The following is a 57,671-nucleotide window of genomic DNA, read 5'->3' on the forward strand; positions in this document are numbered from 1 at the left end:
GGAGCTCTTGCTTCTGTTCTGCAGTGTATCGTTTTCCTCGTTCGGTGGACATGAAGGAAAAATAGCGGATCGACGATCAAGCGTCTAGGGGGTGGATTTTGTACCGCTTACCATGCTTGCTCGGAGCAGGCTGCGAATCCGGTTGGGGGGCGCTGGCTTGATGATCCGCCTCCAAGGCCTTTTGGCCCTGATGTTCGGGGTCGGCTATTTTCGATTGTGCCTGAGCTCTTTCCAGTAGGCGTTCAGCGTTTAGCACTGTTTCCTTCATCTCGTCCCTGTATCCATGGCTCACTACAAACGCACCAATGTGCCTAGCGGATCCAGAGGCGATCGAATCGGTATCGATGATTGGTTCTCCGATAATCGTCTCCACCGTTTCCATCGCCAGTTTCTGATATTTGAAGGGGCGTAGGTCGATATGGGAGGAACCTCCTTCTGTGTATTTCGCTTCTTCATACGTCCTCTCGATGAAGTTCAAGAGGTGGGGAGCCGACTCGATCGCATTGCGCTTCGTAACGACTCCCAATGCAGCGTACCTGGCTGCGGTAGAATCGTACATAATGAGATGAAGCCAATCAATCGAACCATTTTGCTCTTCGATCGCTCTTACCAAGTCTATTTTTTGGTGCTGCGTCCCGTACTCGATGACTTTGAGCAAGTATTCGGCGCGGGGGTCTGCTTGGGGCAGATCGAATGGCGATAAGCCCAAAGCATCCTTGGCGTCAGCAAAACTTATCTCTTGCCCGATCGCAACTTGCGTCGCCGGGGAGCTAAATGCGATGGCTAGAAACAATAGATGTTTATGGATATTGGAGAGCCTCCCGATCATAGGGTTTCCGGCCAGTCATTGTTATCGGGGCCCCAAGTGGTGCCTCCCGAGGGATTGAGCTCCCATGTTATGTTGTTCCTCCAGTAGGTGTAATTCACTTTCCACTCAAAGTAGTCCGATACCATCTACCATCTAGCATCTAGATGCGATCTGGCGAATTCTCAGCAGAACTCTGCAAGAGGTTTCTCTTCGGATCAAACTCCACGTTTGTATCATTTTTGATCGGATTAACGTAAAAGGCAGAAAACTTAACAGCACATTTTCCATTGATAGTTGGCTGAAACCTTATATCATCGTACAATTTCCCGTAATACGCTTCCTTTAGATTTCCGTCAGAGTCGTAAACAGGTCGAAGGAGAAGATAATAACCGATTCCCTCTTGGTACGTGCTCTCACTTAACAAAACCTCATCTACCACACTTCGCTTGATACGATGCACAAGCCTATCCTCGTACTCAGACGGGTCTGGAGGAGCGCGGTACCCGGATTTAAGAACACTACCATCGTCATTCATCGAAAACCTAGAAAAACCGCCGTTTCCCATCGAAACGAACAGGTTCGCATCGACCTCGGTTCGATCTACTTTTCCAGAATATTGAAACAAAAGATCCGACATTTTTCCTTCCCCATAAGGGACAACCCAATCATCCACGAAAAGGTCGTAACCTACGGGTTCATTCAACACTGGCAGCAAAAGCTGAACATCGTCTCCCCGCGCGATCATCGGAATCGGATTTTTGATCTTATTAAGAACAATATCAACATGAGGATTCTTAGGCTTAGAATAGCCATTTTCGTCTGACTCGTATAGATTGACTGGCTTTGCACTGGGATAATAACCCTCTTTTTTGACGAAGATAGAAACTTGAGTTTCACCTTTCGCACGCAGAGTTACATATCCACCGGAATCACTCCGCCCTTCAACCCTCACTGATTTAGAGCTTGAACCGAAAAAAACAAACGAAGCCTTAACTGCTGCTCCTTCAACAGCAGTTCCATCCTGATCCGTAACAACTACCGACACTGCAAACTCTCGAGCGAACAAGCTCGTGCCGCAACAAAGCAAAAAACAAAACGCGTATGCTTTTAATAACCTATTCTTCATCTAATTTAGCAGTTAAAACCCAACGATCATAGAGTCGCGAAGACCAAACTAGAGGTCAATCCTTCCCCTTTGACCTCCGCAGCGGATCGTCACTCCTCTTTCCCGGACAATCTAGCCATCTCCGATGGCACGCAAGCTATCGTCCTCCTTTTGGCTTGCCCGGGAGCGCGTCGAAAAGGCACACTCGCTTTTCTCCTCTGTTACCACCCCTTACCTCACTACGAACTATGCTAGCCATCGTTTCTAGCGCGGCCCTGCAAGGAATCCAGGCCGTGCCCGTACTCGTGGAAGTCAATTCCGGCGAAAGCGGCGACCCGCGACTCGTGCTCGTCGGCCTGCCCGACGCCGCCGTCAAGGAGTCCGACGACCGCGTCTTCTCCGCCCTCGCCAACTCCGGCTTCCGCAAGCCCCAAACCCGCACCACCATCAACCTCGCCCCTGGCGACCTGCGCAAGGAGGGCCCCATGTACGACCTGCCCATCGCCCTCGGCATCCTGGCCGCCACCAACCAGCTCTCCGGCGAGCAGCGCCTCAAGGATTTCCTCATCGGCGGCGAACTTTCCCTCTCCGGCGCCACCCGCCCCATACGCGGCGGCCTCGCCTTCGCCCTGCAAGCCCGCGACTCGCAGAAGCGCGGCGTCATCCTCCCCCTCGCCTCGGCCCGCGAGGCCGCCTTGGTGGAAGGCATCGAGGTCTACGGCGTCGACTCCCTCAACCAAGCTCGCCGCTTCATCGAAGGCGAGCTGGAGCTGCCCAACCTTTCCGGCAAAACCGTCTTCGACCCCCAGCCTCAGGAAAGCGCCCTCGACTTCGCCGAAGTCAAAGGGCAGGCCTCCGTCAAGCGAGCCATCGAGATCGCCGTCAGCGGCGCCCATAACATCCTGCTTCTCGGCCCGCCGGGCTCCGGCAAGTCCATGATCGCCAAGCGGGTCCCCAGCGTCATGCCCGAGCCGAGCCTCGACGAATTCCTGGAGATCCTGCAAATCGAGTCCGCCGCCGGCATCACCCGCAGCGCCAAAATTCGCAAGCACCGACCCTTCCGCTCCCCGCACCATACCATCTCCGACGTGGGCCTGATCGGCGGCGGCAGCATCCCGGGCCCCGGCGAGATTTCCCTCGCCCACAACGGCGTGCTCTTCATGGACGAATTTCCCGAGTTCAAGCGCTCCGCCCTCGAAGTCATGCGCCAACCCCTCGAGGACGCTCAAGTCACCATTTCGCGCTCCGCCGGCAAGGTCACCCTGCCCTGTAACTTCATGCTCGTGGCAGCCATGAACCCCTGCCCCTGCGGCTACCTCGGCTCCCAGCAGAAGGAATGCATCTGCTCCCCCCATCAAGTGCAAAAATACCGCCAGCGCATCAGCGGCCCCCTGCTCGACCGCATCGACCTGCACGTCGAAGCCCCCGCCCTCTCCATCGGACAACTACGCCAGGCCAAGCCGGGCGAAAGCTCCCAGTCCATTCGCGAGCGGGTCGAAGCCGCCCGAGCCATCCAGCGTAACCGTTTCTCGAATACAGCGATTCGCTCCAATGCCGACATGGGCCACAAGGCCATCCAGCAGCACTGCGCCATCTCCGCCGAGCTGGGCGATATCCTGCAAAAAGCCATGGAACGGCTATCCCTCTCCGCCCGCGCCTACGACCGCATCCTCAAGGTGAGCCGCACCATCGCCGACCTCGCCGCATCGTCCGAAATCCAGATGCCGCACCTGATGGAAGCCATCCAGTTCCGCTCCCTCGACCGCATGGGCAGCAGCTAGTTCTCAACAAGCTCGCTTCCGCCAAAAAACCAGCCTAACAACGCTTCCCTTCCTTAAAGGTCATGCCAATTACCCTCAACAAAGAACAAATGGCCGACGCCATTCCGGCCGTTCAACGTTACGTCGAAGAAGAGCTCGACCTCGAGATCGGGGAACTGAAGGCACGCTTCCTGATCGAGTTCTTCGCCAAGGAAATCGGTCCCCACGCTTACAACCAAGGCGTAGACGACGCCGAAGCCTACTTTCGCGCCAAGCTCGAAGACCTGCGGGGGACTTGCTTCGAACCCAAGGACTAGCTGCGTCCGCCCTCAGACCAGGACCTTTGCAGCGACCTCTACTGGAGGTTAATCCGCGCCCCCCTAGTTCGCCTCCGGCCCGCGCGAATAGAACGGCACCAGCTCGTTGAGGTGCCCCTGCACGATCTTGGCGATGTGAGCCGGAGCCAGTTCCCGCTTGTGCAGCTCGAACAACGCGACCAAGAGGGCCAGTTCGATATCCGTCTTCTTGGCCGAAGTCGCCTGCATCTCCTTTACGATCTGCAGCGCCTTCGTTTCCGCTCGCTTGTAGTCCTCGAAATTCTTTTCGCTCGGTGTCGCCATAGGAGAGGCAAACAGCCAAGTCAGCGGAGCGAGGTCAAACCACAAACGTCACTCCCCAACCGGACCGCCGACTCTCCTGAGCTGCAAAAAGGACCACGCGCTAGCTCCCAGCAAAATCAGCAAACTCAGGACCCAGTTCAGGAAAACCGAGTAGGCGATCGAGCTGGCATGGGCGATCCTGCCCGCCTCCAGGCTCCCCACCAGATCCATCAACTGCAGGTTCGCGTAAACGATCCAGCCCAGTCCTGCCGCCATGCAAAGAAGCAAGCCCCCGACCACCCGGCGCGGCGCCGCGTCCAGGCGGAGCGTAAACTCGAGCTCCTTCACGGTTTCGGAACGACTCGCTGACGTATGCAAAACGTCGTTGTAGCGGGATCGCTTCGACATGATCCACGCCACCCCCAGGCCGAAGGAGCAGGACACCAACAGCGGCATCAAGAACACGAACTCCTCCAAGTTCAAGGGAAGCCAATCCAAGGGGCCCAGCAGCTGAGCGATCGTTTCCTGGAAAGACAGAAAGGCCACCTCGATGTCCTCCTGCCGCTGCATGACCTCCGCTTCCGCCGCAACCAGGACCTGCAACTGAGACTCGATCGACGCCAGCACCGCCTCGTAACCCGCGTCCTCCATCAAGCGATCAATCATCCGATTCGAGCGCTGCAGCTCAAGCCCCTCGATCCCTTGCTTCCCTCCCGAAGTCCACCACCAACGCTCGTCCTCCGGAGTCGAAATCTGCAGCGAGCGCATCTTCGCCACCATAGCGTCGCTCGCCGCCTCCACGTCCGCCCAAAGCCTTTGCAGCTCCGGCGGAAGCGATTTCAGTCCCTTGGGATTCCATGTATTCAGTTTTTCGATATCCGCAATCGCCTCATCCACGAACTCACGAATCCCAGCATTGTATTCAGAAAACCTGACAGCCACAACTTCATCCTCCACCTTTCCTTGCAGCAGCTCGCGAGCTTCGCTCCAGCTTTGGGCCTCGCGCAAGGCCGCCCGCTCCTCTTCGTTCAAACCCAATTCCCTCGGTGGCGGCATCGACAAAGGTCCCACTTGCATCGCCTTGGACTGAACCCCATGCATCGGATCAAAAACCGGATCCCGTCCCCCGGTACCAGCCCCCTCGCCTAGATCCAAGTAAAGCGCCACCTCGAGCGTCAGGAACTGCAGGTCTTCGGCAATGTTGTCCATCATCGACGCCAAACGCCGTTCGACCTCGCCGGAAAGCCGGGCCCCCAATTCCCCGTAGGCCTCCCGCCTTTTCTCGATATTGCGAGCGATCGGTCCGTACACGCCCTGCTCCTGCTTCACCTCCGCCAAACGGGTCTGCGCGGCGACGAAGGGATCGAAGATCAAGACCTGAAAGGCAAGCAAGGTCACCATCGACAGCAGCAGCCACCGCAGCGATTTCACGTAGGCAGAGCGACGTTCCTTAACGATCGCGAGAAGCGGTTCATGAATCGAGCTCATAGGCGGGGAGGGTTGGAGGAAAGCGCGGGTGAACTCCCTGAGACCATCACTGCTAGGCCCCTGCAGCAATCACAAAGCGACCCGCCCCTGCCCGCGGAAGCGCGCCAATCTCCCGCAAAACACAATCAGGGCAGCCCCTCTTTCGTCTATGGAGGGATATGAGCAACACCAACGAAACACCCACTCTATCCGCTAAGGATCTCACCAAGGAATTCCCCCGCAGCCCACGCGAAACCCTCGGCGGCTTCGTCGTCGCCGCCAGAGCGCTCGACAAATGCCGAGCCGTCGTAGCGGGAACCAACGGCGAGTATCACTTCAACTGTCCGCTGGACAGTACCTTCTTCGACTTCACCGGCATATCCGGGGACGACTTCAAAGACTTCGTCGCCACCGGAGCGAGCGACGAAGAAGTCGCGAAGTGGATACAGGAAAACTCGAAAGTCACCGAAAAGCGCGAAATCATCGCTTGGAACAACAAGATGCGCTACACCCGCCCGGTCGATATGCCCATCGAGCTCCAGGAATTCCTCGAAGGCTACATCCCCCAATACATTCCTAGCAACAAGATCGTTCGCGTCTGGTTCGACGTCTACGACATCGAAGAAGGCCGCATCTAGAGCGGTCGCCTAGGTAGCCTCCGCCGGGCTTAGCGAACGAATCAACTCAGTTCGCTTCAGCCCTGAGCGTCCCACGCCGAATGCAGAGCTATGCAAAAGCTCTGCATTTTTGTGGCCATGACCCTCTTCAGCTACCTCGGCTGGTACTTGGGCGATTTAATGGGCGGCTTCATGACCGCCTTCCTCGTCAGCGGAGCGCTCTCCCTCGTCGGCGTTTGGGTTGGCTGGAAACTCCACCACAGCTACCTCTCCTGATCCAATTGCCGCCTAAGGCTACATAATAAGAGCGCCAGCTCCAAGGCCGCTCCTTGAACCCCAGCTCGGAATGGGCATGCTCTTTCGCATGCCCAAGAAACGAATCATCGTAACCGGCGGCTCCGGCAAGGCCGGCCACTGGATCGTCAAACACCTCGTCGCAGAAGGATACGACGTGATCAACGTCGACACCAAGGCTCCCGCCCAGCCGCTCTGCCACACCATCCACGCCGACCTCACCGACCTCGGCCAAGTCGTCAACGCCTTCTCTCCCTACAACACAGGATCTCGCGATCCCTACGTCGGCGTGATCCACATGGCCGCCATACCGCGGGCCCACGAGTTCCCCAACGAAGAGGTCTTCCGCGTCAATACGCTCTCCACCTACAACGTCCTCGAAGCCTGCGCCTTGCTCGGTATCCAAAAAGTGGTGATCGCCTCCTCGGAGTCGTCCTACGGAATCTGCTTCGCCACCGACTTCTTCGAACCGCAATACCTACCGGTCGACGAAGCCCATCCCCAGCTTCCCGAAGACTCCTACGGACTCTCCAAGGTCGTGAACGAAGCCTGCGCCGCCACCTTCCACCGCCGCACCGGCATGCAAGTCATCTCTCTCCGACTCGGCAACGTGCTCTGCCCGGAGGACCATGCCCCCACCATCGCCCGCTTCGACCACCCCGAAGATCGCCTGCGCATCCTCTGGTCCTATATCGACTCCCGCGATATCGCCATCGCCTGCCAGCTCGCCATCGAAAAGGACGGCCTCGGCTGCGAGGCAATCATCCTCGCCGCGGACGACGTCTCCTCGAACCTCGACGCCATGGAGCTCGCCAAACGCTACCTGCCGGGCGTCACCGACTTCCGCAAGGAACTCCCCGGCCGCGCCAGCCTCATGGACAGCTCCCGCGCGAAGGAACTCCTCGGCTGGAAGCAAAAATACTTCCTCGAATTCTAGCGGGAGAGCAACCCTCTCCACTTTTCGGATACACAAAAGCCGCGGCCCTCAGGCCGCGGCTTCGTCATTGCTGAAATCAATACGTGTCAGCTACGCGCCCTGCCTTTCAGCATTTGACGCCGTAAAATAAAAACTGTCGCGATGCCCAATCCAAGCATACCGAGCGTGGCGCCCGCATCCGGCACCTTGATCATCTCGACCTCCGCAACCAAGGACGCTTCCTTCAGGTAAAAGTCATTGTACTCCGCTTCGACCGAATAGGCGATCACCCCGTCCTGCAGGTCGTCCAGCGAAGCAGCCGAAAGGCTCGTGGAGTACCAGTCGTAAGAGTAAGGCGAGTTACTGTGCGACCCATCCACTTCCAACCAACTCCAAGGCGTTTCGCCCCCTACGCTCAAGGTCACGTACTCCTTCTTCCATCTCTTGTTGTCGCTGCGGTCATTGTGATCGTCGGCGAAAGCGAAAGAAACCACCGCGCTCACGATTCGCATCGAGGAAGGATCGAATCCGGCGCTCAGCAGATTGAAGGTCTTATTCCATGAGCTCGTGCCGCTGCTCGACATATACAGGTAGTCGGGCTCCCCTTCGTTCCCGTCCACATCCACGTCGCTGAAAGTCAGCGCCTTTGCCGCAGTCAAAAACGGTAAGCTCAGCAAAAGAGAGGCAAGTATCTTGTAAGGTTTCATAAGCAGCCGGTATCCGCGCTCCACCAAGGCCCATCCCCTAGTCAGCATTATTGCTACGTCCGAATACACCCCGGCTTTAGCGCCCTCTCCCCACTTGTCTCCAAAACCCACAAAACACCCCACCGCCCACTGAGCCCCATCCTCTAAGCCCTCCCCGCAACCCCACCACGATGCCCTCCGTAGCGCGGAGCTTCAGCCCGCGACCGCACAACCCATATCCCGCAACCCGAAGCCAACCAAAACCGCCCACCGCAACACAAAAAAGGTTCAACCGCACCGACAGCAAAACTCGCCAATCGTAGGGCTGGAGCTTGCTCCACGCCGCAGAGCCCAAATCCTTTCTACCTCCTCCACTCCCCCGTAGCGCGGAGCTTCAGCCCGCGACCGCGCAACCCAAATTCCACACCCCGAAGCCAATCAAAACCGCAGCCCCCCCCACAACACCAAACAAAAAAAGGAGCCCGCCTTGCCGCGAGCTCCTTCAGTGAAAGTATTCGTTCTTTAACTACCTATCAGTCGATTTTCTTCAGGTACTTGAAGAGCTCGCTCTCCGTGGTCAGGATCAAGGTCGTGTCGCCCTGAAGCACCGACTCGTAGGCCTCGAGCGACTTGATGAACTCGTAGAACTCCACCGCAGCAGGCGACTGGTTGTAGGCATTCGCGTAAATCTCCGTCGCCTTCGCATCCGCATTGCCTCGAATTTCCAGCACCGTCCGGTACGCAACCGACTCGATTTCCTGCAAGTCGCGACCGCGCTTACCGTTGATCTTCGCAGCCTCGCCGGCACCCTCGGAGCGGAAGCGTTCCGCGATCTGCTGTCGTTCAGAGATCATGCGCTGGTAGATGCTTCGCTCCACGTTGTCATGGTAGTTGACCCGCTTGAAGCGAACGTCGAGCAGCTCGATGCCGAGCTCCGTCAGCTTCTTCGAAGCTTCCTGGAAGATCTCCTCCTCTACCGCGATCCGCCCCTTCTCGATATCGGGCAGAACGCCGAGGCTGCTCGCTTGCGCGCTCAAGGTCTCGTCAACCTGAGGCTTGCGGCCCTTGGTCGAGCGTACCATCTCGACCAGCTCATGCTTCGCGATCGCTTCCTTGGTCGCGGATCCGAGAATACCGTCCAATCTCGACTGGGCGCTACGCTCGTCGCGCAAGCGCAGGAAGAACTGCTTCGGATCGGCGATACGCCAACGGCCAAAGGTATCCACCTCGATAAAGGTCTTGTCCTTAGTCGTCATTTCCGAGGCGCGTCCGTCCCAGCCAAGTATCCGCTTTTCCATGACATTCGGCTTTTGCACGAAGGGCACCATGAAATGCAGGCCAGACTCGACGACCGGGTCGCCGACCACTTCCCCAAACTGAGTTAGGATCACTTGCTCGGTTTCCCGCACAGTGTAGATGGAATTATAACCCACGATAACGAGGGCCAATAAAATGATAATCGAGAAAAATTGCGCTATTTGCTTCATGCTAAATATCTCCGTTTACAGGGCTTAGTTCTGGTTCAGCTGCAAGAGCGGCAATACCGAACTGGCATCGCTATCGAGCACGATCTTCTTGTCGATTCCCGAGACCACTTCCTGCATGGTCTCTAGATAGATGCGCCGCTTCGTCACCTCCGGCGCCTTAACGTATTCCTTCAACATCGCCTCGAAACGGGCGACGTCACCCTGGGCCTCGTTGACGCGCTTGAGGGCGTAACCTTCCGCTTCCTGGATAGACTGGTTCGCCAGACCGCGGGCTCGCGGGATGACCTTGTTGTACTCGCCGTTGGCCACGTTGATCATGCTTTCGCGCTCCTGCTGGGCTTGGTTGACCTCGTTGAAGGAGGGACGCACCTGCTCCGGCGGATTCACGTTCTGCAGCTCCACCAAATCGATGCGCAGGCCGAGCTCGTACTTGTCGACCAAGGCTTGCATCATGTCCAGGGCCACCACCGACATTTCCTGGCGCCCGATGGTGATCACCTCGTCCACCGTGCGGTCGCCCACCACCGTGCGCATCACCGACTCCGAGATATACCGCAAGGTTTCCTCCGGATCCCGGACCTTGAACAGAAACAGCTTCGGATCCTCGATGCGATACTGCAAATTCCACTCCACCGAGGCAGCGTTCAAGTCACCCGTCACCATACTGCGTTCGGCCAGCTGTTCCGTGCGGCTTGCCGAAAACTGAGTCCGATTCGTAGCGCCCGAGGAACCGAAACCGAACTCCTGCTTCATCTGGCGTTGCACAGCCACGATCTCCACCTGGTCGATGTTGAACGGCAGCTTGAAATGCAGACCGGGGTTCACGGTGTCCTTGTATTTGCCAAATCTCAGGACCACCCCTTCCGATTCGGCAGGCACCGTATATACGCTGGAAAAACCAGCCCAAATCAGCAATACGACAATCACGAGGCCAAATATGCCTCCAAACTGCCCCTTAAAATTCTTAAATCCGTCTGGAACGTTTATTTCTATTCTATCCGCCATTCCCCCATACTCGGGGGGAGCTCATCCGGCGCAACGAATTTCGGACACTCTTATGAATGTCCAACTTTCACCCCGACATCCGAGCTCTTACATTTGATGACTGTCGCGCCAACCGACATCGTACCCCAAAATTCAATACACGCCGATGAAGCCCTACCGACTCCTACTCCTGATCGCCGCCAGCCTAAGCGCCACCAGCCCAGCCCTCTTCCCGCAAGCTTTCGACGAGCTCCTAAAACCCAGCGAACACTGGCAGCGGGCCGATTCCATCGCTCTCTCGGCAGACTCGAGCAGCTTCGAAGCCAGCGACGCCCCAGACGGCGCCATCCTCTACACCCACGGCACCGCCGAAGGCGACGGCTACCTCCTAAGCAAGTCGAACTACTCCGACCAGATCGTCTCCTTCGAATACCTTCTCCCCTCCGGCTCCCAAGCTGGGGTCTACCTGCAGGGACGCTACGAGCTCAAGCTCGCCACCGATTCCGCCGGAGCCCTCGCTAGCGGCTTCAACCCCGAGACCAACGCCCCGTTTCCCAGCGTCCCTCCCCTCGTCCAAGCCGCCAAGTCTGCCGGCGAATGGAACGCCATCTCGATCCGCTTCCGCACCTTCCGCCGCGACGAAACCTTCAACAAGCTTGCCAACGCCACCTTCCTCGAAGTCACCCTCAACGGCCAAACCGTACAGAGCGACGCCCAGATCCCCAACTTCACCGCCGGTTCCATCAAGCAATGGGAGCAATACGACGGCCCCCTCGCCTTCCGGGCGGCCAACGGGCCCATCGCGATCCGCAAGCTCCATATCGACCACGCCGACTACGACGGCGTCACCGTGCCCGCCCTCGGCGAAAAGACCAACGCCCGCGAACTGATCGACCAAGTCCAGCTCGGCAAAGAGACCTTCACCGCCCTCGGCTGCATAGAATGCCACACCACCAAGAAAGGCGACACCTCCTTCAAGACCGGCCCCAACCTCTACGGACTCTTCCAACGCCCCCCCAAGAAACACGAGATCCACGAGCCCGCCTCGGACGCCCGCTTCACCATCGAAGCCGACCTCTCCTACGCCAAACGCTCCATCCGCACCCCCGCAGTCGAGCTGGCCATCGCCTCGAGCGGCCCGCAAGCCGGCCAGCCTTACCTCCCCATCATGGTCCCCTACAGCGAGGAGATCCTTTCCAACGCCAAGCTCGACGCCATCTACCGCTACCTCGCCACCCTCAACGACGCGCCCCAACGCGGCCCCGTAGAAGTGCTGGTCACCCAGGACGGCCCCACTGAATACAACCCGCTCGAAGACAAAAACGAGATCCTCGTCTCCGATCGTACCCGCATCCAACGCGGTTCCATGAGCGGCGTATCCGGCCGTTCCATACATGTAGGCCTCCCCTTCGGGCTCAACTACACCTTCGACCCCCGCAGCCTCGCGATCGAAAAGATTTGGCAAGGCGGATTCCTCAATGCCGCCGGCGAGTGGGAAAACCGCGGCGGCAGCGGTTTCGTCCCCGGCTTCGAAAACAAGGAAATCAGCCTGCCAGAAAACCAAGGCCTCATCGCCCCGCTCGACGCCCAAGGAGAACGCATCGACTTTTCCTTCAAGGAAGCAAAGTTCCGCGATTTCGAAACCATCGAAGCCTCCCTGCGCAGCGAAAAGGACCACCTGCAGCTCCTCGCGGAAATCGACGCCCAATTCCTCGGGTACACCCTCCCTTCTTCTCCCGCCGACGCGTCTCCAAGCTTTCACTACCGCATCGGCGAGAACCAGATTTCCGTCCAAGCGACTATCGCCAAGGATGGATCTACCCAAATCCAGCTCTCCGGTTCGCTCGCCTCCCCTCAAACCTTCGCCCTCAACCTAGCGACCCTCAAGCATGCCAAAGCGAGCAGCGGGTCGCTCAGAGAAAACGGCCATTGGACGCTCCCTGCCACTACTCAGCTCAAGGCGACCCTAAGCGGCAAGATCGGGCTCGCCGCCTACGCGTGGCGTCCCGAAAGCGCGAATACGGAATACCTACAACAAGAATTTTCCGTCGAAGCCACCCAAGCCCAGCTCCCCCGTGGCTACCACTCAGAACAGTATCTCCCCCCTCACAACAACTTCGGACGCGAGCTCCTCTTCGAGGCCACCGCCATCGACGTCGCCCCGGACGGCACGATCGTCGTCGGCACCCGCACCTCCGGCATCTGGAGAATCGTAGATGGCAAATGGATACGCTTCGCCGAAGGCCTCTTCGACTGTCTCGGCCTCGTGGTGGAAGACCAGAAAGGCCTCACCATCGTAGCCGGACAAAAGCCGGAGCTCACCCGTATCTCCGACGTAGATGGCGACGGCATCGCAGACACCTTCGAAACGCTCTCCGACCAATTCAGCTTCCACAGCAACTATCACTCCTACCTGCACGGCCCCGTCCGCGACACCGCCGGAAACTACTACTACAACCTGAACCTCCTCCATACCGACCAAGCCGTCTTCAAGGGAGAAGGCCTCTACATGGGCACCTCTGGCGGCTTCAGCGGCTGGACCATCAAAGTCACTCCCGAAGGCGATTTCATCCCCTGGGCCAACGGACTGCGCAGCCCCGCCAGCCTCGGCATCGACACCGACGACACCCTTTGGTACGCCGACAACCAAGGCGAATACGTCAGCACCTCCAAGCTCTTCGTCCTCCGGGCCCACAAATACTACGGGCACCCCTCCGGACTCGTCGACCTGCCCGGCCTCGGTCCCGACTCCCCCGAGCTGAGCTGGCCCGCAGCCGCCGCCAATCGAGAAAAAGCGGTCGCCCTCTTCCCGCACAACAAAGTCGCAAACTCCCCCGGCCACATGACCTGGGACACCACCGGCGGCGCCTTCGGCCCCTTCGCCGGTCAAATGTTCATCGGCGACCAAACCCAATCCAAGCTGCTACGCGTCGCCACTTACCAAATACAAGGCGAAACCAGAGCGGCAGTCATTCCCTTCGGCGAAAAGCTCCAATCCGGCATCATGCGTCCCGTATTCCTCCCCGACGGCAGCCTCCTGCTCGGACAAACCGGACGCGGCTGGCAAGCTCACGGCGGCAAGATCGCCAGCTTGCAACGCATCGTCTGGGACGGCCAAACCATTGCCCAAGCCATCCACTCCGCTCGACTGCATGACGACGAACAAACGATCAGCATCGCCCTCACCCAAGCGATCGACGCCAGCGTAACCGCAGATCAACTACAGTCGCAGCTCTCCCTAACGTCCTGGACCTATCGAGACGCGCCCGACTACGGATCCCCCGAGCTCGACACCACCGAGCACCGGATCCGCTCCGCAGCCCTTTCGGAAGACCGCCGGCAAATCACCCTTAACCTCGCTCCGGAAAGCTTCCAAGACATCGAGTTCCAAACCAGTCGCGTCTACCACCTAAAGCTGCAACTCGACGAGCAATACGAAGCCTACATCACCGGGAAATAGCTCCGGCGCCAATCGAGTTCCAGCCCGCGTACCGCGGTTTCCCTAAACCACTCGCTGCAGCTGACCCCAGCTGTAGCGCTGGAACAAGGGACGCCACGATTCGTGCAGGTCGTCCGGATCCAAGGTCCAAACCTCGCGATGCAGCCGACTCATCAAATTCGCGTCGCCCAGCACCAGCTTGCACTCGGAGGCGCGTAACCCTTCTACTCCCTTGTAGAGGAGCGATTCTTCCAATCGCTCGGAACTCCCAGCGTCCAAGCTCGACTCCGTCTCTCGAGCCAAAGCCACCCGAATCGCGTTCAAATACGGGTCCACCGCCGCATTCATCAAGCCGACCACTGGGTCCGACTCCTCGAAAATCCAATTCTTCCGCTTCCACTCCTGCTCGTTTTCCTTCACCGCCACCAGCTCCGGCTCGACCTTGTGCTCGACAGGCGTCACCAAAACGCCGATACGCCGCAGCCAAGCTCCGATGGAGGGCTTGCTCAATATCCAGGACACAAGCGGAGCCAAGACCATAGCCCCGCTGACCGGCAAGGTCCAATAGAGAAACGACTCGCTCACCTGGCGAGCCAAGATGGTGAAGGCAACTCCCACCATGGCATGCCCCTTGTGGGCGGCAAACGCGTCCAGCAGGCTCAAGCCGTCTCCCGCCAAGCGGTTTTGAGTGCTCCAGCCCACTCCTTTCCCCAGCGCGGTGAACACCACGAACTGGCCATGATAGAGCATCATGATAGGAGCGACCAAGGCGGAGCACACGATCTCGAGCAGGACGCTCAGGGAGCAGCGTAACCATCCTCCGAATACACGCGTCCTTCCGTCGCTCAAGAACGCGTCCAGCAGCGCCAGCACCTTCGGCAGGAACAGGAGACTAAACGTCACCCCGGCCACCAGCAACCCATGGTCGGACAAGGGGATTTGAAACCAGTCCCCCACCCCCGAGGTCGGCAGCAAGGAAAGGCCGCTGCGTACCCGGTTATACATCAAGATTCCGCTCAGGATCAGGAACAAGCCCCACAGCAAGGACGAAGCGTAGCCCATGATCCCGTTCGCCAAATGCAAGCGGCTGGCAAAGGTCAGTCCCCGCGAGAACAGAAGCCAAAAGTGCTGCATATTCCCTTGGCACCAACGGCGGTCGCGCTTGGCGTGCTCCACGATATCCTGCGGACACTCCTCGTAGCTCGCCTCCAAATCTTCCGCCAAGCGCACCTCGAATCCGGCCCGCTGCATCAGAGCAGCTTCCACGAAATCGTGGCTAAGGATCTTTCCGCCAAACGGCTCCCGCCCGGGCAAATCCGGCAAGGCGCAATGCTCCATAAACGGAGCCATACGGATGATCGCGTTGTGGCCCCAGTAGTTGCCTTGCCCACCTTGCCAGAAGTTGAGGCCTGCGATAAAGACAGGGCCATAGAAGTGATTGGAAAACTGCTGCAAGCGGCCCCAAAAGCTTTCCGAGTAGACGATCTTCGGCGCTGTCTGCAAAATCCCGATACGCGTGTCCGCCTCCATTCGTCGATAGAGCGACATCAGAGTTTCGCCGCTCATGATACTGTCCGCGTCGAGCGTTACCATATAGCGGTAGCGAAGCCCCCAGCTCTCGCAAAATTCCAGCAAGTTACCCGCCTTCTTGTCCGTATTCACAGAACGGCGACGGTAATAGATGCGACCAAAAGCCTTGAGGTCGCGACACAGGGACGCCCAGCTCTGCTCCTCCTCCAGCCACCGTTCCGGCTTCGTCGAATCGCTAAGGATATAAAAGTCGAACACCTCCGATCCAGCCTGTTGCTGCAAGGATTCGTACATCGCCTTCAGCCCCGCGAACACGCGGCGCGGATCTTCGTTGTACACCGGCAAAACGACCGCAACGCTACCGGGATTTTCCTTGTCGAGCGACACCTCAAGCGGCTTTCGGGCCTGTCGCCGACGCTTGAAAAAGCCCACCAAAGAATGCGTGGCGCCCCAAGAAATGTTCCAGGTGAGAATCGCGAACAGCAGGCTTACCGGCCACAGTCCTTCCTCGATGCCCACCCGCCAAAGCAGGTTTCCAAACAAGACCGTTGGAAACACCGTGAACAGCAAGGCCGTCACGAAAAAGAACAGTCGCTGCCAGTCGAAAAACTGTCCGAAGCTTACATTTCCGCTTTTCATATCAACGCAGCAAATACACCAATAAACCGATTCCGCCGAGGTACAGCGTCCAAACGAAAAGCGCCCCGAGAATCGGCCAGCGATCGATCACACGCCAGGTTTCGTCGGCCACCGCCGACACCGGTCCCAAGTCAATGTCACGCGGCGTCATGCGGGCCTTGCTAAACTCCGGCCCCGTGCTCAGGTAGGTCGCCTTCATCGCCTCCAGAAACTCAGCCGGCCAAGGTCCCGGATGAAGGAACTCGCTTTGCCAACGAGCCGGCATGTCGGCCAGAAACAAAGCCAATCGCCCTTGGGCTCCCAGTTCTCCATGCTCCACGCCCGCAGCGTCCAGCACGCGGCCGAACCAAGACTTCACCACCTCCTTGGCCTCTTCCATGGCCAGGACAGAAGCGGACTTAGGACTCCCCTCGTAGCGCTCCGCAGCCCGAGAAAGGATCTGGGCCACCAACTGGCTCAGCAGCAAGCGGTCGCGGATCTGCAAGGCGCAGAAGTAGCTTTCCACCCGCTCGTACGCTTCGCTCCAGTCCACGAAGCCCTCGCTCCGCGGGACGATCCTGTTCAACGTGTCCATTGGTAGGCCCACACTTCCGAATTGCTTCCGTCGGGAAACAGCAGCTGGCAACGAACCTCAGCGGTGCCCTCTTCGCCTTGCCCTTCCAGTCGCAACACCGCGCGCCAAGTATTTGAATACGGATTCCACATCACTTGGTCGTCGACCAGCTTAGCGGCGCCTTCTACCACCGATACCAGCTCAGGTAGCTCGGATCCCTCGACTCCCGTGAAATCCACCACGAAGACATCCGTCCCCGGGTAGGAAGGGTCCTCTCCGGTACGCGTAGCCGTCACGATGGAGCTCGGATAGCGGGCAGGCGTGATTTCCGGAGTCCAGTGCAAGGCGTATTCAAAATCTAAGACAGTCCCCTTCGCCGGCAGTACAGCCGGCTCCCAAAACGCAATCACGTTGTCCTCGAACTCGGTCTCGGTCGGCAGCTCTACCAGCTTTACGAAGCCTTTGCCCCAATCTCCCTTGACGTCTACCCAGACCGATGGACGGCGATGGTACTGAGCTTCCAAGTCCTGGTAGCTGGCGAAATTCCGGTCGCGCTGCATCAGCCCGAATCCTCTCACCTTGCTAACGCCGAAGTAGGAAAGCCGGGTCTTCTCCGCCAAGTCGAGTGCCCGCCAAACGGGGTCCTGCCCCTCTTCCACGATGATCAAACCATCGCTGTCATGGACCTCCGGACGGTAGTCGCGCTCCTTGCTGGTCCGGTTCTCGCCACGCCAGTACATGCTGGTCAAGGGAGCGATGCCCAAACTGTCGACTGCGTCACGGAAGAAGAGCTTAGCCTTCACGTCCATCACCGTCGTGTCTCCCGGACGCACTACGAACTCGTAAGCGCCCGTCACGCTAGGACCATCGAGCAGGGCATAAATGATTACAGAGGTCGAATCCACCTGCGGCTTGCCCAGCCAGAGCTGCTTGAACTTCGGAAACTCCTCCGGCTGGCCTAGGCCCGCGTCAACCGCGATCCCTCGAGCCGAGGTCCCGTAGCGCGTGTCCAACCCCGTTCCGCGGAAATAGCTGGCGCCCAGAAAGGAGGTCACCTCGCGGTAGTCGGTCTTGCCGTCCACCGCGTAGGACAAGCGTATCCCCGCATAGTCCAGCGACGACGGGATCGCCGCCTTCAAAGCCTGGTCGTCGAAATCGAAGAATTCGCTCAAATAGCGGATATGCTGCTCGTGCGTCGGCGTGAATTCATGCACCTTCACCCGGTCCTTGTGCAGGAACCCCGGATGGAAAAATCCGAGGCTGAAGGGCAAGCCCTCGCTCTTCCACAAGTACTTGTCCGAGTTGTAGCGGATCTTTCGATACGCATCGTAGTCCAGCTCGCTCAAAACCTTGGGCAAGGGAGCAGGAGCCTTGTACTCCTCCTCGGCTAGGTCGGCGGCCAGTTCGGCCACGTAAGCGAAGTCCACTTCCACCCGCCGCATCGCGTCCAGAGAGGCGCAACCGGAAAGGAGAACAGCAAGCGAAGCGAAGAGAGGAGTACGTCCGAGATAGTTAGTTAAAACCATAGGAAAAGAGGATTTTGTAGAAACAAAGAGTAGGATCAGACAAGCGGGATGTTAGGGCCCACAAATACCGTATCGAGCCTGAAATGTTCCGATTGCAAAGCGGGCAGTTCGAGTTTTTGCAGCAAAATGCAGTAGCTTCCGTTCATGGCTCCTCGCCTTTGCATTTCCTGAACCAACCTAAGCCGATTCCCTAGCCTTCCCCTCGAAAAAACTTTTATCGGCCCCCAAACCGCTTCCCCTGCCTCCGCGGCCCTCGTTGCAAGACGCATTTCGCCAGACGCCGAATTGCAAAATGCAATCCACGGCCCCTTGCGCGCAGGCAGATTCGAAATTTCATTGATTCGCGGCCCAAAAATTGCCTTCAATTCACCGCAAAGCACCACAAGTCGGGGCGTAGCTTAGTCTGGTAAAGCGCTACGTTCGGGACGTAGAGACCGGAGGTTCGAATCCTCTCGCCCCGACCACGCTGCAAATGCGTAAGGCGTGTCACGCAACGGCCGACGCTCCCAGCTTGAAGCAGCGGTTTGCCCTAGGCCTCATCCCTATCCCGCGCCGCCTACGCTTGCCATTCGGAACCTTTGGCACTCAATTGCCGCTCCGAACCATGCCGAAACTCATTCCCAAGCGCCTCTCCTCCCGCGAGGAAAACACCCGCCAAGTCGCCAAGCCCGAGCTCCTTTCCCCAGCAGGCAACTGGGACTGCGCCCGCGCCGCCGTGGAAAACGGGGCCGACGCCATCTTCTTCGGCCTGGAACGTTTCAACGCCCGCATGCGCGGCAAGAACTTCACCGTAGCCGACCTTCCCGAGCTCATGGCCTACCTGCACTCCCGCGGAGTCAAAGGCTACGTCACCTTCAACATCCTCGTCTTCTCCGACGAGATGGCCGACGCCGAGGACTTCCTCCGCTCCATCATCGCCGCCGGAGTCGACGCCGCCATCGTGCAGGACGTCGGCATCTGCCGCCTCATCCGCCGCATCTCGCCCGACTTCCCCATCCACGCTTCCACCCAAATGTCCGTCACCAGCGAGGCCGGCATCGAGTTCGCCCGCGAACTGGGATCCAGCGTGGTCGTGCTGGCCCGCGAAACCTCCCTCAAGGAAGTCGGGGCCATACGCGAGAAAACCATCGCCGCCGGCACCGAAGTCCCCATCGAGCTCTTCGTGCACGGAGCCCTCTGCGTCGCCTACTCCGGCCAGTGCCTCACCTCCGAATCCCTCGGCGGACGCTCCGCAAACCGCGGAGAATGCGCCCAGGCTTGCCGCCTCCCCTACGAGCTCTACGCCGACGGCCAACAAGTCGAGCTCGGCAACCGCCGCTACCTGCTCTCCCCCCAAGACCTCTCCGGACTCGACGCCATGCCGGAGATCATCGAAAACGGGGTCGCCACCCTCAAGATCGAAGGCCGCCTCAAAGCCCCCGAGTACGTAGCCGCCGTCACCCAAGTCTACCGCAAGGCCCTCGACGACGCCTGGAACAACTACATCGGCGAAACCGAAAAGAACCTCGCCCCCTTCGACCCCGAAGAAGGGCGCTACGCCCTCGAAATGACCTTCTCCCGCGGCCTGTCCGACGGCTGGCTGCGCGGCATCGACAACCAAAGCCTCGTGCACGCCCGCTTCGGCAAAAAGCGCGGCCTGCGACTCGGCACTATCAAAACCGTCGAAAAAGACGGCGTCACCCTGCAGCTCGAAGCTCCGCTCAAGGCAGGCGACGGCGTGGTCTTCGATCGCGGCCGCCCCGACGAGCGCGAAGAAGGCGGACGTATCATTTCCGTAGATACAAAAGGCCCCGACACCTTCGTCCGCTTCCTAAACGACTCCATCAACTGGAAGCGCGTCAGCCCCGGCGACACCCTTTTCAAGACCTCCGACCCTGCTCTCGACAAGGCCCTCCGCCAAAGCTACGAGGTCGAGCAACCCAACTACACCCGCCCCATCGCCGCAACCGTCTACGGCGAACCGGGCAAGCTGCTCACTCTCGAGCTACGCGACGAAGACGGTCGCGTCGCCCGCTCGGAATCCACCGAGCCCCTGCAGGAAGCCGCCAAACGCCCCCTCGACGAAGAAACGCTCCACAAGCAACTCTCGCGGCTCGGCAACACCCCCTTCCACCTCGCCGCCTTGGACAACCAACTCGTCGGCAGCTGCCACTTTCCCGTCTCCCAGCTCAACCAGCTCCGTCGCGACGCCGTGGATACGCTCCTCGCCCTCCGCCGCGAGCCCCTCCGCTGGCAACTCAACGAGGTAGGGCTCGACCGCCGGGCGAGCCGCGCTGCAAGTTCCCTCAACTCGCCCGCCACTGCTTCCGCCCCCACCATCATCCCCTACCTGCGCTCCTTCGAACAACTCGAGACCGCCCTCGCCCTGCCCTACGGCGAGCTCTACCTCGAACTCGAAGATCCCAAGCAATACAAGCGGGCCGTGGAGCTGGTACACGCCGCGCCGGGCGACAAGAAAATCTGGGTCGCCCCGCCGCGCATGTTCAAAACCGGCGAAGACTGGGTCGTAAAGCAACTCACCCAATGCGGTGCCGACGGCTTCCTCGCCCGCAACCACGAACACTTAAAATCCTTATCCAAATTTCCACTACGCGGCGACTTCTCCCTTAACGTCGCCAACCATCTCACCGCCGAGTACCTCATCGAGCGCTACCAGCTGCAGCGCCTCACCGCCTCCTACGACCTCAACGCCACCCAGCTCGCCGCCCTGCTCGAGAACGCGCCAGCCCACTGGTTCGAGATCACCTTGCACCAGCACATGCCCATGTTTCACATGGAGCACTGCGTCTTCTGCGCCTTCCTCTCGAAGGGCAAGGACTTCCGCGACTGCGGACGGCCCTGCGACAAGCACGCCGTATCCATAAAGGACCGCACCGGCATGCTGCACCCGCTCAAGGCCGACGCCGGTTGCCGCAATACCGTCTTCAACGCCAAGGCCCAAACCGGAGCCGAATTCGCCCAGGACCTGCTCGCTCTCGGCGTACGCGCCTTCCGCGTGGAGTTCCTCAACGAGAGCCCGCAAGAAGTCCGCGACACTCTCGACCGCTACGAACGGCTGCTCGCCGGCAAGCTTTCCGGACAATCCCTCTGGCGCGAGCTCAAGCTCATCAACCAGCTCGGCGTTACCCGCGGCACCCTGCGCGAAACTTAAGATAGCGCTCCAGCAGGCGACCGCCACCCCAGATTACAAGCCCACCGAAGCCAGCTCCTTGCTCTTCCTCCGGTAGGCGCTGGGAGTCGTGTGTGTCAGCCGTTTGAATACGACGCTCATGTACTCGGGATGCTCGAAGCCGGCCATCTCGGCGATATGGGCCAACGAGTATTCCGTCTCAGTCAACATCTGCTTGATCTGGATGACCTGGGCTTGGCGAATCTCCACCTGTGGCGAGCGGCCCACGTATTGGCGAAACCGCTTTTCCAGCAAGCTGCGAGAAATATGCACCGCCTTGGCGACCTCTTCCACCGTGATCCCCTTGCAAGCCCGTTCCCGGATTAAGTTCAAGGCCTGAGCCACCGCTTGATCCTCCACCGCCATGATGCTGGTCGATCGCCGCGTCACCACCTCCAGCGGATCGATCAAGGTCTCCTCCTTGAAGTCTAGCGGATCGGCGCCCGCGATCATGGCCTCCAAAGCCGCACCCGCGGCTCGGGCGTACTCGGAAACATCGATCGGAATACTGGATACAGACGGAGCGCTCAGCTCGCAGCGGGCGCTGTCGTTGTTCACACCCAAGATAGCAACCTCCTCCGGCACCCGAAAATCCGCCTGCTGGCAAGCGTTCACGATGTGCACCGCCCGCAGATCGTTGCAGGCGAAAACCGCTACCGGCTTCGGCAAGGTCTTCAGCCACCTCGCCATCTCGTCCTCCTCCGCAAACTCCCAAGCGGGCTGGCTTACCCCTGGATAAACAGTCTCGAAGGTGGTGCACTTCTTGCCAGCCAAGGCCAGCCCTTCCACGAAGCCGTCCCGCCGCTCCTCCGACCAACGGTCCCCCTCGAATCCGCAGAACGCGAAATGCCGGAAACCCTTTTCCACGAAATGCTCCGCACCCAAATGCCCCGCCGCCACGTTGTTCGGGCGAAACTTGGGGCAGCCCGCTCGCAGCGAACTGGAGTCCGACAAGTCCACGCAAGCGATCCCCCGCTCCCGGGCCTTGCGAAAGAGCTCGTCGGAATTCTCCTTGCAGATGATCCCGTCCCAGCCCTGGTCCAGCAGCCAGTCCGGATCCTCCGCCCCGCGAGCGAGATCGTCCACGAATACGTGCCAATTCGCGTTGAAGCGTTTGAACTTTGCCAGGCTGTGCAGAAGGTTGAGGTTTTCCTCCAGCCAGCCCCTTAAAACGATAGCTACACGGGGGCGGTCAATCATGGTTCGTACAGGTTCGAAAAGCAGTGGTGACTCCCCTCCCATCCCACAAAAACGTGAATTGAGCAAAGGAAATTTACTCAATTTCTCATTACAATTTAGATTAATTACGGCTATAACGGGACCACAAGCTCACAAGACTCGCCGCAATCGAGCCCTCGCCCGCCAATAAACAAACACTCCGCCGCCCCAGCCCTCCTCCGACCGATGCCCCCTTCCCCTCTCAAGACTTTCCAGCAGGAGCTCCAAGCGGAATTGTTCGAAAACATTCTGCCCTACTGGCCCCGCCTGCGTACCACCGACAGCTTCATCCCTGCGCTCGATTCCCTCAACCAGCCCGTCGCCGAAACGCCGCTGGGCTTGGTCATGGTCTCCCGCCTGCTCTGGACCTACAGCCGCGCCTATTCGCTCTACGGGAAGAAGGAATACCGGAAACTCGCCGACCACGCCAAGCACGTGCTCTGTATAAAGTTTTCCGATACGGAAAACGGCGGCTACTACTGGACCCTCACCCCAGACGGGCAAGCCCTCGAAACCAAGAAGCAATGCTACGGGCAGGCCTTCTGCATCTACGCCTTCTCCGAGCACTACCACGCCACCCGAGAGCAGGACAGCCTCGATCGAGCCTACTCCCTCTTTCGCCTCGTGGAAGCGAAAGCCTGGGACCCAGCCAGCGGCGGCTACTTGGAATCCTTCGAGGCAGACTGGACTCCATTAGCGAAAATGAAGCTCGGCGACGGGGACCTCGAAGCCCCCAAGACGATGAACAACCACCTGCACATCATCGAAGCCTTCGCCAACCTGCAAAAAATATCCCCCTCGCCTGAAGTCGAAGCCGCCTGCCGCCGCACCCTGCAAACCATCGCCGACCGTATCATCCTGCCGGATACTCCACGCTTTGGCCTATTCTACGACAAGGACTGGAAGCTCCTCGACCCAGTCGTTTCGCCCGGCCACGACATCGAAGGCAGCTGGCTCCTGCACGAAGCCGCCACAATCATCGGCGACCCGGAGCAGGAAAAAGAATTCCAGAAACTCGCCCTCGAAATGGCCGAGCAAGTCCTCCGCAGCGGAATCGACCCGCACGACCACGGCGTCCACGACGAATTCCATCCCGGCCAGCCCCCGAACGGCAGCAAGTGCTGGTGGCCTCAGGCCGAAGGAATGGTTGGCTTCTACAATGCGTATCAGCTTTCCGGAGACACCCGCTACCTCGAAGCCTGCCTGCAAACCTGGGAGTATATCAAAAGCGCCTTCATCGACCGAACCAACGGAGAATGGCTTTGGGGACGCCAGGCGGACGGACGCCCCATGGACAAGGAGAAAGCCGGCCCCTGGAAGTCTTCCTACCACAATGGCCGGGCCTGCTTCGAGCTTTTGGAGCGAATTCAACGGGTTAATTAGAACGCCCCCTGTCGCTCCAAGATCCTCCCAGTAAAACGCCCCTCGAACCCATCATAATTATATACCTTTCGAACCAATGAGTACCTACGAAACCCGCCTCAACCAACTCGTCGAAGCCCAAGAAGCTTTGCTCGCCCAGCCTAACGCGCCCGTCGAGCCCGGCAACGGAATCTTCCACCGCTACCAAAACCCGGTCCTCACCGAAAAGCACGCCCCTCTCTTCTGGTCCTACGACCTCAACCCCGAGACCAACCCGCACCTCATGGAGCGCATCGGCGTGCACTGCGCCTTCAACGCCGGCGCCATCCAGCTCGCCGGCACGTTCTACGTCGTAGCCCGCGTCGAAGGAAACGACCGCAAGTCCTTCTTCGCCATCGCCGAAAGCCCCAACGGGGTCGATAACTTCCGCTTCTGGGACCACCCCGTCACCCTGCCGGAGACAGAGGTGCCCGACACCAACGTCTACGACATGCGACTCACCCAGCACCAAGACGGCTGGATCTACGGACTCTTCTGCACCGAGCGCAAGGATCCCAACGCCGCCCCCTTCGACCTCTCCTCCGCGGTCGCCCAATGCGGCATCGCCCGCACCAAGGACCTCAAGACCTGGGAGCGCCTGCCCGACCTGAAAACTCCCTCCGCCCAGCAGCGAAACGTCGTGCTCCACCCCGAGTTCGTCGACGGCAAGTACGCCCTCTACACCCGCCCCCAAGACGGCTTCATCGACGCCGGCTCCGGCGGCGGCATCGGCTGGGGGCTTTGCGAGGATATGGCCAACGCGGTGGTGGAAAAGGAAACCATCATCGATTCCCGCGCCTACCACACTATCAAGGAAGTGAAGAACGGCCAAGGCGACGCCCCCATCAAGACGCCCCAAGGCTGGCTGCACATCGCCCACGGCGTGCGCGGCTGCGCCAGCGGCCTGCGCTACGTAATCTACGCCTTCATGACTTCGCTGGAAGATCCCAGCAAGCTCACCCACTCGCCCGGCGGCTTCCTCATCGCCCCCGAAGGCGATGAGCTGGTGGGCGACGTCATGAACGTCGCCTTCACCAACGGAACTATCGTCACCGAATCCGGCGATGTCTACATCTACTACGCCTCCAGCGACACCCGCTTGCACGTGGCCACTTCCACGGTAGAGAAGCTCGTCGACTACGTCACCCACACGCCCGCCGACCCGCTCTACAGCGCCAAGTGCGTCGCCCAGCGCAACGAGCTCATCGACAAGAACCTCGCCTTCATGGCCAAGGCCTCGAGCCCCCTCATCGATCGCATCCACGCGCTGCGAGCCAAGTGAACCCCGTTCGTATTCATTTTATCCACACAAAAGGCGCCGGTGCGAAGCGGACGCCTTTTTCCGTAGGCTCCCAAAGGCTCCGCCTTCGATTTCCTGAAGGGATTCAACAACCAGAATTGTTAACCTAACACCGTCTCCGATCACCCTCACCCCTTACCACAAAAAGAAAACATATGCAGACCAGCCCCGAATCTTCGCACAAAGCGCCACCTTTGAAGATGGTAGAGAAACTCGGATTCGCCTCCGGAGACTTAGCATCCTGTCTCTACTTCGGCGTCTTCATGAATTTCCTGCCGATCTTCTACACCGACGTATTCGGGTTATCCGCTGCCGCACTCGGCACCATGATCCTCGTCACCCGCACCTGGGACTGGATCAACGACCCGATCATGGGAATGATCGCCGACCGCACCAAGAGCCGGATGGGCAAGTTCCGCCCGTGGCTCCTCTGGGTCCTTCCCTTTTGGGCGATCCTCGGCGTGCTCACCTTCACCACCTTCGACCTAAGCCCCACCGGCAAGCTCATCTACGCCTACAGCACCTACACCCTCCTAATGATGGCCTACACCGCCATCAACGTTCCCTACTCCGCCCTCATGGGCGTGATGACGCCGCGATCCGACCAGCGCACCATCCTTTCCTCCTTCCGCTTCCTCGGAGCCTTCGCCGGCGTCTTCATCGTAAGCACCACTCTCCAACACCTCGTCAAGTTCTTCGGCGACGGCGACGAGCAATTTGGATACACCGCTACCATCGCCGTATTCGCAACGGCATCCTCGCTCCTTTTCATCACGACCTTCGTCACCACCAAGGAACGCGTCGCCCCGCCCAAGAACCAAAAGTCGTCCATCCTCAAGGACCTCGGAGCCGCTGCCAAAAACGGACCTTGGCGGGCCCTTATCCTCATCAGCGTGATGACCATCCTCTGGATCGCCATCCGCGGTGGCGCCACCATCCACTTCTTCAAATACGTCTCCGGCAACGAACTATGGGGCGGAACCTTCCTCGCCGTCGGCAGCGCCGTCCAACTCGTAGGCGTCATGCTAACCAAGCAGTTCACCCAAGTGTTCGGCGGCAAAAAGAAGACCTTCATCTCCGTAACGCTCATCAATGCCGTCTTCCTCTTCACCTTCTACTTCATCCCCACCGACAATTTCTACCTGATCATGGGGCACCAAGCGATCAGCGCCTTCATGACGGCTCCCTTGATGGCCTTGTTCTGGTCGATGATCGCCGACAGCGCCGACTACGGGCAATGGAAGCTCGGCCAACGTACGACCGGCCTCATCTTCTCCACCGGAACCTCCTCCATGAAGATCGGTTGGTCGATCGGCCCAGCCATTTCCATGTACCTGCTCACCTACTTCGGCTACCAGGCCAACGTCGACCAATCCCCGGAAACCGTCGAAGGCCTCAAGCTCATCATGTCCTTCATCCCCGCAGGCGTCGCCGTGCTCGCCGCCGGATCCGTTCTCTTCTACCGCATCGACGCCAAAATGGAGAAGGAAATGGAAGCCGCCATCGCTGCCGAAGCCAAGGCCGACGCGGAGATGCCGACCTGCTAGGCAGCAAGCAACGCCAACAGACTTACGAAATCCCCGCTCCATCAGAGCGGGGACTTTTCGTATCCAAATACAAGCGACAGTTCTCCTCGAAGAAGACGAAGTGACTTCAGCGAACAGCGGTTGGGGCTGCTCCTCCGCATTCGGCGACCACGAAAAAAGGCGCCCGCGATCGCAGGCGCCCTCCTTAAAAACGAGCGGAACGCCGCCGGCGACTAGCTCTCGACCGTGCCTTCCGCTTCCTTGCGGGTAAGGAGTTCGTTCTCCATCTGCAGCTCCATCTTCCGGTTGATTCCATAGGTCAGCACCACCAAAGCCGCAATCGCCGCCAAGCCAGCCGGGAAGAAGGACATCATCAGCCGAAGCCCCTCGATCGTCCGCTCCGACTGCAAAACGTTGTCCTGATAACCATAGTAGCTCAGCGAATAAGCCGCCAGCGCCGGGCCCACCGCCCAGCCTAGCTTCATGGAAAAGGTCCCGGCCGAAAACGTCAGTCCGGTGAAACGGCGACCGAACTTCCACTCGGAATAGTCCGCCGTATCCGCGATCATCGACCAGAACAAAGGCATCAAGGGTCCCGTGATAATCGACAAGCTAATCCCAATCGTAAACATCAGCGTCACGTCCCCCGGTCCGCAGAGAAAGAACCCGGTTCCCAAGATGGCGCTTAGAACCGTCAACGAGAAGAAGGCGTTCTTTTTGCCGCGGAACAAGTCGGTAAAGTGCTTGGTGAAGTAGACCCCTGCGATGGTGCCCACCGATCCGAGCACGTTGTACCAAGTGGCCAACTTGGTGAACCGCGCGTCGCTCTCCATGTCCGCCACCACGTAGTACTTGAAGTAATACAGCTGAGCCGCGTCGCGCATGGCGATCCACATGACCGTACCGATTCCCACGAAGATCAAGGCCACCCAAGGCTTGTTCTTGAACAGCTGAGCGAAGTCCTTCTTGAGGTCCATCTCCTGCCCCTTGGGAGGCTGTACCCGCTCCTTGGTGCCTGCGAAGGTGGCTAGGAAAAGAAAGGAGGCGCAAATCCCATAGATGACCATCGACAAGATGTAGCCCTGCTGGGTCTGCGTCCCGTCCTCGCTGCCGCCCAGCCCTACGACCAGATAAAGGATCGTCGCCTGCACCACCAGGTTCGCCGAAAACGAACCGTAGAAGCGAAACGAGGACAGCACCGTTCGCTCCGCGGAGTGAGGCGTCATCACGCCCATCAAAGCGCCGTAAGGAATGTTGATCGCCGTGTAGCCCAACATCGCCAGCGAGTAGGTCGCGTAAACATAGACGATGGTCCAAGTGTCATCCAGCTCCGGCACCGTGAAGATGAGCACCCCACTCACCGCAAAGGGCAGGATCATCCAACGCAGCCACGGACGGAACTTCCCGTGCGGCGATTCGGTACGGTCACAGATCACGCCCATCAACGGATCCGTAAACGCGTCGAAGACGCGCGTCACCCACAGCATGGTCCCGATGATGGCCGCCTCGATTCCTATGATATCGGTGTAGAAGAACATCAGGAAGGAGGAGAATACCTTGAAGTAGAACACCGACGCCATATCACCGGCGGCATAGGCGAAGTTCTCCTTCATCGTGATGATCTTCTCAGGAACATGCGTCGCTCCTGAACTGCTGGAACCGTTTTGGATTGAGCTCATAACATTGGCGAAGCGATCGGATCGAGGATGCGAATCCGCGCTTCAGATTGGGGTCTCTACATTGGGTCAAATACAGTCCGAAGCGCGATGTTCGCCCGAACTGCGGGAAGCCAGAACCCTTTCAGAGCCCTCCCCACAAGGCAAGCCACAGTAGCGGACAGTATTCGAAAACCGATTACAATTATATAAGAGTTCAGGGAACGAGCTGAATCCCGCCCCCAAAAACCTGGGCAGCAGTCCGACTATCAGTTCGATCCGCGCCAAACCTGAGATCTCACGCTCAAGACAAGCGGCCCCGCCCCTTCGACCGGCTCCAGCTCGAAACGATAAACTCCAGATTCCAAGGCAACCGAGACCGCAGCGTCCTTATCGTGCAGGACCTTATCCTGGGAATCGCGCAAAACCAGGACCTCCGCTTGCGATGAAACATCGTTCGCACGCCAGTCCCCATTAGCTCCGACCTGCGTTTCGCTTCCGTTCTCAGCAAGAGCAAAAACACGGATCCGAGTGTCTCGGATTCCCATGCCTAAGCTGGCGCCTTCGCCCCAACAAAGAACCAGGGCCGGCTCTTCCACCTCGATTTCGACCTCCACGGAAAGCGTTTCGCCCTCTTGCAGGTCCGCATGGAAATCAGCGCCCAACAACGGCCCGACCCCTGCCATTCCGATACGATCGGAAGCAAGCACCCCTTGCTCTTCTCGACTCGGAAAAACCAGGTAAACCCCATCCTCTTCCTTGTAGCTCTCATCGTCGAAGCCAAAAATGCCCCGAACCCGTAAAGGCATGCCTTCCGAATCGAAACGCGTCAAGGTACTCGCCTCCCCATTGCGCAGCGTCGCCACGTGGCGGATCTCCTTTATCAACCCCGAGAAGCCGGAGTTCGCATGCCTCTGGTTATGGGCGCGCAAAAAGGCCTCGACTCCCACCCGCGCGCCTAACGTGCGACCGATGAAATCGTCCGCCGCAACATGGATACCTCCATAGAGACGCGACACCCCTGCCTGGTCAGCGGCATCGTAGTAGGTCGCCCATTGAAGCGTTACATCGTCGCTTGGACCGTATTCAAATTCCAAGAACTCGCCCTTGGGAAAATGAAACTCTCCCATTCCCCCCGGAAAGAACGGGCTCCCCGTCAAAAGCGTCATGACCTCTGCCCCCGTCCGGCTAAAGGTGCTATGCCCCGAAACATAAGCCGCAAACGCTGGAGTCACAAAGGTCCCGCGCTGATAGGGAAACCAATCCTCTGCAAGGATCCATTCAACTCCACCGAAATCGTTGCGCGAATCTTCCGGCTCACCAGCCCATGCAAAAACCGCGATCTTGCCAAGGTCATCCGCCAGATGCGCATGCCGCTCCCCCTCCGCGGAACTGGCTTCCGTAACGACCTCAATCAATCCGGGCTCCAGCACGATCCCTTGCGGATGGTAGGACAAGCCATCCGGATCCGAAGACTGCCCCAGTCCCGCCAAGGCGCGGATCATGGAGATCGGCCGCGAGTAGTCGTATTGAGCCTTCAAAGTCCATGCCGCAACCGCTGCGTCGTGCATCCCGCCATTGAGAGCGAGATAAGCCCGTACATCCCACTCGAGCTCCGACAATTCCTCGCCCTTCCCCATGTAACGACGCTCGAAACCTTCCATTTCCGTCACTTCGTTGTGCAGGGTATTCCAATGCCCCGGAGGCGTTTCAGAAGCCGGACCATCAGCCCAGTACTCGGCTAAGATTCGTCCATAATCCGCCAGCTTCACCCAGTTCGCTTCATAGGCCTCGTTCGTCGCCGGATTAACAGCTCGCCCCACTCCATCGTTGCTAGCCAAGGGATTGTTCAAACGCGTCCCAGGCGAAATATCGATGAGCGTATCGTCAGACGGGTCCAGATAAGAAGAGTATCGCAAAACCTCCACCGCAGCTGCGACGAATTCGTCATGCGTGTCCGTTCCCCACAAGGGCGGCGGCCCCGGATCGAAGGCGATCGTATTCGCAGAAGTCTTACGCATCGCAAAGGTCTCAACCTCCCGCCAACTCACACCTAAAAAACTCTGCACCAAGGTTCCGAGAGGTATCCCATTCTGGGATACGGCATAGTCAAAGGCGAGCGGTTGCCAACGATTGATGTCCACCATCTGAGTACCCGGCAAATCGAGGACGAGCGGATCGTTCACCGCCTCGTAACCATTCGTATCCGCGTAGTCGTTCAGTTCATTGGCCCCATCGTCGAAGTTTTCGTCCAAAACGCCCTTGCCGATTCGATTTCCAACTGCCGCAGCGCTCATGCCTTCCAAAGACAAGTTATCAGGGTCGTACCCCAGCCGTTCCATCAACCACCTAAACCCGAACAAAGATCGCTCTGCGCCTGGACTATCCTTGTATCGCTGATTCAGTACGGTAAACGCCGCATGGCTAATGGCCTCCCGCTGAGCGGCCAGACGCTCTCCTCCCCAATGCTCCGGCAAGACGTCCTCGCGGTGAAACATGGGTTTCGCGTTCGTCCAAGCCTCTTCCTCATAAGCCCAAAAAGCATCCCACATCGCCGCGGAAACATGGTACAGGTTTCGCCCATGCTTCGTCGGATTCGGAAAATCCTTGCGGATCGCATCGAGCATAAACTCGTTCCAGACTCGAGCGACAGAGCGCCCATCAAGATCCAGGTCCAAGTCCACGACTGCCGCTGAGCTGTAAACGCTGCCCTGGCTGTTGGTGACCTTCGCTCGGTATTCGCCAGCGTCATACGGCGTCAGTTTCTTAACGTGGAATTCAAAGCCATGCCCACCAGGAATCGCTTCTCCATCCTTCTCCCACGTCACTACCGGAGCAGGATCCCCGCTCGCCTCAACTGCTATCCTCAACGCGTCACCCACGTAAAAGCGTCCCCCCACTGGATCGCGTTCCACCTTAGGGATTCCGAGAGCAACGACTGGCTCGAGGATTTCGAGCACCTGATTGACCGCCACATTCTCCAAGGTCTGCCTCGTACCGGACGGCCAAGTCACTTCGATCGAATCCACCTTGCTCGCTCCCCCCAGCCCAAAATGCAAATAGGGCTCACGCTGTCCGAGGTAAGCGTTGCTGGGATTGTAGAGCTGCGTCTGTATTCGTTCACCTGCGGCAACCTTCACAATACAACCATATCCATCCCGATTCGAAGAAGTCCCCTCGAACGAGATCCTCAGATAATTATTTCCGTTACCCGAAGCATCGTTTCGGTACAGGATCGGATGATCCCCGGAATTCGTTATAAAGAGATCTTCGTCACCATCCTCTTCGTAATCAAAAACGACTACAGCCTTCCCCAACTTTCGATCAACCAAACCTGCAGCAACCGTTCTATTGAAAAAACGACCATCGGATTGGTTAATAAAAAGAGTGGTCGGATCGTCGACGGCGTCGACATATGGGTTCGTAAGCGGATTTAGCCCGGCAGAGACAATGGATCCATTGGTAACGACGAGATCCGAATCACCATCGTTGTCGTACTCAAAAAACGAGGTTCCCCACCCCCAACCGGTTCGCGATACGCCAGCCTCAGCAGCTACTTCCCTAAACGTTCGATTTCCTAGATACTTATAAAGTTTATTCCCTGTGTGCGTTCCGTCCCGATTGATCGAGAATTGATCGAGAATGGAGCTAACGAAAACATCGAGCTTTCCGTCTTGGTCATAATCGACGATCGCGACCCCCATACCATTTTCATCCAAACCCATGTTAGACTCATCGGTCGATTCCGTAAACGTCCCGTCTCCATTGTTCCAATACATCTTACTTGTGCCAAAATCCGACACAAGCACGAGGTCAGGCCACCCGTCCCCATCCAAGTCACCCCATCCACTGGCAAACCCAAAGTGCATGCTCCCCTTGCCTGGTTGCGTAAGGCCTGCTTGCTCAGTGACATTTTCGAAATGCGCAGGCTGGTCCGCACCCCTGTTTCGTAGGAGTACAGAGTGCTTATCGTTATCATCGTTGCTGCGCACACCCCATTCAGAAACATACACGTCCAGATAGCCATCGAGATCGAAGTCTACAATGCCCACGCTGTATCCCCGGTGCGGCTCTAGCGTCGTTTCTACGGCAGCTCCTCGAACAACGGCTTCTTCCGCAAATACCCCGGTGCCGTCATTGATAAATAGATAAAATCGGTTCCCCAGTCTCGGAGATACAAACAGATCCGCGTCACCATCATTGTCGAAGTCCCCCGAGCCAAAACCACCCACGTTCAGTATGTTTCCTAGGCCGCGGGAAGCCCCTTCCTCGGTAAATGTCCCATTGCCCTTGTTCACAAAAAGCAAGGGAGTCTTTTCGTCCCTAGCCACCAAAATATCCGTGAACCCATCGCCATTTACATCGACTGCCGCTGCCCCGCCGTGCTTGGTACTCTTCGAATCTGCTTGTACGTAATCGAGGCCAGATCCGAGCGTACGATCGCTAAACTCAGCCATCGCCCAATTCGGGGACAGGAGGAGGTATCCTAAAAGGACAAAAAACGAATAAAGTAAGAAGAAACGGTTCATGGCGCTAGGCCGAAGCAGACTTTCCAAAACGATAAAACGGCGCCCGTTAAGGCGCCGTTAGATAAAACAATACTACTAATCGCTCAAGTTCTAGAACGAGAAGGTATTAGCAAGCACCCAGGTCCTTTGCGGAGCGATACGAGATGTCGCGGCCGAACCGTCTACGCTAACAGTGACCGGGATCAGCTCCTTGTCCGCTGTCACGTTGCTTACGTTGAGCTGGATCTTCCAGTCGACGCTGTCGGAAAGCTTGACCGTGTAGTTAGCCCAAAGGTCGAGCGACGTCTGGGATGGTCCCATGTAGGGGTTGCTGATGTCGTACAATTCGTCGCCGATTTCGAGTCCGAACTCCTCGATCGCTTCGGTAGCTGTCGTGCCGGGGTACCCGATTGCAACCTCGTCCTGCCAACGAATCGCGCCACCGACATTGAGTCCCGCCAAGCGGCCCTCGCGGAAGCTGTAGTTGGTGATCAAGTTTGCTCTCCATTCGCGAAGCTCGGGAACCTGCGATCGATTAATAAGAACCCCTGCAAGATAGTTTGCATAGAACTCGCTTCCGTACTTGTAACGAAGGGTCTCCGGATCCGACGACTCACCGTTATACAGCTTCAAGTCGCCATAGGGGCCCTTGTACAGTTCCCAGCGCTCTTTCACGTAATTCGCGTAGGAGCTTGCAATATTGAAGCGTTGGGCATTGATCTTAGCCGCATTGAACATGATGTTCCAGTTGTCCGTCGGCTGGTAGAAAAGCTCAATCTCAGTACCTTTGGATACGAAATCACTGGTAACGGCGAAACTTGCCGGCTCACCTGCCCATGCATTGGCTTGGTCCGGGCCACCCCAAGTGTCATCGCCTGTAAGCGCGTCCCAATTCTGTCCCCAGAATTCTTCGATCGCCTTACTGGGGCGATTAGCCGGATCGAACACAGCGGCGAGCGCTGCCTCTTGGCGATTGTAGGCAGCCTGAACTGCAGCCGCCTGGGCCTCGGGTGATAGACCTGCCCGATCTTGCGCCCAACTGGTACCGTCAAACTCGCCGGGGTTCGGCTCGTAGCGGAGAACCTCAATCTCAGGATTGATCAAAGGATTCGTTGTCGCGTCGAATGGAGCAGTCGGATCCATCAAAGCGTAGTTTTCGGTGAAGCCATGGACGCCTTTTTGCGTTTGCAAACCACCCCAACGAACCAAGCCCTCTCCAAATCCAATCATGTAGGAATTTCCAAACGAGGAGTCAGACAAGGTAGCGTTCTTAACGTTCGTTTCGTACCGGTTGATCTTGAGGTGCAACCGGCTGTCCGCAGATGCGATAGTGAGGCCGAACTCTTCGGTATCGCCAATCTGGTTGGGTACCGCAACACCGTCGATGCCACGACGGCTCGCATCGGGCGAGAAATTCTCCGAGTTCGCATAGGACAAGCTCAGCTTCGTACCTCCCAAAGCGTCGGATACGGACTGAGGAGCATGCCAAACCAGACTCATGGTCGAGGTGGTTTCGCTTACCGAATTGAAGGTCGCTCCATTGGTGCTGTTAGCTGCATCCGAAGCGCTTGTCGGCAGGTCCCAGTTGTTAGCGTACGGTAGCACTGACCCCGCTCGCGATCCCGCCGGAGCAGAGCCGGCGTTCAGCGCATCAGAGGAATCCTTACGCACTGCGAACATGGGGACAAGGGTATCGTTGAACAACCAGCTTTGCCAGATGAGGGCAGACGACTCAATATCATCCCTCGACTTCGTGGCGCGCTTGTAGAGCTCCGCCAAATCCCCGTTATCATAGCTGATAATAGAGAAGGGAGTGTTCACTCCTGCGCTTGTCTCAATCGTCAGCTGCGTATCATGCGGAACAAGACGATGCTGGATCGGAGGAATGTACGCGCCTGATGCAGAACTCCTTCCCGACAGGTCACCGCTCAAGTAGACTACGTTCGACAAATAGCGGGCCGCGCCGTCGATCGATCCTGTGCCAATACCGTCGGCTACACTACGAACCCAAGTCGTATCCAGCTTGTTGATCTCTTGCTTTGAATAGAGACCCGTAAACAGGTGGCGACCGAGGAATCCTAGAGATTCATTGCCAGAATCCCGGAAATCGTATTCATAGAATCCGGTTACGCGGAAAGAATCTCTATCAGTGCTATCGTTGTGGTTGTTTTGAGTTTCACCACCCGCAATCGCTCTTCCCGCATTCGGATTAATGCCGCCATCTGGATAATGCGATACGATATCAACCGAGATAGACTGTCCCCAATTATCCATGATATTCACCTGGCCATCCGTATAGTCCTGGTTATCGAAACCAACTTCCAGGCCGAGAGCATCGTCCATCCAAGTGTGCGAATAGGTGATATTATAAGCCTCCCACTCCTGCCACTCACGCTTGTTGTCGCCATCAAGCATGTTATTATAGAAGTCAAAGATGGTCGGATCCGAAAGCGTTTTGCTCTTATAACCCCCGATACTCGAGTACGGAAGCCCCACCTTCGCAGCAGCATCGCTCGCGTCGTCAATTCCGAGATAATTAACTCCGTCCACCGCTGCCATCTTGTAGTAAGAGGGCGTTCCCGCTCCATCGTAGAAAGCAACTGGCCCATTGAAGATACGGCCGAGGACTTCATTGCCGATGTATTGGCTTCCTGGCTCTCCCGAATTGGCGAATGCCATGAGCTCCGGAGAGGTGAAGGTCTGCTTAGCGAGACCCGTATTAGCAGAATTAAACCAAGGAGTTATACGGTCAATCGGCGGCAATACGCGCGGCCGGTTCGCCATGATATCTCCCTCTTCGTAGTTGGCTGTGAACCTGCCACGAGAGGAATCCGCGCTCAAGAACTCGGGAGCCCACTGAGCGGACAAGTAGATACGGCTATTTTCTTCGAACGCTTGTTTTTGGCGGAAGCCCTTTTCGGACTCGAGGGCCGCAAAACGCACCGCCAACTGATCCTCGATCAGAACATGGTTCAAATCAACCGTAGCGCGCCAAGTTCCGTCATTGCCGAAATCGATACCAACGGAACCTTCATTTGCGAAATTCGCTGTTTTTAGTCCGGCATTGATAACGCCCGCTGGACTCCCCAAACCAAAGAGAACGGAGTTCGGACCGCGCTGAATATCGATGCGATTAACGTTGAAAGAATCCCAAGGAATATCCGTAGCGTAGAAGCCGCGCGTGCTATCCGCAGCAGCCAAGCCACGCACACGATTCGCGGCGCTAGGATTCTTGCGTTGGCTATCAGTATCGACGCGCCCACCGTCTCCACCTCCCGCGAAATTACCAGCGGAACCACCCACCTCCGTGCCGAGGGTGTAAAGTAGCAGCGACTCGTTGTCAGTAGATCCGGTATCCTCAAGAAACTCCTCAGTCACAACAGAGATCGCTGTCCCAATGTCCTTAAGGTCAGTTCGGATACGAGTACCGGCAAGCGTCGAAGTCGCCCGGTATCCCGATTCCTCTCCACCTTGAACGGTGAAGGGCGAAAGGTTATAAACATCCTCATCCTCTTCTTGGGCGGAAACAAGAGGAGCAACTAGAAGTGCCGCGCCCAAAGCGATTGCTCCGGATGCAGATCTAGGACGTGCATATCTGCTTATTAGTTTGATCGATTTATTCATAGGGTAGTGTGAATCTAGATTCACCATTAGGGTTGTGGTCTGCCAGCCCTCCTCGAGGGCCTGCAAATTATATGAATTGCAACAAGGGATTCCGTAATTGAATTGTCGCTACAAACGAAAGAGTTGGGGTCGCCTGGAAAATTCGATCGGGCAAACGATCTCGATACGATGGGAGTCAAATGGATTTATGGGGGATTTCAGAGGAGAACCCTAGTCCCCTGCCATACCCTTCACATTTTTTTCATTAGTAACACTACGACTGAACTTAGGCTCGGAATCCCTCTAAAACGGTTCTCCTTCACCTGAATCGAAGTACCTCTCGACTCTCCTCGCAACTTGCTCTTGCCCGATCTATAAGGCATGGCAACAGTACCCAAATGTACCGCATCCTTCTCGCCCTCTTCGCCGCATGGGCTCTCTGCTCGCCCCTTCTAGGGAAGAGCTCGCTGAGGATCGCCGTCGCCTCGAACTTCCATCCAACCCTCGTCCAAATCGCCGCCGCTTACCAAGAAAGCCATCCGGACACCGAACTCACCCTCATCCCCGGATCCAGCGGCAAACTTTACGCCCAGATCGCCAACGGGGCCACCTTCGACGCCTTCTTCTCGGCCGACTCGGAACGCCCCCAGAAGCTCGAAAACGCTGGGATCGCCCTCGCCGACACCCGCTTCACCTTCGCCCTCGGCATCCTCGCCTTCTGGCAACCGGGATCCCCTGCCGCCGACCTTTCCAAAACCCAAACCCTCGCCCTCGCCAACCCCAAGCTAGCCCCCTTCGGCCTCGCCGCCACGCAAGCCCGCGACTCCCTCCCCTTTCCCCCGCACCGCAGCGTCACCGCCTCCAGCGTCTCCCAAGCCTTCACCTTCGCCCAAAGCGGCGCTGCCGATTCCGCCTTCGTATCCTACTCCCAACTACGCCAGCTCGAGATTCCTGCAGCCGAATACATCTTGATCGATCCCGAACGCTACGCCCCTATCGAACAGCAAGCCATCGCCTTAAAAGCGAGCCACCAGCTACTCGAGTTCCTCGCCTACTGCCAAAGCCCCGAAGCGCAAGCCACCATCGCCGCAGCCGGCTACCGAGTCCCATGAACGTATCCGATATCTGGATTCCCCTCGCCCTCACCCTGAAGCTGGCCGCCGTCACCACCGTCCTGCTCCTGCTGCTCTGCGCCCCTCTGGCCTGGTGGCTAGCCCACACCCGCTCCCGCGTCCGCCCCCTTTTCGAGGCTGTCCTCTCCCTGCCCATCGTGCTCCCGCCCAGCGTCCTCGGCTTCTACCTGCTCGTCGCCCTTTCCCCCACCGGCCCCATCGGCAAACTCTCAGAAGCCCTAGGCGGCCCAGCCCTCGTCTTTTCCTTCACCGGACTCGTCATCGGTTCCCTCATCTACTCCCTGCCCTTCGTCGCCCAGCCCCTGCAAAACGCCTTCTCCGCCCTCCCCCGAGATCAGCTCGAAGCAGCCAGCACCCTCGGAGCCTCCCCCGTCGACCGCTTCTTCAGCATCGCCCTCCCGCAAGCCAAGCGCGGCATCCTCTCCGCCGCCGTGCTCGGCTTCGCCCACACCCTTGGCGAATTCGGGGTCGTGCTCATGATCGGCGGCAGCATCCCGGGCGAAACCCGCACCCTCTCCATCGCTATCTACGAAAGCGTGGAAATGCTCGACTACGGCCAAGCCCATCTCCTCGCCGGCACCGTCCTGCTGATCAGCTTCCTGCTGCTCGTATTCATCTACACCCTCAACCGGGCCAGCAGCCCCTTCAAGCGATGAAAGTCAGCTTCGACCTCCAGCTGCAAAAAGGCGCCTTCTCCCTCGCCGCCAAGGCCGACCTTCCGGCCGACTCCGTCACCACCATCGTCGGCCACTCCGGTGCCGGCAAGTCAACCTTGCTCCGCTGCCTGGCTGGACTCGAAAAGGGCGCCCGCGGCGCCATCCAGGTCGGGGAAGAAGCCTGGCTGGAAAACGGCCGCAGCCTTCCGCCCCACCTGCGCAGGATCGGCTACGTCTTCCAGCATGCCGCGCTCTTCGAGCACCTCAGCGTCTCCCAAAACCTACGCTACGCCCGCCAGCGAGCCCTCGACTCCGACCTCTTCACCCTCGAGGAAATCGCCCAAGCCACCCGCATCCAGCACCTGCTCGAACGCGCCCCCGCCACCCTCTCGGGAGGAGAGCGCCAGCGCGTCGCCATCGCCCGAGCCATCGCCTCCAACCCTCAAATCCTCTTCCTCGACGAACCCCTCTCCGCCGTTGACGAAACCGCTCGCAACCAGCTCGCCCACGAGCTCGAGCAAATCTTCCGCAGCTTCCAAATCCCCGCCCTCTACGTTACCCACAACCTCGCCGAAGCCGCCCGCCTCAGCTCCCACGCCCTCCGCCTTGAAAGCGGACGCGTCACCGCCAACGCCGCGACCCGACAAGTCCTCGCCCCTACCGACCTCCACGACGGCAGCGATCCCTTCTCCATCCTGGAAATTCGCGCCCGCCGCGACCTCGCCGAGGAAGCTCTCACCGAGCTCGACACCGCGATCGGTCCCCTGCTCGTTTCCACCTCCAGCATTCCCCGCAACCTGCCCCAGCGAATCCTCGTGCGCGCCCGCGACGTCGGCCTCAGCCTCGACCCGCTTCCCGCCACCAGCTTCCTCAACCAAATCCCCGCCAGCATCCACGCCCTCCACGAGCACTCCGCCAGCCAAGTCCTAGCCCAACTCTCCTGCCAAGGGGGAACCCTCTACGCCCTCGTAACCCGACGCTCCGCCCAAAAGCTGCTGCTGGCTCCCGGCCATCCCGTCCACGCCCTCATCAAAAGCGTCACACTCCAAGCCGAAGCTTGAAGCCCCCACCCTCATCTGTAAAAGTCGCCCCCCAATAGGGAACCAATCCCTCCCCCAACCCTTCTAAATGGAGAAGCGCTATCGACTTTTGCCTTCCTCTCTCCACACTCACTCCTAAATAACACCCAGTAATACAGTTATGAAATTACGAATCACACTCGCAACACTCTCTATCGCCGGTTTCATGGCGCTCGGCGGCTGCTCCAAAGGCCCCGACCCTGAAACGCTCGCCGAACTCGAAGCCGCCAAGGCCGCCGTCGCGGAAAGCCAAGCCCGCGCCGAAGCGGAAGCCAAGCGCGCCGCAGCCCTAGCCGAAGCCAACGAGCTCGCCAAGCAAGCGGCCGAAAAAGCCGCGGAAGCCGAAGCGGCCCGCCGCGCCGAGCTGGCCGCCCAAGTCGAGCGCGACAAGGCCGAAAAGGCCCGCCTCGCCGGTCTCGTGCAAAACCTGAATTCCCAGGCGGAAGCCAACACCAAGACCAAGGCAGAGCTGGAAGCCCAACTCGCCAAGGCCAAGGCCGAGCGCGAAGCCGCCGCCAAGGCAGCAGAAGCCAAGGTCAAGGAGGCCCAAGCTAAAATCGCCGCCGTCGAAGCGAGCAAGGCAGCCGAAATCCAAGCCGCCCGCGAAGCCGCGATCGCCGAAGCCACCGCCCAGATGGAAGCTCGCGCCAAAGCGAGCGGACGCACCGCGCCTACCGAACTGGTCACCGACCGCCGCAAGGAAAGCGTCAGCGCCTTCCTCGCCGTCGAAATCCCCGAGCGCAACTTCCGCAACAACACCCGACGCCACGCCCAACGCATCGAAGCGGGCGAGTAAGCGCAGGGCATTCCCCTCGAAACTTTCCAGAATGCGCGGACTAAAGTCCGCGCATTCTTTATGCCAACAGCCTCATGAAAGAGCCGCTCGAGCTGAGCCGACCCTGGCGCCGCCTCTTCCCCACCCCCCTCTCCCTAGTCCTCGTACTCTTCGTAGTCCTGACCGGATTTCGCGCCTACGGCTACTTCGGCAGCGACCTCCTCCAAGGACCGCCCATCATGATCGGCTTCGTGCTGATGTGGTTCGTCCCGCTCGTTTTCCTCACCCGCTACGGACGCGAGCAAATCGGCCTGCACCAGCCGTTCTCCTACCGGTGGCTGCTCCTCGGCATCCTGCTCGGAGCCGCAGCCGCCGCGTTCTGCTACCTGCTCGGCCTCCTGCTCTACGGCAAGAGCGACCAACATTGGTTCGTAAGCGTCGCCTACGCCTTCCAGACCGACGAACGCATCGCCCAGCTCCCGCGGCACATCGCCTTCATCGCCTTCACCGTTCCCGCCATGCTGGCCAGCCCCATCGGCGAAGAGATCTTCTTTCGCGGCGTCACCGAGGAAGCCAACCGCGACCGCCTATCGGGCCGAGGCGCCGCCTGCTTCGCAGCCGCCCTCTTCGCCCTCGCCCACCTCATCCACCATGGAATCTACCGCGGGCAAAACGGCATCGAAGTCATGCCCGTTTCCGGAGCAATCTGGTTCGCCCTCATGTTCGCCACCAGCCTCCTCTTCAGCTACCTCCGCCGAAAAGGGCAATCCATCTGGACCGCCATCGCCGCCCACGCCGCCTTCAACCTCGTCATGAACGTCACTATCTTCTACTCCCTCTTCGTCTCCACCCCCAGAACCCACTAAAAGAAGTTGCTGAAATCTCGCGCTTCTACTAACCTCCCGCCTCCCCCCAACCCCTATCAATAAAAAGACGATGAATCGCTCGCTACTGAAAACCATCAGCCTCTGCTGCGTCGCATTCGCAGCATCCGTCCTAAACGCAGCCCCTAGCACCCTGGCCACCAAGATCGTTATCGAGTCGGTCGCCGCCAAGGATTTCCCCTCCGACGCTCCCTGCTTCATCGTCTACCCCGAAGGCGAAGCCTTCCAAGTCCTCAAGGACTCGGGAGCAACTGCCAACATTGAAAAAGCGATTTCCAAGATGGGCTACACCATCGTCGAGAAAGACAGCGACGCCATCGTCTACATCCGAGTCGGCTTCACCCAGCACGAGCCCTACTCGCGCGAAATCGAAATCAAGCAACGCGAGCAGATCGACTACTCCAACTCCGCCAGCGCCACCAACTACGCAGCCACCCTCAACAACGGCCGCTACACGCAGCTAGCCAACCCCACCTCCCAGGAAAACGCGACCGATCCCAGCTCCATCCTCGGCCCCAACGGCGAAGTCATCCAAATGAACGAGCAAAAGGAAAAGGGCACCGTGATCACCGAAGGCGAACGGCAAAAGCTCGAGACCACCATCTACCCCATGAGCTTCCAAGTTTCCGCCTGGACCTTCTCCAAGGACGAAACCGGCGTGCATCCCCACCAGCTCTGGGGAGTGCTCGCGTCCTACAACAACCTGCGCGACGAGGAACCCCACCCGCAGCTGCTCGACATCAGCAAGGCCGCCGCCCGCTACTTCGGCAAGCAGCTCAAGAAAGAAAAGCGCGTCGTCCGCTAGGCAAGCGCCCAGCCTGATTCGCGGCCCATCGACTTTGGTTGATAAATCCGCGTTTGCCCGTACCTTTTAAGCGTTCAGCTGAAGAGGTACCCCATGAAAACGACAGTCACACTCATCTTCGCAGCCCTGTTCCTGCTCGCGGCCACCGCGACCGCTCAGGTCGCCAACAAGTTTAAGACCAAGATCGTGGTCGAGGCCGTCGCGATTGAGAACTACCCCCAAAGCGCCCCCGCCTTCGTCATCTACCCCGTAGGCGAAAATCTGGAAATCCTACGGCAATCGGAAGCTATTCCCCCCTTGGAAAAGGCCCTCGAAAAGCTCGGTTACTCCCTCGTCAAAGAAGAGTCCCAAGCCGCCGTCTTCATCCGCGTAGCCTACAGCGAACTGGAACCCTACGCCACCGACATCCAATACCGAAACCGCCCCACCCTCGACTACTCGAACTCCCCCTCCACCGCCAACTACGCCGCCATGATCGGCGGCGGTCGCTACAAGCAACTGGCCAACCCCACCAGGAACCGGGAGCAAAACAACGTGGAAGCCATCCTCGGCCCCAATGGCGAACCCATGAATCTCGCCGATCAGGAAGATCGCCAAACCAAGATCATCAAGTCCAAGGAAGAAACCCTCTCCGCCACCATCTACCCCATTTCGCTCGAAGTCTCAGCCTGGAAAATCGACCAAGACCAGCTGGAGCTCCCGCCCGAACAGCTCTGGGCCGTACGCGCCTCCTACAACAACCTGCGCGACGAAGAAACCCAGCCCCAGCTCTTCGACCTCGGCAAGACCGTCAACCGCTTCCTCGGAAAGAACCTCAAAAAGGAAAAGCTGGTCTCCCGAAAATAAGGGGAGCAACCCAATACCTACTCGGCGGACCCCAGCTGCAGGCTCATGCTGATCCCGCCGCGCCAGCGCCCGGGCAGCCACCGCGAAATGCGATCGCACACCCGATCGAAACGCTTCCCGTCCACCAAGTTACTATCCAGCCACAGCCCTTCCACCTGCAAGCCGCAGCCCAGGGCGTATCGCTTCAAGTCCGCCACCGTCAGCTCCCGAAAATGTCCGGGATTTCCGCGATCCAGACGGATCAGCTCGTAAGGATTGCGGCCCGACAAAAGCCGTAGCCGCTTCTTCAGGGCCGCCGCGTTCGGCGTCTGCACCAAGATTCGCCCGCCCGGACGCAAGAGCTGCTTCAAGCAATTCAGAACCTGCTCGGGCGAAGTGTAGAGGTGCTCGATCACCTCCGCGAAAACGATCAGGTCGTACCCATCCCCCTCCGGCGACGGCCATTTCTCCGGATAGTAGGCATCGTTCAGATCCATCTCGATATGCCGAGAACCCTCTCCAGCCGAGAAACGATGATCGTAAAAGCCAAGCGTATCCACTTGTGAATACGGAAGCAAGGCCTTCAGCAAAACCGTCTGGAAAGAGTTCCCCACGTCTAGCAAGCGATAGTCGCTGCTCTCCGGTGCCGTGCGACAGGAGAATTCCGCCAGCCACGCGAAGCGCTTGCGATGCAAGCTCCAGTAGCGGGCTGCCTCCGCATCCAAGGTAGAAGCGAAGCGGTCGACCTCCGCCAAGGCTTCGCCTATCCCGCTCTGGTCGTTCCCTTCGCCCACCGTATCTGAAAAGCAATTACGCCTCCACCAGGTACTTCTGCAAAAGCAGAGCCGCCTCCATAGCCACGTCGAGCCGGTCGATGGCTCCGCTGCCGGGAATCCCGACCAAGGCCGCGCATTCCTGCTTCGTCGAATCGAGCAAGCCGCTCTCCTCGTTGCCGATCACGATCGCCACCGGCTTGTCGATGTCCTCCTCCGGACAGATCGCCATGTGCTCGGGCAAAGGCAGCCCCTCCAAGTCCACGCCGATCACGAAGTGCGTCTTGCGCACCCCCTTCAGGAAACTGGGCACGTTGTCCACCAACCGAAGGTCAACCATATCCAATCCGCCGCGAGCCGCCCGGTAGGCGACCTCGTTGGGACGAGCCTGCTTGCGCGACGCAGCGATCAGGAACTTCTCCACCCCGAAGTAGGCCGAGGCGCGAGCCAAACGCCCGAGGTTCTCCGGACTCTGCACCCCGTCGAGGATGAGAAGCGGCATGCCTTCCTTCGCCCAAAACTCAGCCGCCTTGGTCGTCGCCACTTCCGGCTGCCGGCGCCGCGCGATCGCCACCACGCCGCCGTGATGGGTCGTTCCCGCCTGGCGAGTCAGCTCGTCGAACTCCACTTGGTTGTAAGGCTTCTTCTCGCCGGCCAAAAACTTGCAGATCTCGCCAAACATGGGCGCCAGCTCCGCGTCGAAGTACAGGCGCTCCACGATGAACGGCTTGCAGTGAAAAAGGCTGCCCACCGCATGCACGCCGCAGACCGGCTCCAGCCACTGGTCGCCCTGGGCCGTGCGGATCACTTCCGGCTTGGGCGCCTCCCGCTTGGCCGGCGGACGACCTCCGCGCTGCGGACGATCCTTCGAACGCCCCTCAGGACGCTTCCCCGGACCACGGCTCTTCTTGAAGTCACGACGCTCGCTCGGACCGCGACTCTCGCTCGGCCCCTTGCGTCCCCAAGGTGAATCTGACTGCTCCTTTTTCAACGAGCTAGAAACACACGCGTTCCTGATCGCTTAGCAAGGCGAAAGCGGAACGAGCCGAGACTCGCCTACTTGACCAGCTCGACCAGAGCGTGGAAGGCTTGCTTCGGCTGGTAATTCCGGTCGAAAAGCAGCGGATAATCGGTGCGGCCCGCCATCGGCCAAGAGTTTCTCCAACTCGAACCGTCCTCCACTCCCCAGAAAGTCACTCGTGAGATCGTTTCGCTATGACGCAAAAAGAGCTCGAACAGACGGGAATAGCCGTCGGCAAGCTCCTTGCCCACCTCCGCAGGCAGGCCCGCCGCATATGGGTTAAACTCCTCCTGGAGTTCGAAATCCAAACTGATATCAGCGCCCATCTTCTCCTGGTCGGGAAACGGAAGCACCGAGATATCGAGCTCCGTAAACATGACCTGCAGCCCCGTTTCCTTCACGGCCAAGATGCTCGCTTCCAGATTTCCCAGATCCGGACCGCCTAGGCCATAATGCCCCTGGAAGCCGACGCCGTCGATCCGCACGCCCTTTTCCAGCAAAGCCTTGACCATGCTCATCACCCCAGAGCGCTTGGCGGCTTTGAACATATTGTAATCGTTGTAATAAAGCTCAGCCTCGGGATCGGCCGCCGCCGCGTAGCGAAAAGCCTGCTCGATGTAGTCCGGACCAATGATCTCGAACCACTTGGATTTCCGCCAAGAGCCGTCTTCCTCGAAGGCCTCGTTAACCACGTCCCAGCCTTGGACACGCCCCTTGTACCGTCCCACTACCGTCTCGATGTGATGCTTCAAGCGACTCAACAAAAGCTCGCGGGACGCGGGCTTCCCGTTCTCGTCCTCGAAAACCCATGCGGGCGTTTGCTGGTGCCAGAGCAGAGTGTGCCCGACCACGAAAATGCCGTTCTCTTCGCTGAACGCAACCAGCGCGTCCGCCGACCGAAAATCGAACTGCCCCGGCTCCGGCTGGATCTGCTCCCACTTCATGTCGTTCTCCGCCGTGAGCGTATTGAACTGGGCCGCCACCAAGGCCTGCCCCTCCGCGTCCGTTCCCATGATGTGCCCCGTATTCACCGCCGCCCCGATCATGAAATGCTCGGAGTAACGGTCTTTCAAACTTGCCGACTCCGACGAGCAACCCGCGGAGGAAATCAAAATTACGCCGCTAACGATCGAAGCGACAAAAGAAGAAAGCAGTTTTCTTGAAGGTGTCATAAGAGGGGCGGAGCTACGGATCGCTTCGCGAAGAAACGAATCAGGATAGAAAAATAAATCGAAGGGCCCAACCATCGGGCCAAAGCGGCCCACCCGCAATATTGAGCGCTCACATTAGCCGCGCTAACGATAGACCTAGCCCGCTCCCGAGACGGATCTTGCCGGAACCGTCCTACAAATATTCTGACACAGAGAGGAAGGGATTGAACAAGCGCCGCACTTCGGCGATTTTGGCAATTACGGCAATCCTGCACCGCCCTCCCTAATGAAAACCTTCTTTCTCGCTCTCATTCTTGGCATCTTTATCGGCTCGATCGTCACCAACTACTTCGCCGACCCGCAAGCCTACCAGCACCTGAAGGAAGCAAAAGCGCGCCTCTTCGAAGAAGACGCCGCCCCCGAAGCCGAAACCAGCCTAGCCGACACCAGCGCCACCTCCGAACCCGCCCAATTCCAAGTCGGCAGCGGAGACCTCGCAGCGAAGCGAGCCGCCGAGGAAGAAGAAAGCGCAAAACCGCTGCCGCTGCCCAAGCCTTCAACCAAAGCGAAAGCAGAACCCGAAGCGAAAGCAGACCCCAAAGCGAAAGCTGAACCCGAAGCGGAAACGCCCACCGCCCCAGAGGGCGACGCAGTCGAAACGGCCCCCGAGACCGAGTCCCCTTCCGCGCCCGAAACGTCCACCCAGGAAAGCGACTCTAGCCAAGAAAGCGCTCCCAAATCCCGCTCCGAAGCAATCATCGAAGAAGGAACGAAAAAGGCGGAGGAAATCGCTAAAAGCGTATCCGAAAAGGCCAAGGAAGTGGCCGAAGACGCCAAGCCGCTGCTCGAGGACGGGATCGACCTCACCATCGCCGCCGCCATCCGAGCCCAATACAAGCTCGAGCGCGGCATCGACTCCGACGCCATCGCCCTTTCCGTAAAAGACAAGATCGTCACCCTCTCCGGCACCGTCGCATCGGAAGCCGCCAAGCAGCGGGCCATCGAAATCGCCGTCTTCACCAAAGGCGTGCACGGCGTGGAAGAGACTTTGAGCATCGCCGAATAAAGCGGGCCACTTGGAACGGGGCCTGCTCCCCAAGAGACCACTGCCTCTTCCATGAAAAACGCCCTCATCGCTTTCGATAAGTTCAAAGACGCCCTCACCGCCCACCAAGCCTGCGAGGCAGCTGCCTCCGCCCTCGCCCAGGCGCAACCGAGCTGGCAAATCGCCACCTCCCCCCTCGCCGACGGCGGGGACGGATTTTGCGACACCCTCACTCGCCTCTGCGACGGCGAGTTCCTTGACTGCCAAGTCCGCGGTCCCCTCGGGCAAACGACGACTGCCCGCTACGGGCTGGTCGAAACCGCTCGGATTTCAGCTGCCGCCGCCCAGCGCCTGGCCCTCCCAGACTCGCTGCAAACCCTCGCCATCGTCGAATTCGCCCAATCCAGCGGCATCGCCCTCGTCCCCCAAGAGCAACGCTCTCCCTGGACAACGACCAGCTACGGGCTCGGCCAGACCATCGCCCACGCCCAAGAACGCGGAGCCCAAGCCATCCTCGTCGGACTCGGCGGCTCCGCCACCAACGACCTCGCTCTCGGAGCCCTGCAAGCCCTCGGATACCGCTTCCTCGACAGCCAAGGCCAAGACATCGATACCTGCGCAGCGCCTGAAACCTGGCAGCAGATCGCCCGTATCCAAGCTCCGGATGCGCGCTTCGACCTTCCGCTCCGCATCGCTTGCGACGTCGAAAACCCGCTCCTGGGGGAGAATGGAGCGACCGCCGTCTTCGGCCCCCAAAAAGGACTCAAGCCTGAGGACTTCCCGACCTTGGAAGCCGAAATGAAACGCCTCGCCGCACTCCTTTGCCACGCCACCGACGCCGACCTGTCCACCATGGCCACGCCCGGCAGCGGAGCAGCAGGAGGAGCCGCCTTCGGACTCATGCTGGGGCTCGGAGGACAATTGGTCCAGGGCGCCGAACTCGTTTTCGACTGGTCGGACCTCCACTCGAAGCTGGACGCAGCCGATTTAGTCATCACCGGCGAAGGCCGCTTCGACGCCTCTTCCCTGCAAGGAAAGGGCCCCGGCTCCCTCGCCACCCTTTGCCTCGACCGAAATAAGGAACTATTGGTGCTCGCCGGCAGTCTAGGAACTCTGCCCAACTCCGAGCTCGCGTCCAAGGCCCGCGCCATTACGCCGCCCGGAACGCCCCTGCCACAAGCGATCGCGGAAACCGAAAGCAACATCCGGGCCGCCATCGCCCAGGAGCTCTCTCCGTAAAGCCTGCGCAAAGCGTCAATATTCAGCAAAAGCGAGCCCGCCCAATCAAGGCACGCCCCCAATCGTCGAGTTAAATAGCCAGCCCACTGGGCGCCTGCGTTTATCGCGCTAAGTTAAATTCAGGCCGACGATCGAGGATTTCCTTGATCGAGCCCCCTCGCTAAAGCATTAACTCCCACCCGAAATGATGAGTACCGTCGAATCCGAGAAACGTCACGATGAAGAGCATCGCTCTCGCGTACACTCTCGCATCCGACGCACAAAGAAATTTCTCCGCCCCCTGCCCCGACGCGCCAACCTGCATCGCTGGCCCGTCATCAAATGGTTCGCCAAGGCCGCCCGCAAGACGCCGCACCTCTGGAAATTCGGCGAGCGCGAAGTCCGCATGGCCATCTACGTCGGCAGCATCATCGCCTTCCTCCCCATCTTCGGAGCCCAGTTCGCGGTCGCCTTCCTCGTAGCCCTCGCCCTGCGCGCCAACCTGCTCGTGATCATGTCCGTGCAGCTCATCACCAACCCCATCACCTTCGCACCCATCTACCTCCTCACGAAAATGTTCGGAGCATGGCTGGTCGACATCTGGGGACTGCCCTCCTTGCACTCCGGTATTTCCAAAGGAGCCTACGAAATGATCATCGGCGGACTGGTCGTCGGCGTCATCTTCGGATTCATCCTCGACCTCATCTTCCGCTTCTTCGTATTCAGACGCCTAAATAAGAGCGTAAACGTTAAGCGGATGCTGAAAAGTTAGGTTTGCCCAAACCGCAACGGCGCTCCAATTTCGCCAACTTCATGCGGAGCGAACCAACGAACAAACGGGGAGCCGCGCCTCTCCCCCATGCCCTACTCGCCGTGCTGGCCCTCTTCTGCCTGCATTTCGCAGCCTCGGCACAGCATATCCAACATTCCAATACTAGCGGCAAAACGCAGCTCGGAATCGACGTCCTGGAAGCGAACCGCTTCGCCGAACTGAAGGGCAAACGAGTCGGACTGCTCACCCATCCCGCCGGCGTGAACCAAAACGGGATCAGCACCATCCACGTCCTGCACTCCGCTCGATCCGTCAACCTCACCACCCTCTTCGGCCCCGAGCACGGCATCTACGGCAACGAAAAGGCCGACGTCCCCGTCCTGGACAAAGTCGATTCCCGCACCGGCCTGCCCGTCTACTCGCTCTACGGCAAGTACCGCAAGCCCACCCCGGAGATGCTGGCCAACATCGACACCCTCGTCATCGACCTGCAAGACGTCGGCACCCGCAGCTACACCTTCGTCAGCTGCATGAAGCTCGCCCTCGAAGCCTGCTTCCAAAACGGCAAGGAAGTCATCGTGCTCGACCGCCCCAACCCGCTCGGAGGACTCAAGGTCGACGGCCCCCCCCTCGAAGCCCAGTGGCAAAGCTACGTCGGCGCCTTCCAGGTCCCCTACGTCCACGGCCTCACCATCGGCGAACTCGCCCGCATGGCCGTATCCAAGCCAGGGATACTCAACATCACCGACGCCGAACGGCAGTCCGGCATCCTCAAAGTCGTCACCATGGAGAACTGGAACCGCTACATGAGCTGGCCGCAAACCGGACTCAAATGGGTGCCCACCTCCCCCTACATTCCCGACTTCGAATCCGTCGTCGGCTACCCCATGACCGGGCTCGGCGCCCAGCTCGGCGGCTTCAAGCACGGCATCGGCTCCGAGTACCCCTTCCGCTGCCTGCGCTACGAAGGCGTCGACATCGACCAGCTGCTCGCCGAACTGGAAGCCTGCCACATCCCGGGAATCGCCTTCGTCAAAAGGAAGACCAACCAAGGCACCGGCCTCTACGTCCGCGTTACCGATTGGCAAAAGTGGCGACCCACCGAGCTCAGCTTCTACATGATGCAGCTCACCGCTAAGCTCGAAGGCAGCAACCCCTTCGCCGCCGCCACCGAATCCCAAGCCAGCCTCTTCAACAAGCACACCGGCTCCACCAGCTGGTGGAACGAACTCGTCGCCAAAGGCGCCCGAGCCAACGTCAACGGATACATCACCCTCTGGCAACGCCAAGCCAAGCAATTCCAGATCGAAAGCCGACGCTACTGGCTCTACGACTAGTCGATCTGCTAGGTGACATGTATCCGCTTTTCGGATAAGCTCCGCCGCGCCGCCCGCAAAAGGCGCCCCCTTTCCTTACTCCAAATCTAGAACCCAAAACCAATCACCCAAAAAACGAATCAAGAGATGCCAAGACCCGTCACACTCTTCACCGGCCAATGGGCCGACCTCTCACTCGCGGAACTCGCTCCGCTCGCCAAGCAAATGGGCTACGACGGCCTCGAGCTCGCCTGCTGGGGAGACCACTTCGACGTCGCCCAAGCCGCCAAGAGCAAAAAGTACTGCCAAGACAAGTGGGCCCTGCTCGAAGAGCACGGACTCACCTGCTACTCCATCTCCAACCACCTCGTCGGCCAAGCCGTCTGCGACAATATCGACGAACGCCACAAGGCCATCCTCTCCCCTGAAATCTGGGGCGACGGAGAACCCGAAGGCGTACGCAAGCGCGCCGCCAAGGAAATGATCCGCACCGCCAAGGCCGCCCGCAAGTTCTTCGACTGCAAGCCAGGCCGCGGCAAGACCGACGACTTCCCCGTCTGCGTCAACGGCTTCACCGGATCCTCCATCTGGCACGCCCTCTACGCCTTCCCGCCCACGGACCAAGCCTTCCTCGACAAAGGCTACGACGACTTCGCCAAGCGCTGGATTCCCATCCTCAACGCCTTCGACAAGGTAAACGTAAACTTCGGCCTCGAAGTCCACCCCACCGAAATTGCCTTCGACACCGCCTCCGCCCGCCGCGCCATCAAGGCCGTCAAGGGACACAAGCGCTTCGGCTTCAACTACGATCCCTCCCACCTCGGCTACCAAGGCGTCGACTACGTTCGCTTCATCCGCGAATTCTCCGACCGCATCTACCACGTCCACATGAAGGACGTCTGGTGGGGACACGGCGACGGCTCCGTAGGCGTCTTCGGCGGGCATACCAATTTCGGCGACCCCAAACGCTACTGGGACTTCCGCTCCCTCGGCCACGGCGACATCAACTTCGAGGAAATCATCGTCGCCCTCAATGACATCGGCTACCAAGGCCCCCTCTCCGTGGAATGGGAAGACATCCGCATGGACCGCGTGCACGGCGGATCGGAAGCCTCCGACTTCGTTCGCGCCGTCGACTTCCCACCCAGCAACGTCGCCTTCGACGCTGCCTTCGACAAGGAGAAGCAGTAAGCCCCAACCCAGCAGCTAGAACCCAACACCCAATTTTGTAATGAAAAGAAAACTACGCATGGGAATGGTAGGAGGCGGACAAGGAGCCTTTATCGGAGCCGTCCACCGCGCCGCCGCCAACCTCGACGGACAAATCGAACTCGTAGCCGGAGCATTCTCCTCCGACCCGAAACGCTCCAAGGATTCCGGCAAGGAACTCTACGTCGCGCCCGACCGCTGCTACTCCAGCTACCAGGAGATGGCTAAGGCCGAAGCCGCCCTACCCGCCGACCAACGGATCGATTTCGTATCCATCGTCACCCCTAACCACACGCACTTCGACGTATCCAAGACCTTCCTACAAGCAGGCTTCAACGTCATCTGCGACAAGCCCGCCACCTTCGATCTCGCCGAAGCTAAAAAGCTCCGCACCATCGTGAAGAAGTCCGGCAAGGTCTACGCCCTCACCCACAACTACACCGGATACCCCATGGTCAAGGAAGCCCGCGACATGGTATCCAAGGGCAAGATCGGCAAGGTCCTCAAGATCGTAGCCGAGTACCCGCAAGGCTGGTTGCTCTCCGCCCTCGAAAAAGAAGACCAAAAGCAAGCCGCCTGGCGCACCGACCCGAAACGGGCCGGAGCCTCATGCTGTATCGGAGATATCGGTACGCACGCCGAAAACCTAGCCCGCTACATCACCGGGCTCAAGATTACCGAGCTCTGCGCCGACTTCACCACCTTCGTTCCCGGCCGCCTCCTGGAAGACGACGGAAACATGCTCGTCCACTACGACAACGGAGCTCGCGGCGTCCTCTACGCCTCACAGATCTCCGCCGGTGAAGAGAACAACCTGAACATTCGCATCTACGGCGAGAAAGCCTCCCTCGAGTGGTTCCAGGAGCATCCCAACGAGCTCATCGTCAAATACAACGACAAGCCACGCCAAATCCTGCGCCGCGGCAACGCCTACCTAAGCAAGGCCGCCCAGGAAGCCAGCCGCATCCCAGCCGGCCACCAGGAAGCCTTCCTCGAGGCCTTCGCTAACATCTACCGAGCCGCCGCCAAGGCCATCGATTGCGAAGTCCACGGCAGGAAGCTCCCCAAGAACCTAGACTTCCCCACCATCGAGGACGGAGTCGAAGGCATGGCCTTCATCGAAACCGCCGTAAAGTCCGCCAAGGCCAAGGCCAAGTGGACCAAGTTCGTCAAAGCCTAGAAAAGCGGACGAACCTAAAAAATACTTTCAAAGGACGCCTCCCGCAGGCGTCCTTTTTTTCGTAGCGCTGAGCCTTAGCCAGCCGCCGCGACGCCCAACAGCCCCTTACTTCGCATCGATCGAATACGCCACCTCGCGTATCAGGTCTACGAATACGCGAGCCCCCGGCGACAAGTAGCGACGCGAGTGGGTCAAAGCGAACAGCAAGCGCGTCATCCGCTCCGACACCAAGGAACGGTAGACGATATCGAACGGCAAGTGCTCCTCCTTCGCCATAGCCGGCAAGATCGCCACCCCCATGCCGAGGTTCACCATCTCCTTAACCGAACGCACCTGGGAGCAAAGCCCCACCACCTTGGGCTGGATGTTCATGCGATCGAAGAAATCGAAAACCTTGTCACCCAAAGTCGCCGACTCTCCCAACATCACCAAAGGCTCGTCCTTAAAGTCGTCGATCGAAACCTTCGACTCCTGAGTCGCCAAGCGGTGATGCTTCGAAACCGCCAGCACCAAGTCCTCCCTCAAGATCGGCTCCGCGTCGATCGTCGGCGTATCGCCCGTATAGGACGAGATGGCGACCTCGATCTGCCCGCTCGAAACGTCGTCGATCAAACGCCGTCGCAAGCTCTCCTGCACGTGCACCTCCAAGTTCGGATAGCGCTCCCGGCACATGCGGATGATCGGCGGAATAAAGTACGGCGTCACCGAAGGCGTGACCCCCACCTTCACCACTCCGGATATGTCCTCCTCGTTCTCCTTGATCTGACGCTCGGCGTTCTCCACCTCCATCAAGATGTTGCGGGCCCGCTTCTCCAAAAACTCGCCCGCCCGCGTCAACTCAGCCCGACGGCCCAGGCGATTGAAGAGCTTCTGCCCCAGCTCGCCCTCCAGCTTGATGATTTGCGCGCTCAATGAAGGCTGCGACACAAAGCATTTCTCCGCCGCCCGCGTGAAGTTTCCCTCCTCCGCCACCGCCAAAAAGTACCTGAGCTGATGTAGTTCCATAGTCGAATCCTATGGATTGCATAATTTATTAGTATTTCAACTTATAAATGAAATCCGATATAGTACCCACGCTGGCAACACCAGCATCCAACAATGAACACACACTACACCAGACACATAATCGTAGCATCCTTGATCGCCTTCGTAGCCGGTCTCGGAATTCTGAACCTCTACACCGGTTCGGAAATGCTTACAGCGAGTACTGCGGTCATCGTAGCACTCGGATTCCTAGGAGCGCTCGAGCTGCGCCGGGGGACTGGCTCCCGTTTGAAACCACGCCAGGTGAAGAAACGCTCGCACGCTTAAATAGCCGATCTCGAATTAAAGAAAACGATAGGGACCAACATCCCGACTAAAACCAAAGCCCTCAGCTTCACCGCTGGGGGTTTTGCAATTTCCAGGTTCCGTCTCCCCCAAGCCCCCATCCCCTCCCCCCCAGAAAGCAAGCCCTCACCCGAAGCGCTTTACATAACAACGTTGTTGGAAAAAGCGCACGCCTCCCGAGCTCACGCCTCCTAGTCGCCCCAGCCGCCCTCCCGACTGCGCAGTTTTCGTATCAACGTTGATGACAAAAGCGCGCGCTTCTCGATCCTTGCATTTCCTTATTTTTTCTCGCCTTGCCTTTCCTGCCTCCCCCGTGGGCGTGTTTATTCAAGGCAGCGGGCCTGCCTCGCGCCCACGGAGCGGACGCCCCACTTCGCTGCAGCCAAGACCGAAACTCTCGAGTCGAAACCGGCGCTGAGCTAAAAATCCCATCGTTCGAGCCGATTACTCACTCAAGGCCATGCGCCTTGCGAAATTTCATCGATGATCGCCTCAGTCAGCAGCGCCAGCTTCGCCTCCTACGGCAGGTCGAGTCACTCCCAAGGTGACCGCTCTTCCGACGCGTTCCGCGCCCCTGACGAAGAGCTCGACCCGAAAGACGCTCTCAGAAACGCCAAGCAGAAGAAGACAGAAAAGGAAACGGCCGCCAATCCGCAGCAGCTCGACGAGGCGGAAAAGAAGCAGGTCGAGGACCTCAAAAAGCGGGACGCCGAAGTCCGCGCCCACGAGCAGGCCCACATGGCCGCTGCCGGCAGCCTCGCTCAAGGCGGCCCCAACTACGTTTTCCAAATCGGTCCCGACGGACGCCAATACGCCATCGGCGGGAGCGTCAAGATAGACACCTCCCCCGGCAATACGCCCGAGGAAACCGCTCGCAAGGCCCAACAAATTCGAGCCGCCGCCCTCGCCCCAACCGATCCCTCCGGCCAAGACCTCAAGGTGGCCGCAGCCGCCGCGAGCATGGAAGTGGAAGCTGCCAGCAAGGAAGCCGGAAAAACGGAAAAGGACTCCCCTAAATTTGGCCGAAGTTCCGACAGCGACACCGACGGACCGCGCGGCGAGATCACTTCCTCCCGCCAAGTCTTCTCCGCCTCGCACAGCGACAGCGAGCAAGGCGAAACCGGCGACGGCGACTCGCGCCCCCGCCCCAACGCCTACCAGATCCAAGCCGCCCAACGCTACCGCAGCCAACAAGCTCCGGCAGGATTCTAGCCGCCTAGATCAGGGCCTGCTTCTTCAGCCCCGAACGGAAAGCGCCTCGATACATCCAGTGGTTGATCAATGCCATCAGCGGCACCGCGACGGCGCCGGCCACGGGAACCAGCTGCAGTAGCGCCAAAACCAGCAGGAGCAGACGAACCAACCACTTGGTCACGAAGCCCTTGCTCCACGGAAGGTAGCGACGGTAGGGAGCCACCAGCTGGATGCGGTAATAAATAACACCTGCGATCAGTCCGAGCAAAGGCACCAGGCCCAAAGCCGCCGAAACGATCAAAACCTTCGGCAAGCGAGCGTCCACCGTCTTGAAATACTGCTCGTTGACCGCCTTGTCGCCAAAGATGGCCACCCCATCCTCCTTGCAGACGATGTCGGCTCCACGCCCCTTCACCTTTTCACCCGACTTGGGCGAACGCTTCAGCTCGATCAGGCGCACCTTCTGGGCCGTCGGGTCGCTTTGCTTCTCTTCCAGCATCCCTCCCAGACAGCCGAGGGCCACCGGATTTTCGTTCGGAGTATCGCAGTTCAAGCAGGCCGTGGCGAAGCAGTGGATTTTCGTCTGGCACTTCGGGCACTCGATGCGAGCGGCCTCCATCTTGCCCTCGTGACGCTTGCGAATCAGGTAGAGGACTCCAAAAACGACCCCGTTGAGCAGCACCACCGCAGCCGGAATCGCCAACAGCACCCAGACCCCGAAGGTCGCCCAGATCTCCTCGCACCAGCTGATGAACTTTCGCATCCCCAGCGAATCGTCCTCGTCCGCCTCGCTCAAAATGCCCACCACCCCGTTGCGCGTCATGGTGAGGAAAAACGTCAAACCGCCGGAAATGGCAGCCGGGATGGAATCCCAGAATCCTGCCTGGGAAACCAAGTCGCCCACCACTTCCGCGTCAGCGGCGCTGAGCAACCCATAGCTGGTCGCCGCCGAAAGTCCCGTCTTCGCGTACACCAAGCCCTCGTCCAGCAGCTCCCGAATCTCTGGCGAACGTTCCGCCAGCATTTCCGCCAGCGCCAGTGCCCCCAGGCTCCAAACGACGGCCGGATGGGTGAACCAAGTCGGCGCGTCCGACATCTTCTGCACGAACTCGATTTTGCCCAACCAAGGCACCAAGTGCCCGTACTTCATGGCAAAGGCGGCGGCAAAGGCGGGAAGGAAGGCGCGGGAGGCGAAAAATCCGGAAAGACCGGTAGCGTAGAGCAGGCTATTGATAAATTCCATCGAGGCCGAAGCTGCCCGCTTCCTCAGCTTTTGCCAATGCGAATCTGATCGCTAAGCCTTGGCAGACAAGAGGCTGCCCACAGTGGCCTCCCCCATGAGCGCGCCCTGCTGATTGTAGCCGCGACGGTGGTCCACCATGCGATTCAGCTTGGCCCGAGCCACCTTGAGCAAGGTGTCCTGCGAGATGTTTACCGACTGCCGACTGCGCGAACGCTCCTCCGGCGACTCGTAAGCGCTGCGCCCACGCGAATCCCGAGCGAAACTCTCGTCCCGCCCATAGGCAACTCGGTTCACAGGTATAGCGCTATCAAAAGACATCTACCTATTGTTTTAGCGCATTGGCCTAACAAAACAATAGAGTATAGCGCTCAATTTACTAAGTTTTCTTAGGTTCTAGCCGCTAAGGTCGCCAAAACCTAAATATAAACCCTAGGCTTTCGAGCAAATCTCTCGCAGGCGCTTGGCGATGGCGTTGGCGTTGAAGTCGCTGCCTCGGCCGTCGAAATGGATCCCGTCCGGACGCGTGGAGTCCGCTCGCGAGGCCGCTTTCACGATTCCGTAGAGATCGACCACCGCAACTCCCAACATGCGAGCCACCGCTTTCGCCTCTTCATTATAGAGCGAGATCGTCTCGTTGTCGTAGCCAAACTCATCCTCTCCCTGCACATGGCGAGCGTCGACCGGAGGCATCGTCACCCAAACCGGAGTCGAAGTGGTCTGCTCGAGCACGATCTTCAGGATGCAACGCACGTTGCGGGCAAACGTGGTCAATGGAACCAGGCGCTCGTTCTCGCCAAAGCAAATCTTGCGAGTATCCAGGATTCCCGAGGCGAAAACCGCCATCTCCGGCTGGCGCGGCAGCACCCAATCCTTCACGCCCAACAAATGGTCCACGGAAGTCCCCACGACCTTGGGAGCGAGCCAGAGCTCGGCCTCCGCCTTCAGAAGTGCGGCCAACACCGGACAATAGTCCGAGCAAACCTCGTCGCCTAACATCACAATTCGTTTCATGACCTATCGGATTGAAGAAAAAAAGCTAGCGCGGCAGCGGCCCGCTAGCAACTCATCAGCTTGGCTGAAGCCCATCGACTTCGCCCTCCACCACCAAACGCAGCGAATCCAAGCGCAAGCGGGCCTCGTCGATCGCTTCCCGCACGCCCGCAAGCTCGGCCTTGGCGATCGCGATCTCCTCCTCGCTCACGTTGTCGTTGATCTTTTGCAAGTCCTCCAAGCGCTCGATCTCCGACTCCAAGATCTTCTTGGCCTTCGACTT

Annotated in this window: 47 protein-coding genes and 1 tRNA gene (1 of these 48 running past the window's edge); 26 read left to right on the plus strand and 22 right to left on the minus strand. The window is 59.0% G+C overall.

The window, feature by feature from the left end:
* Positions 1–76: 76 nt before the first annotated feature.
* Together QEH57_RS21745 and QEH57_RS21750 are read right to left on the minus strand one after the other, a co-directional pair.
* Positions 77–829: a hypothetical protein gene (locus QEH57_RS21745; RefSeq protein WP_309008901.1), complete on the minus strand. Its 753-nt coding sequence runs from the start codon at positions 827–829 to the stop codon at positions 77–79.
* A gap of 139 nt (positions 830–968) precedes the next feature.
* Positions 969–1,934, minus strand: a complete 966-nt coding sequence (locus tag QEH57_RS21750; RefSeq protein ID WP_309008902.1) for a carboxypeptidase-like regulatory domain-containing protein — start codon at positions 1,932–1,934, stop codon at positions 969–971.
* A 227-nt stretch (positions 1,935–2,161) separates the two neighbouring features.
* On the opposite strand from QEH57_RS21750, the gene QEH57_RS21755 reads away from it, so the two are divergent.
* Both QEH57_RS21755 and QEH57_RS21760 read left to right on the plus strand, forming a co-directional pair.
* On the plus strand, positions 2,162–3,694 hold the full coding sequence (locus QEH57_RS21755) for a YifB family Mg chelatase-like AAA ATPase (protein ID WP_309008903.1): 1,533 nt from the start codon (positions 2,162–2,164) through the stop codon (positions 3,692–3,694).
* Positions 3,695–3,756: 62 nt separating this feature from the next.
* The gene (locus tag QEH57_RS21760; protein ID WP_309008904.1) at positions 3,757–3,990 is read left to right on the plus strand and encodes a DUF2164 domain-containing protein; all 234 of its coding nucleotides are present in this window, start codon (positions 3,757–3,759) and stop codon (positions 3,988–3,990) included.
* Between the two features lie 63 nt (positions 3,991–4,053).
* Here QEH57_RS21760 and QEH57_RS21765 read toward each other — a convergent pair whose 3' ends face one another.
* Positions 4,054–4,293, minus strand: a complete 240-nt coding sequence (locus QEH57_RS21765) for a hypothetical protein (protein ID WP_309008905.1) — start codon at positions 4,291–4,293, stop codon at positions 4,054–4,056.
* A gap of 48 nt (positions 4,294–4,341) precedes the next feature.
* Positions 4,342–5,760: a hypothetical protein gene (locus tag QEH57_RS21770; protein WP_309008906.1), complete on the minus strand. Its 1,419-nt coding sequence runs from the start codon at positions 5,758–5,760 to the stop codon at positions 4,342–4,344.
* Positions 5,761–5,918: 158 nt separating this feature from the next.
* On the opposite strand from QEH57_RS21770, the gene QEH57_RS21775 reads away from it, so the two are divergent.
* The 3 genes from QEH57_RS21775 (at position 5,919) to QEH57_RS21785 (ending at position 7,587) form a co-directional block, all read left to right on the plus strand.
* Positions 5,919–6,377: a DUF5069 domain-containing protein gene (locus tag QEH57_RS21775; protein ID WP_309008907.1), complete on the plus strand. Its 459-nt coding sequence runs from the start codon at positions 5,919–5,921 to the stop codon at positions 6,375–6,377.
* Between the two features lie 90 nt (positions 6,378–6,467).
* Positions 6,468–6,632, plus strand: a complete 165-nt coding sequence (locus tag QEH57_RS21780) for a hypothetical protein (protein ID WP_309008908.1) — start codon at positions 6,468–6,470, stop codon at positions 6,630–6,632.
* Positions 6,633–6,720: 88 nt separating this feature from the next.
* Positions 6,721–7,587, plus strand: coding sequence for an NAD(P)-dependent oxidoreductase (locus tag QEH57_RS21785; protein WP_309008909.1), 867 nt, complete (start codon positions 6,721–6,723; stop codon positions 7,585–7,587).
* A gap of 86 nt (positions 7,588–7,673) precedes the next feature.
* On the opposite strand, the gene QEH57_RS21790 is transcribed toward QEH57_RS21785, so the two are convergent.
* From QEH57_RS21790 to hflK, 3 genes are all read right to left on the minus strand, one after another.
* Complete coding sequence (locus tag QEH57_RS21790; protein ID WP_309008910.1) at positions 7,674–8,273, minus strand: VPDSG-CTERM sorting domain-containing protein; 600 nt, start codon at positions 8,271–8,273, stop codon at positions 7,674–7,676.
* 512 nt (positions 8,274–8,785) lie between these two features.
* Complete coding sequence (gene hflC, locus QEH57_RS21795; RefSeq protein ID WP_309008911.1) at positions 8,786–9,739, minus strand: protease modulator HflC; 954 nt, start codon at positions 9,737–9,739, stop codon at positions 8,786–8,788.
* A 24-nt stretch (positions 9,740–9,763) separates the two neighbouring features.
* Positions 9,764–10,744, minus strand: coding sequence for an FtsH protease activity modulator HflK (gene hflK, locus QEH57_RS21800; RefSeq protein ID WP_309008912.1), 981 nt, complete (start codon positions 10,742–10,744; stop codon positions 9,764–9,766).
* A 145-nt stretch (positions 10,745–10,889) separates the two neighbouring features.
* On the opposite strand from hflK, the gene QEH57_RS21805 reads away from it, so the two are divergent.
* Positions 10,890–14,183 (plus strand): family 16 glycoside hydrolase, encoded by a 3,294-nt coding sequence (locus QEH57_RS21805; RefSeq protein WP_309008913.1) that lies wholly within the window; start codon positions 10,890–10,892, stop codon positions 14,181–14,183.
* Positions 14,184–14,225: 42 nt separating this feature from the next.
* On the opposite strand, the gene mdoH is transcribed toward QEH57_RS21805, so the two are convergent.
* The 3 genes from mdoH to QEH57_RS21820 are packed head-to-tail and all read right to left on the minus strand — an operon-like array spanning position 14,226 to position 18,410.
* On the minus strand, positions 14,226–16,331 hold the full coding sequence (gene mdoH / locus QEH57_RS21810; protein ID WP_309008914.1) for a glucans biosynthesis glucosyltransferase MdoH: 2,106 nt from the start codon (positions 16,329–16,331) through the stop codon (positions 14,226–14,228).
* A 1-nt stretch (position 16,332) separates the two neighbouring features.
* The gene (locus QEH57_RS21815; RefSeq protein ID WP_309008915.1) at positions 16,333–16,905 is read right to left on the minus strand and encodes a hypothetical protein; all 573 of its coding nucleotides are present in this window, start codon (positions 16,903–16,905) and stop codon (positions 16,333–16,335) included.
* Positions 16,893–18,410: a glucan biosynthesis protein G gene (locus QEH57_RS21820; RefSeq protein ID WP_309008916.1), complete on the minus strand. Its 1,518-nt coding sequence runs from the start codon at positions 18,408–18,410 to the stop codon at positions 16,893–16,895. Before QEH57_RS21820 ends, QEH57_RS21815 begins: the two co-directional genes overlap by 13 nt.
* Before the next feature lie 387 nt (positions 18,411–18,797).
* Here QEH57_RS21820 and QEH57_RS21825 point away from each other — a divergent pair.
* A tRNA-Pro gene (locus QEH57_RS21825) sits at positions 18,798–18,874 on the plus strand.
* Positions 18,875–19,014: 140 nt separating this feature from the next.
* On the plus strand, positions 19,015–21,561 hold the full coding sequence (locus QEH57_RS21830; protein ID WP_309008917.1) for a DUF3656 domain-containing protein: 2,547 nt from the start codon (positions 19,015–19,017) through the stop codon (positions 21,559–21,561).
* Positions 21,562–21,594: 33 nt separating this feature from the next.
* Here the strand turns inward: QEH57_RS21830 and QEH57_RS21835 are convergent, their stop codons facing one another.
* Complete coding sequence (locus tag QEH57_RS21835) at positions 21,595–22,779, minus strand: DNA-binding transcriptional regulator (RefSeq protein ID WP_309008918.1); 1,185 nt, start codon at positions 22,777–22,779, stop codon at positions 21,595–21,597.
* A 204-nt stretch (positions 22,780–22,983) separates the two neighbouring features.
* Here QEH57_RS21835 and QEH57_RS21840 point away from each other — a divergent pair, with 204 nt between their 5' ends.
* The 3 genes from QEH57_RS21840 to QEH57_RS21850 all read left to right on the plus strand — a co-directional run bounded on the left by QEH57_RS21840 (position 22,984) and on the right by QEH57_RS21850 (position 27,045).
* Positions 22,984–24,180 carry an AGE family epimerase/isomerase gene (locus QEH57_RS21840; RefSeq protein ID WP_309008919.1) on the plus strand — a complete coding sequence of 399 codons (1,197 nt, stop codon included), beginning with the start codon at positions 22,984–22,986 and terminating at the stop codon, positions 24,178–24,180.
* Positions 24,181–24,256: 76 nt separating this feature from the next.
* Complete coding sequence (locus QEH57_RS21845) at positions 24,257–25,480, plus strand: glycosidase (RefSeq protein ID WP_309008920.1); 1,224 nt, start codon at positions 24,257–24,259, stop codon at positions 25,478–25,480.
* 218 nt (positions 25,481–25,698) lie between these two features.
* On the plus strand, positions 25,699–27,045 hold the full coding sequence (locus tag QEH57_RS21850; protein WP_309008921.1) for an MFS transporter: 1,347 nt from the start codon (positions 25,699–25,701) through the stop codon (positions 27,043–27,045).
* 212 nt (positions 27,046–27,257) lie between these two features.
* Here QEH57_RS21850 and QEH57_RS21855 read toward each other — a convergent pair whose 3' ends face one another.
* The 3 genes from QEH57_RS21855 to QEH57_RS21865 form a co-directional block, all read right to left on the minus strand.
* Entirely contained in the window at positions 27,258–28,703 is a 1,446-nt protein-coding gene (locus QEH57_RS21855) for a glycoside-pentoside-hexuronide (GPH):cation symporter (protein ID WP_309008922.1), read from the minus strand.
* Positions 28,704–28,948: 245 nt separating this feature from the next.
* Complete coding sequence (locus QEH57_RS21860; protein ID WP_309008923.1) at positions 28,949–32,548, minus strand: FG-GAP-like repeat-containing protein; 3,600 nt, start codon at positions 32,546–32,548, stop codon at positions 28,949–28,951.
* A gap of 750 nt (positions 32,549–33,298) precedes the next feature.
* Entirely contained in the window at positions 33,299–36,838 is a 3,540-nt protein-coding gene (locus QEH57_RS21865; RefSeq protein WP_309008924.1) for a TonB-dependent receptor plug domain-containing protein, read from the minus strand.
* 350 nt (positions 36,839–37,188) lie between these two features.
* Between QEH57_RS21865 and modA the strand changes: the two genes are divergently transcribed.
* From modA to QEH57_RS21900, 7 genes are all read left to right on the plus strand, one after another.
* On the plus strand, positions 37,189–37,902 hold the full coding sequence (modA, locus tag QEH57_RS21870; RefSeq protein ID WP_309008925.1) for a molybdate ABC transporter substrate-binding protein: 714 nt from the start codon (positions 37,189–37,191) through the stop codon (positions 37,900–37,902).
* Positions 37,899–38,579 carry a molybdate ABC transporter permease subunit gene (modB, locus tag QEH57_RS21875; RefSeq protein ID WP_309008926.1) on the plus strand — a complete coding sequence of 227 codons (681 nt, stop codon included), beginning with the start codon at positions 37,899–37,901 and terminating at the stop codon, positions 38,577–38,579. The genes modA and modB overlap by 4 nt, the downstream gene beginning before the upstream one ends.
* Complete coding sequence (gene modC, locus QEH57_RS21880) at positions 38,576–39,640, plus strand: molybdenum ABC transporter ATP-binding protein (protein ID WP_309008927.1); 1,065 nt, start codon at positions 38,576–38,578, stop codon at positions 39,638–39,640. The genes modB and modC overlap by 4 nt, the downstream gene beginning before the upstream one ends.
* 139 nt (positions 39,641–39,779) lie before the next feature.
* Positions 39,780–40,454, plus strand: coding sequence for a hypothetical protein (locus QEH57_RS21885; protein ID WP_309008928.1), 675 nt, complete (start codon positions 39,780–39,782; stop codon positions 40,452–40,454).
* A gap of 74 nt (positions 40,455–40,528) precedes the next feature.
* Entirely contained in the window at positions 40,529–41,299 is a 771-nt protein-coding gene (locus QEH57_RS21890; protein WP_309008929.1) for a CPBP family intramembrane glutamic endopeptidase, read from the plus strand.
* Between the two features lie 70 nt (positions 41,300–41,369).
* A complete protein-coding gene (locus tag QEH57_RS21895) occupies positions 41,370–42,122 on the plus strand; it encodes a hypothetical protein (RefSeq protein ID WP_309008930.1) in 753 nt (250 codons plus the stop codon).
* A gap of 93 nt (positions 42,123–42,215) precedes the next feature.
* Positions 42,216–42,968 carry a hypothetical protein gene (locus QEH57_RS21900; protein WP_309008931.1) on the plus strand — a complete coding sequence of 251 codons (753 nt, stop codon included), beginning with the start codon at positions 42,216–42,218 and terminating at the stop codon, positions 42,966–42,968.
* A gap of 17 nt (positions 42,969–42,985) precedes the next feature.
* Here the strand turns inward: QEH57_RS21900 and QEH57_RS21905 are convergent, their stop codons facing one another.
* The 3 genes from QEH57_RS21905 to QEH57_RS21915 form a co-directional block, all read right to left on the minus strand.
* Positions 42,986–43,741, minus strand: a complete 756-nt coding sequence (locus tag QEH57_RS21905; RefSeq protein WP_309008932.1) for a methyltransferase domain-containing protein — start codon at positions 43,739–43,741, stop codon at positions 42,986–42,988.
* Positions 43,742–43,757: 16 nt separating this feature from the next.
* Positions 43,758–44,711, minus strand: coding sequence for an RNA methyltransferase (locus tag QEH57_RS21910; RefSeq protein WP_309008933.1), 954 nt, complete (start codon positions 44,709–44,711; stop codon positions 43,758–43,760).
* A 65-nt stretch (positions 44,712–44,776) separates the two neighbouring features.
* Positions 44,777–45,814: an endo-1,4-beta-xylanase gene (locus QEH57_RS21915; protein ID WP_309008934.1), complete on the minus strand. Its 1,038-nt coding sequence runs from the start codon at positions 45,812–45,814 to the stop codon at positions 44,777–44,779.
* A 364-nt stretch (positions 45,815–46,178) separates the two neighbouring features.
* Between QEH57_RS21915 and QEH57_RS21920 the strand changes: the two genes are divergently transcribed.
* The 6 genes from QEH57_RS21920 (at position 46,179) to QEH57_RS21945 (ending at position 52,632) form a co-directional block, all read left to right on the plus strand.
* On the plus strand, positions 46,179–46,958 hold the full coding sequence (locus tag QEH57_RS21920; protein WP_309008935.1) for a BON domain-containing protein: 780 nt from the start codon (positions 46,179–46,181) through the stop codon (positions 46,956–46,958).
* 51 nt (positions 46,959–47,009) lie between these two features.
* Positions 47,010–48,176, plus strand: a complete 1,167-nt coding sequence (locus tag QEH57_RS21925) for a glycerate kinase (protein ID WP_309008936.1) — start codon at positions 47,010–47,012, stop codon at positions 48,174–48,176.
* Positions 48,177–48,363: 187 nt separating this feature from the next.
* The gene (locus QEH57_RS21930; protein WP_309008937.1) at positions 48,364–48,927 is read left to right on the plus strand and encodes a DUF2062 domain-containing protein; all 564 of its coding nucleotides are present in this window, start codon (positions 48,364–48,366) and stop codon (positions 48,925–48,927) included.
* Between the two features lie 41 nt (positions 48,928–48,968).
* Positions 48,969–50,264: a DUF1343 domain-containing protein gene (locus tag QEH57_RS21935; protein ID WP_309008938.1), complete on the plus strand. Its 1,296-nt coding sequence runs from the start codon at positions 48,969–48,971 to the stop codon at positions 50,262–50,264.
* 126 nt (positions 50,265–50,390) lie between these two features.
* Entirely contained in the window at positions 50,391–51,434 is a 1,044-nt protein-coding gene (locus QEH57_RS21940) for a sugar phosphate isomerase/epimerase (RefSeq protein ID WP_309008939.1), read from the plus strand.
* 40 nt (positions 51,435–51,474) lie between these two features.
* Positions 51,475–52,632, plus strand: coding sequence for a Gfo/Idh/MocA family oxidoreductase (locus QEH57_RS21945; RefSeq protein ID WP_309008940.1), 1,158 nt, complete (start codon positions 51,475–51,477; stop codon positions 52,630–52,632).
* 105 nt (positions 52,633–52,737) lie between these two features.
* Here the strand turns inward: QEH57_RS21945 and QEH57_RS21950 are convergent, their stop codons facing one another.
* Positions 52,738–53,637, minus strand: a complete 900-nt coding sequence (locus QEH57_RS21950; protein WP_309008941.1) for a LysR family transcriptional regulator — start codon at positions 53,635–53,637, stop codon at positions 52,738–52,740.
* Between the two features lie 93 nt (positions 53,638–53,730).
* Between QEH57_RS21950 and QEH57_RS21955 the strand changes: the two genes are divergently transcribed.
* Together QEH57_RS21955 and QEH57_RS21960 are read left to right on the plus strand one after the other, a co-directional pair.
* The gene (locus QEH57_RS21955) at positions 53,731–53,943 is read left to right on the plus strand and encodes a hypothetical protein (RefSeq protein WP_309008942.1); all 213 of its coding nucleotides are present in this window, start codon (positions 53,731–53,733) and stop codon (positions 53,941–53,943) included.
* A 501-nt stretch (positions 53,944–54,444) separates the two neighbouring features.
* Complete coding sequence (locus QEH57_RS21960) at positions 54,445–55,173, plus strand: putative metalloprotease CJM1_0395 family protein (protein WP_309008943.1); 729 nt, start codon at positions 54,445–54,447, stop codon at positions 55,171–55,173.
* Positions 55,174–55,177: 4 nt separating this feature from the next.
* Here QEH57_RS21960 and QEH57_RS21965 read toward each other — a convergent pair whose 3' ends face one another.
* The 4 genes from QEH57_RS21965 to rapA form a co-directional block, all read right to left on the minus strand.
* Positions 55,178–56,398, minus strand: coding sequence for a hypothetical protein (locus tag QEH57_RS21965; RefSeq protein WP_309008944.1), 1,221 nt, complete (start codon positions 56,396–56,398; stop codon positions 55,178–55,180).
* 51 nt (positions 56,399–56,449) lie between these two features.
* On the minus strand, positions 56,450–56,716 hold the full coding sequence (locus QEH57_RS21970) for a hypothetical protein (RefSeq protein ID WP_309008945.1): 267 nt from the start codon (positions 56,714–56,716) through the stop codon (positions 56,450–56,452).
* Between the two features lie 111 nt (positions 56,717–56,827).
* Positions 56,828–57,409, minus strand: coding sequence for a hypothetical protein (locus QEH57_RS21975; RefSeq protein WP_309008946.1), 582 nt, complete (start codon positions 57,407–57,409; stop codon positions 56,828–56,830).
* Between the two features lie 55 nt (positions 57,410–57,464).
* Positions 57,465–57,671 carry the 3' end of an RNA polymerase-associated protein RapA gene (rapA, locus tag QEH57_RS21980; protein WP_309008948.1) on the minus strand. It continues 2,655 nt past the right edge of the window, so the window shows 207 of its 2,862 coding nt (coding positions 2,656–2,862); its start codon lies beyond the right edge, outside the window; the stop codon is at positions 57,465–57,467.

This window comes from Pelagicoccus sp. SDUM812005, assembly GCF_031127875.1.
Lineage (GTDB): Bacteria > Verrucomicrobiota > Verrucomicrobiia > Opitutales > Opitutaceae > Pelagicoccus.

Bases quoted from the DNA above. Each gene is read 5' to 3' on its own strand.
- QEH57_RS21745 (WP_309008901.1), bottom strand. From the start codon at position 829: ATGATCGGGAGGCTCTCCAATATCCATAAACATCTATTGTTTCTAGCC.
- QEH57_RS21750 (WP_309008902.1), bottom strand. From the start codon at position 1,934: ATGAAGAATAGGTTATTAAAAGCATACGCGTTTTGTTTTTTGCTTTGT.
- QEH57_RS21755 (WP_309008903.1), top strand. From the start codon at position 2,162: ATGCTAGCCATCGTTTCTAGCGCGGCCCTGCAAGGAATCCAGGCCGTG.
- QEH57_RS21760 (WP_309008904.1), top strand. From the start codon at position 3,757: ATGCCAATTACCCTCAACAAAGAACAAATGGCCGACGCCATTCCGGCC.
- QEH57_RS21765 (WP_309008905.1), bottom strand. From the start codon at position 4,293: ATGGCGACACCGAGCGAAAAGAATTTCGAGGACTACAAGCGAGCGGAA.
- QEH57_RS21770 (WP_309008906.1), bottom strand. From the start codon at position 5,760: ATGAGCTCGATTCATGAACCGCTTCTCGCGATCGTTAAGGAACGTCGC.
- QEH57_RS21775 (WP_309008907.1), top strand. From the start codon at position 5,919: ATGAGCAACACCAACGAAACACCCACTCTATCCGCTAAGGATCTCACC.
- QEH57_RS21780 (WP_309008908.1), top strand. From the start codon at position 6,468: ATGCAAAAGCTCTGCATTTTTGTGGCCATGACCCTCTTCAGCTACCTC.
- QEH57_RS21785 (WP_309008909.1), top strand. From the start codon at position 6,721: ATGCCCAAGAAACGAATCATCGTAACCGGCGGCTCCGGCAAGGCCGGC.
- QEH57_RS21790 (WP_309008910.1), bottom strand. From the start codon at position 8,273: ATGAAACCTTACAAGATACTTGCCTCTCTTTTGCTGAGCTTACCGTTT.
- hflC (WP_309008911.1), bottom strand. From the start codon at position 9,739: ATGAAGCAAATAGCGCAATTTTTCTCGATTATCATTTTATTGGCCCTC.
- hflK (WP_309008912.1), bottom strand. From the start codon at position 10,744: ATGGCGGATAGAATAGAAATAAACGTTCCAGACGGATTTAAGAATTTT.
- QEH57_RS21805 (WP_309008913.1), top strand. From the start codon at position 10,890: ATGAAGCCCTACCGACTCCTACTCCTGATCGCCGCCAGCCTAAGCGCC.
- mdoH (WP_309008914.1), bottom strand. From the start codon at position 16,331: ATGAAAAGCGGAAATGTAAGCTTCGGACAGTTTTTCGACTGGCAGCGA.
- QEH57_RS21815 (WP_309008915.1), bottom strand. From the start codon at position 16,905: ATGGACACGTTGAACAGGATCGTCCCGCGGAGCGAGGGCTTCGTGGAC.
- QEH57_RS21820 (WP_309008916.1), bottom strand. From the start codon at position 18,410: ATGGTTTTAACTAACTATCTCGGACGTACTCCTCTCTTCGCTTCGCTT.
- QEH57_RS21830 (WP_309008917.1), top strand. From the start codon at position 19,015: ATGCCGAAACTCATTCCCAAGCGCCTCTCCTCCCGCGAGGAAAACACC.
- QEH57_RS21835 (WP_309008918.1), bottom strand. From the start codon at position 22,779: ATGATTGACCGCCCCCGTGTAGCTATCGTTTTAAGGGGCTGGCTGGAG.
- QEH57_RS21840 (WP_309008919.1), top strand. From the start codon at position 22,984: ATGCCCCCTTCCCCTCTCAAGACTTTCCAGCAGGAGCTCCAAGCGGAA.
- QEH57_RS21845 (WP_309008920.1), top strand. From the start codon at position 24,257: ATGAGTACCTACGAAACCCGCCTCAACCAACTCGTCGAAGCCCAAGAA.
- QEH57_RS21850 (WP_309008921.1), top strand. From the start codon at position 25,699: ATGGTAGAGAAACTCGGATTCGCCTCCGGAGACTTAGCATCCTGTCTC.
- QEH57_RS21855 (WP_309008922.1), bottom strand. From the start codon at position 28,703: ATGAGCTCAATCCAAAACGGTTCCAGCAGTTCAGGAGCGACGCATGTT.
- QEH57_RS21860 (WP_309008923.1), bottom strand. From the start codon at position 32,548: ATGCACTTTGGGTTTGCCAGTGGATGGGGTGACTTGGATGGGGACGGG.
- QEH57_RS21865 (WP_309008924.1), bottom strand. From the start codon at position 36,838: ATGGTGAATCTAGATTCACACTACCCTATGAATAAATCGATCAAACTA.
- modA (WP_309008925.1), top strand. From the start codon at position 37,189: ATGTACCGCATCCTTCTCGCCCTCTTCGCCGCATGGGCTCTCTGCTCG.
- modB (WP_309008926.1), top strand. From the start codon at position 37,899: ATGAACGTATCCGATATCTGGATTCCCCTCGCCCTCACCCTGAAGCTG.
- modC (WP_309008927.1), top strand. From the start codon at position 38,576: ATGAAAGTCAGCTTCGACCTCCAGCTGCAAAAAGGCGCCTTCTCCCTC.
- QEH57_RS21885 (WP_309008928.1), top strand. From the start codon at position 39,780: ATGAAATTACGAATCACACTCGCAACACTCTCTATCGCCGGTTTCATG.
- QEH57_RS21890 (WP_309008929.1), top strand. From the start codon at position 40,529: ATGAAAGAGCCGCTCGAGCTGAGCCGACCCTGGCGCCGCCTCTTCCCC.
- QEH57_RS21895 (WP_309008930.1), top strand. From the start codon at position 41,370: ATGAATCGCTCGCTACTGAAAACCATCAGCCTCTGCTGCGTCGCATTC.
- QEH57_RS21900 (WP_309008931.1), top strand. From the start codon at position 42,216: ATGAAAACGACAGTCACACTCATCTTCGCAGCCCTGTTCCTGCTCGCG.
- QEH57_RS21920 (WP_309008935.1), top strand. From the start codon at position 46,179: ATGAAAACCTTCTTTCTCGCTCTCATTCTTGGCATCTTTATCGGCTCG.
- QEH57_RS21925 (WP_309008936.1), top strand. From the start codon at position 47,010: ATGAAAAACGCCCTCATCGCTTTCGATAAGTTCAAAGACGCCCTCACC.
- QEH57_RS21930 (WP_309008937.1), top strand. From the start codon at position 48,364: ATGAGTACCGTCGAATCCGAGAAACGTCACGATGAAGAGCATCGCTCT.
- QEH57_RS21935 (WP_309008938.1), top strand. From the start codon at position 48,969: ATGCGGAGCGAACCAACGAACAAACGGGGAGCCGCGCCTCTCCCCCAT.
- QEH57_RS21940 (WP_309008939.1), top strand. From the start codon at position 50,391: ATGCCAAGACCCGTCACACTCTTCACCGGCCAATGGGCCGACCTCTCA.
- QEH57_RS21945 (WP_309008940.1), top strand. From the start codon at position 51,475: ATGAAAAGAAAACTACGCATGGGAATGGTAGGAGGCGGACAAGGAGCC.
- QEH57_RS21950 (WP_309008941.1), bottom strand. From the start codon at position 53,637: ATGGAACTACATCAGCTCAGGTACTTTTTGGCGGTGGCGGAGGAGGGA.
- QEH57_RS21955 (WP_309008942.1), top strand. From the start codon at position 53,731: ATGAACACACACTACACCAGACACATAATCGTAGCATCCTTGATCGCC.
- QEH57_RS21960 (WP_309008943.1), top strand. From the start codon at position 54,445: ATGATCGCCTCAGTCAGCAGCGCCAGCTTCGCCTCCTACGGCAGGTCG.
- QEH57_RS21965 (WP_309008944.1), bottom strand. From the start codon at position 56,398: ATGGAATTTATCAATAGCCTGCTCTACGCTACCGGTCTTTCCGGATTT.
- QEH57_RS21970 (WP_309008945.1), bottom strand. From the start codon at position 56,716: ATGTCTTTTGATAGCGCTATACCTGTGAACCGAGTTGCCTATGGGCGG.
- QEH57_RS21975 (WP_309008946.1), bottom strand. From the start codon at position 57,409: ATGAAACGAATTGTGATGTTAGGCGACGAGGTTTGCTCGGACTATTGT.